The 57,671-nt window shown below is 64.4% G+C and carries 32 protein-coding genes (2 of these 32 running past the window's edge); 15 read left to right on the plus strand and 17 right to left on the minus strand.

The features are described from left to right. A protein-coding gene (locus tag QN085_RS19160) for a DUF6279 family lipoprotein (RefSeq protein WP_013973729.1) crosses the window boundary here: on the plus strand, positions 1–785 show its 3' portion. The gene continues 76 nt to the left of window position 1, outside the view; only the last 785 of its 861 coding nucleotides appear in the window; its start codon lies off the left edge, out of view; the stop codon is at positions 783–785. Between the two features lie 129 nt (positions 786–914). Here the strand turns inward: QN085_RS19160 and aceK are convergent, their stop codons facing one another. Then, the gene (aceK, locus tag QN085_RS19165; RefSeq protein ID WP_013973730.1) at positions 915–2,630 is read right to left on the minus strand and encodes a bifunctional isocitrate dehydrogenase kinase/phosphatase; all 1,716 of its coding nucleotides are present in this window, start codon (positions 2,628–2,630) and stop codon (positions 915–917) included. A gap of 248 nt (positions 2,631–2,878) precedes the next feature. On the opposite strand from aceK, the gene QN085_RS19170 reads away from it, so the two are divergent. Continuing rightward, complete coding sequence (locus tag QN085_RS19170; RefSeq protein WP_038410078.1) at positions 2,879–3,754, plus strand: DMT family transporter; 876 nt, start codon at positions 2,879–2,881, stop codon at positions 3,752–3,754. 13 nt (positions 3,755–3,767) lie between these two features. After that, complete coding sequence (locus tag QN085_RS19175) at positions 3,768–4,226, plus strand: DUF4265 domain-containing protein (protein WP_031325800.1); 459 nt, start codon at positions 3,768–3,770, stop codon at positions 4,224–4,226. 3 nt (positions 4,227–4,229) lie between these two features. Here QN085_RS19175 and QN085_RS19180 read toward each other — a convergent pair whose 3' ends face one another. Then, positions 4,230–5,111: a DMT family transporter gene (locus tag QN085_RS19180; RefSeq protein WP_041505660.1), complete on the minus strand. Its 882-nt coding sequence runs from the start codon at positions 5,109–5,111 to the stop codon at positions 4,230–4,232. A gap of 116 nt (positions 5,112–5,227) precedes the next feature. Then, positions 5,228–5,389, minus strand: a complete 162-nt coding sequence (locus QN085_RS19185; RefSeq protein WP_164842902.1) for a hypothetical protein — start codon at positions 5,387–5,389, stop codon at positions 5,228–5,230. A 309-nt stretch (positions 5,390–5,698) separates the two neighbouring features. On the opposite strand from QN085_RS19185, the gene pvdO reads away from it, so the two are divergent. Beyond that, positions 5,699–6,559: a dihydropyoverdine dehydrogenase gene (gene pvdO, locus QN085_RS19190; RefSeq protein WP_023661136.1), complete on the plus strand. Its 861-nt coding sequence runs from the start codon at positions 5,699–5,701 to the stop codon at positions 6,557–6,559. 125 nt (positions 6,560–6,684) lie between these two features. Then, the gene (locus QN085_RS19195) at positions 6,685–9,144 is read left to right on the plus strand and encodes a TonB-dependent siderophore receptor (protein WP_023661135.1); all 2,460 of its coding nucleotides are present in this window, start codon (positions 6,685–6,687) and stop codon (positions 9,142–9,144) included. A 209-nt stretch (positions 9,145–9,353) separates the two neighbouring features. Here the strand turns inward: QN085_RS19195 and QN085_RS19200 are convergent, their stop codons facing one another. The 3 genes from QN085_RS19200 to QN085_RS19210 are packed head-to-tail and all read right to left on the minus strand — an operon-like array spanning position 9,354 to position 36,724. Further along, positions 9,354–17,930 (minus strand): non-ribosomal peptide synthetase, encoded by an 8,577-nt coding sequence (locus QN085_RS19200; RefSeq protein WP_285687883.1) that lies wholly within the window; start codon positions 17,928–17,930, stop codon positions 9,354–9,356. Position 17,931: 1 nt separating this feature from the next. Beyond that, a complete protein-coding gene (locus tag QN085_RS19205) occupies positions 17,932–30,258 on the minus strand; it encodes a non-ribosomal peptide synthetase (protein ID WP_041505658.1) in 12,327 nt (4,108 codons plus the stop codon). Position 30,259: 1 nt separating this feature from the next. Next, complete coding sequence (locus tag QN085_RS19210; RefSeq protein WP_285687885.1) at positions 30,260–36,724, minus strand: non-ribosomal peptide synthetase; 6,465 nt, start codon at positions 36,722–36,724, stop codon at positions 30,260–30,262. Positions 36,725–37,399: 675 nt separating this feature from the next. On the opposite strand from QN085_RS19210, the gene QN085_RS19215 reads away from it, so the two are divergent. The 3 genes from QN085_RS19215 to QN085_RS19225 are packed head-to-tail and all read left to right on the plus strand — an operon-like array spanning position 37,400 to position 39,797. After that, a complete protein-coding gene (locus tag QN085_RS19215; protein WP_082041814.1) occupies positions 37,400–38,806 on the plus strand; it encodes a PAAR domain-containing protein in 1,407 nt (468 codons plus the stop codon). Then, positions 38,799–39,185 (plus strand): hypothetical protein, encoded by a 387-nt coding sequence (locus QN085_RS19220; protein WP_039615210.1) that lies wholly within the window; start codon positions 38,799–38,801, stop codon positions 39,183–39,185. Before QN085_RS19215 ends, QN085_RS19220 begins: the two co-directional genes overlap by 8 nt. Positions 39,186–39,197: 12 nt before the next feature. After that, positions 39,198–39,797, plus strand: a complete 600-nt coding sequence (locus QN085_RS19225) for a hypothetical protein (RefSeq protein ID WP_031324590.1) — start codon at positions 39,198–39,200, stop codon at positions 39,795–39,797. Positions 39,798–39,975: 178 nt separating this feature from the next. On the opposite strand, the gene QN085_RS19230 is transcribed toward QN085_RS19225, so the two are convergent. Together QN085_RS19230 and QN085_RS19235 are read right to left on the minus strand one after the other, a co-directional pair. Beyond that, positions 39,976–40,236 carry a DUF3077 domain-containing protein gene (locus QN085_RS19230; RefSeq protein WP_015271332.1) on the minus strand — a complete coding sequence of 87 codons (261 nt, stop codon included), beginning with the start codon at positions 40,234–40,236 and terminating at the stop codon, positions 39,976–39,978. Between the two features lie 465 nt (positions 40,237–40,701). After that, complete coding sequence (locus QN085_RS19235) at positions 40,702–41,685, minus strand: TauD/TfdA family dioxygenase (RefSeq protein ID WP_013973742.1); 984 nt, start codon at positions 41,683–41,685, stop codon at positions 40,702–40,704. Positions 41,686–41,866: 181 nt separating this feature from the next. Here QN085_RS19235 and azu point away from each other — a divergent pair, with 181 nt between their 5' ends. Then, positions 41,867–42,316, plus strand: a complete 450-nt coding sequence (gene azu / locus QN085_RS19240) for an azurin (RefSeq protein ID WP_024087574.1) — start codon at positions 41,867–41,869, stop codon at positions 42,314–42,316. 33 nt (positions 42,317–42,349) lie between these two features. Further along, positions 42,350–44,002, plus strand: a complete 1,653-nt coding sequence (locus QN085_RS19245) for a cyclic peptide export ABC transporter (protein WP_013973744.1) — start codon at positions 42,350–42,352, stop codon at positions 44,000–44,002. A gap of 245 nt (positions 44,003–44,247) precedes the next feature. On the opposite strand, the gene QN085_RS19250 is transcribed toward QN085_RS19245, so the two are convergent. Together QN085_RS19250 and cysK are read right to left on the minus strand one after the other, a co-directional pair. Then, complete coding sequence (locus QN085_RS19250; protein ID WP_013973745.1) at positions 44,248–45,183, minus strand: aspartyl/asparaginyl beta-hydroxylase domain-containing protein; 936 nt, start codon at positions 45,181–45,183, stop codon at positions 44,248–44,250. Between the two features lie 172 nt (positions 45,184–45,355). Continuing rightward, a complete protein-coding gene (cysK, locus tag QN085_RS19255) occupies positions 45,356–46,330 on the minus strand; it encodes a cysteine synthase A (RefSeq protein WP_013973746.1) in 975 nt (324 codons plus the stop codon). Between the two features lie 134 nt (positions 46,331–46,464). Here cysK and QN085_RS19260 point away from each other — a divergent pair, with 134 nt between their 5' ends. The 3 genes from QN085_RS19260 (at position 46,465) to QN085_RS19270 (ending at position 49,805) form a co-directional block, all read left to right on the plus strand. Beyond that, positions 46,465–47,538 (plus strand): DUF748 domain-containing protein, encoded by a 1,074-nt coding sequence (locus QN085_RS19260; protein WP_013973747.1) that lies wholly within the window; start codon positions 46,465–46,467, stop codon positions 47,536–47,538. Between the two features lie 229 nt (positions 47,539–47,767). Further along, positions 47,768–48,613 carry an AAA family ATPase gene (locus QN085_RS19265; RefSeq protein WP_013973748.1) on the plus strand — a complete coding sequence of 282 codons (846 nt, stop codon included), beginning with the start codon at positions 47,768–47,770 and terminating at the stop codon, positions 48,611–48,613. A gap of 13 nt (positions 48,614–48,626) precedes the next feature. Continuing rightward, the gene (locus QN085_RS19270; protein ID WP_013973749.1) at positions 48,627–49,805 is read left to right on the plus strand and encodes a vWA domain-containing protein; all 1,179 of its coding nucleotides are present in this window, start codon (positions 48,627–48,629) and stop codon (positions 49,803–49,805) included. 114 nt (positions 49,806–49,919) lie between these two features. Here the strand turns inward: QN085_RS19270 and QN085_RS19275 are convergent, their stop codons facing one another. The 4 genes from QN085_RS19275 to QN085_RS19290 are packed head-to-tail and all read right to left on the minus strand — an operon-like array spanning position 49,920 to position 53,592. After that, positions 49,920–50,837 carry a 5-oxoprolinase subunit C family protein gene (locus tag QN085_RS19275; protein ID WP_013973750.1) on the minus strand — a complete coding sequence of 306 codons (918 nt, stop codon included), beginning with the start codon at positions 50,835–50,837 and terminating at the stop codon, positions 49,920–49,922. Next, a complete protein-coding gene (gene pxpB, locus QN085_RS19280; protein WP_013973751.1) occupies positions 50,834–51,520 on the minus strand; it encodes a 5-oxoprolinase subunit PxpB in 687 nt (228 codons plus the stop codon). Before pxpB ends, QN085_RS19275 begins: the two co-directional genes overlap by 4 nt. Beyond that, positions 51,517–52,296, minus strand: coding sequence for a 5-oxoprolinase subunit PxpA (locus tag QN085_RS19285; RefSeq protein ID WP_013973752.1), 780 nt, complete (start codon positions 52,294–52,296; stop codon positions 51,517–51,519). Before QN085_RS19285 ends, pxpB begins: the two co-directional genes overlap by 4 nt. A 9-nt stretch (positions 52,297–52,305) precedes the next feature. Beyond that, positions 52,306–53,592: an MFS transporter gene (locus QN085_RS19290; RefSeq protein ID WP_013973753.1), complete on the minus strand. Its 1,287-nt coding sequence runs from the start codon at positions 53,590–53,592 to the stop codon at positions 52,306–52,308. A 128-nt stretch (positions 53,593–53,720) separates the two neighbouring features. Between QN085_RS19290 and QN085_RS19295 the strand changes: the two genes are divergently transcribed. After that, complete coding sequence (locus tag QN085_RS19295; RefSeq protein WP_023661382.1) at positions 53,721–54,632, plus strand: LysR family transcriptional regulator; 912 nt, start codon at positions 53,721–53,723, stop codon at positions 54,630–54,632. Between the two features lie 134 nt (positions 54,633–54,766). Here QN085_RS19295 and QN085_RS19300 read toward each other — a convergent pair whose 3' ends face one another. From QN085_RS19300 to QN085_RS19310, 3 genes are read right to left on the minus strand one after another with little or no spacing between them, the layout of a single operon-like run. Next, positions 54,767–55,288, minus strand: a complete 522-nt coding sequence (locus tag QN085_RS19300) for a DUF2937 family protein (protein WP_023661383.1) — start codon at positions 55,286–55,288, stop codon at positions 54,767–54,769. A 9-nt stretch (positions 55,289–55,297) separates the two neighbouring features. Further along, positions 55,298–56,071, minus strand: a complete 774-nt coding sequence (locus QN085_RS19305) for a class II glutamine amidotransferase (protein ID WP_013973756.1) — start codon at positions 56,069–56,071, stop codon at positions 55,298–55,300. 14 nt (positions 56,072–56,085) lie between these two features. Next, positions 56,086–56,592, minus strand: coding sequence for a hypothetical protein (locus QN085_RS19310; protein WP_013973757.1), 507 nt, complete (start codon positions 56,590–56,592; stop codon positions 56,086–56,088). A gap of 200 nt (positions 56,593–56,792) precedes the next feature. On the opposite strand from QN085_RS19310, the gene QN085_RS19315 reads away from it, so the two are divergent. Further along, a protein-coding gene (locus QN085_RS19315) for a S9 family peptidase (RefSeq protein WP_013973758.1) crosses the window boundary here: on the plus strand, positions 56,793–57,671 show its beginning. 1,164 nt of this gene lie beyond the right edge of the window; only the first 879 of its 2,043 coding nucleotides appear in the window; the start codon lies at positions 56,793–56,795; its stop codon lies off the right edge, out of view.

Genomic DNA, 57,671 nt, shown 5'->3' on the forward strand with positions numbered 1-57,671 from the left:
ACCTGGCCTACCGCAACCTCGACCGCCTGGTGCCGTGGTCGCTGGGCGACTACCTGGCCATGAACAGCGAGCAGAAGGCCATGCTTGACGACCGCCTGCGGGAGCACCTGGCCTGGCATTGCAAGACCCAGCTGCCTGGTTACCTCGACTGGCTGGACCGGGTACGCGGCATGGTCGCCGACGACCAGGTGACCGACCAATCCCTGCAGCAGCGTACCCGCGAAGCCCGCGAGGCGATTGGCCGGGTAGCCGAGGAAATCACCCCTTCGGCCACCGAGCTGCTGCGCGGCATGAGCGATGCCCAGGTGGCGGAGATGCGCGAGGCGTTCCGCGAAGACATCAGCGAACGGCAGAAGAAGTATGTGGATACGCCGCTGGACAAGCAGATCGCCCGCCGTACCGAACGCATGGAGAAACGCCTGACGCCGTGGTTCGGCGAGCTGACCGCGGTGCAGAAGCAGCGCGTGCAGGCCTGGTCCCAGGCGCTGGGCGACCAGAACCGCGAATGGATCGCCAACCGCGCGCACTGGCAGCAGCAATTGCTGCTGGCGATGAACCAGCGCAACGACGCCAGCTTCGAGCCGCGCCTGGCAACGCTGTTGCAGCGCAAGGAGAGTTTGTGGACGCCGGAGTACCGGGCGGCGTATCAGAATACCGAGCAGCAGGCGCGCAGCTTGCTGGTGGACCTGGTGCACCAGAGTACCCCGCAGCAGCGGCGGTACCTGCAGGAACGGTTGGGCAAGGTGCGTACCGATTTCAGTGAATTGAAGTGTTTGAAAGGGTGACGGTGAAAAGCAGGCCTGGCCTCTTCGCGGGTAAACCCGCTCCCACAGGGACCTCACTGGTTTCGAATCCTGTGCCGTACCTGTGGGAGCGGGTTTACCCGCGAAGGGGCCAGGCCTGTTAAAGCACAGTCACCGCCCCTTGCGCCGATACGGAAACACATCGATCACCTTCCCGTCACGAATCGCCGCCTGCAGCCCCTTCCAGTAATCTGCGTCGTACAACTCCCCATGCAGGCGGCTGAACAAGCGCCGCTGGCCGATATCGGCAAACAGGAACGGCGGAAACTCCTCGGGGAACACGTCATGCGGCCCGATCGAGTACCACGGCTCGCCCGACATCTCGTCCTCCGGGTAACGCGGCGGCGGGATATGGCGGAAGTTCACCTCGGTCAGGAAGCTGATCTCGTCATAGTCATAGAACACCACCCGGCCATGGCGGGTTACGCCAAAGTTCTTCAGCAGCATGTCGCCAGGGAAGATATTCGCCGCCGCCAACTGCTTGATGGCCAGGCCGTAATCCTCCAGGGCCTCCAGCACCTGGCCCTCGCTGGCGTGTTCCAGGTACAGGTTCAGCGGCGTCATGCGCCGCTCGGTCCAGCAGTGGCGGATCAGCACCGTGTCACCCTCGAGCGCCACGGTCGATGGCGCCACCTCCAGCAGTTCGGCCAGGCATTCCGGCTCGAACTTGCTGCGCGGGAATCGAAAATCGGCGAACTCCTGGGTATCGGCCATGCGCCCGACGCGGTCGACGCTTTTCACCAGCCGGTACTTGTCTATCACCGTGGCACGGTCGACCGTCTTCGACGGTGAAAAACGGTCCTTGATGATCTTGAACACGGTGTTGAAGCCCGGCAGGGTGAACACGCTCATGACCATGCCGCGCACCCCGGGCGCCATGACGAAGCGGTCGTCGCTGCTGGCCAGGTGGTTGATCAGCGCCCGGTAGAACTCCGACTTGCCATGCTTGTAGAAACCGATGGAGGTATACAGCTCGGCAATGTGCTTGCCCGGCAAGATGCGTTTGAGGAAGTTGACGAACTCCGCCGGCACCGGCACATCGACCATGAAGTACGAGCGGGTGAAGGAAAAGATGATCGACACCTCGGCCTCGTCGGTGATCAGCGCATCGGCCTCGATACCGTGCCCTTCGCGGTGCAGCAGCGGGATTACCAGCGGCCATTGCTCATCGCTGTTGAACAGACGGCCGACCAGGTAGGCACCCTTGTTGCGGTAAAGCACCGGCACAAACAGCTCCAACGCCAAGGTCGGGTCCTTGCATACCCAGTCCGGCAGGCAGTCGCGCAGTTGATCCTCCAGGCGCACCAGGTCGCCCTCCAGGTCGCCGTACGGCACATCGAACGGGTAATCGCTGAACACCGCTCGCAGCAGGCCCTTGAGCCCACCGTCAGGCCGATAGGTACGGGTTTGCGCGGCGCGCTCACGGCTGCGCATGGACGGTCGGGTGGTGTGGATGAACATGCAGCCGTCGCTGATCAGGTCGTGGCTGAACAGGCTGCAGAACAGCGAGTTGTACCAGGTCTCGGACAGCTCGTCGTCCAGCCTTGGGTCGATCAGGTGGATATAGGCGTTCTTCACCAACGGCCATTGCTCCACATCCAGCAGCACGTCCTCGGCAAAGCTCTGGCGCAGCCAGCCGTTGACCTCGGCGACCTTCTCTTCATAGAGATTGATACGGGCGGCGGCGGCACGCTGGATATCCTGCCAGCGCGCCTGCTCGAAGCGCTGGCGGGCACCGAGGGTGATGCGCTGGAAGTGGTCGCGGTAGTCGTCGAAGCCGGCAAGGATCGTCCGGGCGATTTCGACAGCGGGCCAGGGCTGGGGCATGCGAAGACCTCGGTGCAGGGGTGAGATACAGAGCTTAGTCTGCCTGTCCGGAATACGGCGCCTGTACCGGCCTCTTCGCGGGTAAACCCGCTCCCACAGGTTCTGTGCAGTGCTCGGCCCTGTGGAAATCCTGTGGGAGCGGGTTTACCCGCGAAGAGGCCGGCACAGGTTTACACCGCAAGAAAGCACAAGAATCCCCAGCCCCCCTGGCGTACACTCGCGCCCCTGCCCTGCCTCCGGAGACCGTTGTGAGCCCCATCGCCCTAGCCCGCCTGCTGACCCTTGCCGCCGTCTGGGGGGCGAGCTTCCTGTTCATGCGCATCATCGCCCCCGAACTGGGCACGGTGCCGACGGCGTTCTTCCGAGTGTCCATCGCCTGCCTGGGCCTGGTTGCACTGCTCGCTGCCGCCCGCGTGCGCTGGGACTTCCAGGGCAAGCTCGGGGCCTGCCTGGTGCTGGGCATGATCAATTCCGGTATCCCCGCCACGTTCTACTCCGTGGCCGCCCAGGTGCTGCCCGCCGGCTACTCGGCAATCTTCAACGCCACCACACCGCTGATGGGTGTGCTGGTCGGCGTGCTGTTCTTCCGCGAACCGATGACCCCGGCCAAGCTCTGCGGCATCTTCCTGGGCCTGTTCGGCGTCGTCATCCTCAGCGGTGCCGGCCCGGTGGCCCTGGACCTGGCCCTGCTGCAAGGCGCCCTCGCCTGCCTGGCGGCCACCACCTGCTACGGCTTTGCCGGCTTCCTCGCCCGCCGCTGGGTCAGCGGGCTGGACAGCCGCCTGTCGGCACTGGGCAGCATGCTCGGCGCCACCCTGATGCTGAGCCCGCTGTTCGCCTGGAGCGCGCTGAGCCAGCCACCCGCCAGCTGGGGCGGCTGGCAGGTGTGGCTGTCGCTGCTGGGCCTGGGCCTGTTGTGCACAGCGTTCGCCTACATCCTGTACTTCCGCCTGCTGGAGGAGATCGGCCCGGTCAAGGCCAGTACCGTGACCTTCCTGATCCCGGTATTCGGCGTATTGTGGGGGGCATGGCTGCTGGACGAGCCGCTGTCGATGGCGCACCTGTACGGCGGTCTGCTGATTGGCGTGGCATTGTGGCTGGTGCTGCGTCCGGCCCGCAGCTGAAGCGGGGTACACGATGAACGACGCGTACAAGAAGGTCCTGTTCCGCCTGGAGCAGGACGAAAACGGCTACCCGCCCGCCTCGGTCGAGGGCCTGTGGGCCAAGGCCGTGGAAGGCGGCCATGCCGTCGACAACATTCCCTTCCATGTCTACGGCATCGCCCCGGGCGACGTGATCGGCACCCGTGAGGAAGCCGGCGAAACCTGGTTCGCCGAACTACGCCGCAGCAGCGGCAGCTCGGTGTTCCGGGTGATCGTCAAGCCCCCGGAAACCCTGGACCAGGTACGCGCGGCCTTGCACGACTTCGGCTGCAACTGCGAAACCGAGCAGGCGGTGAAGATGCTGGCGGTCGAGGTCCCGCCGCAGCGCTCGCTCGACACCTTGCTCTACTACCTGCTGACCCAGCGCGAAGCTGGCCTGCTGGACTTCGAGGAAGGCGTATTGCACCACGCCATCCCCGAAGAATTCCGCTAGGGCCTACGCCTCGGCCAGGCGCGCGGCGGGCTTGCGGAACACGAACAGCAAGCCCACCACGATCAGCCCCATGCCCAGCAGGCTGAGCGGCGCCAGGCGGTTGCCGAAGATCAGCAGGTCCATCACCGCGGTCACTGCCGGCACCAGGTAGAACAGGCTGGTGACATTGACCAGGTTACCCTTGGCGATCAGCCGGTACAGCAGCAGGGTCGCCAGTAGCGAGACCACCAGCCCCATCCACAGCAGCGCGCCGACGAAACCGCCAGTCCACTCCACATGCAGCGGCTGCAGCGGCGCGAACAATGCGCACATGGCAAAGCCGGCCAGGTACTGCAGCGGCAGCGTACCCATGGGGTTGTCGGTGATGCGCTTCTGCAGGATCGAGCCGAAGGTCATGCTGGCCAGCGCCAGCAAGGCGAACAGCATCCCCGCCAGCGACACCCCGCCCAGGTTGATGCCCTGGTAGACCACCATGATCAACCCGCCAAGCCCCAACCCCAGGCCGAACAAGCGGCTCCAGGAGCGCTGGCGCTCCATCAGCACCACGGTCAGGATCGGTTGTACCCCCATCACCGTGGCCATGATGCCGGGGGTGACATGGGTATCGAGCGCCAGCAGGTAAAAGATCTGGTAGGCGCCGAGCAGCACACAGCCGGTGCCCAGGGCCCGCAGGATGGCCCCGCGACTGCGCGGCCAGCGCAGCCCCAGCAACGGGCCGATCAGCAGCAGGCCGGCCAGGGCCAGCGCCGAGCGCAACAGCAGGAAGGCGAACGGGCTGGCGTGCGCCAGGCCGAGTTTGGAGACGATCGCCCCGCTGCTCCACAGCAGGACGAACAGGCTGGTAGTGGCCGCCGAGGCCACGGATGCTTTGCTAAAGACAGACATGTATTGCCACCTGATTCAAGGCGAATAAGCCAGACGGACGGCGTGCGCTTCAGCGTGGAAAGTCGCCGACCGTGTTCAGTAGGTTGCGTGTGCGAAGGGATGCGGCCAGAAGCCGATCAGCCCAGCACGACCACGCAAGGAGGCGGAGCTACGCCGCCTACGACGCCACTGACAGGTGGTGGATAGTGACTGATCATCGCCGGCTGCTGGCAGCCACGCACGACCATGCCCACGACTGGCGCGATGGCAAAGCTTGTGGTGGATGGGCTGGCTGGCATGAACAGGTCTTCGGGAAGAATGCAGTGGGCTGGACTATAGCCCGGTGCCCCATGCCTTGCAACCAGTGCCTACGGTACTCGCGGGAACAGCTTTTGTGGGAGCGGCCTTGTGTCGCGAAAGGGCCGCAGAGCGGCCCCAGCAATATCTGCGGCGAAGCTGAGTGTGTGGGGCCGCTGCGCGCCCCTTTCGCGACACAAGGCCGCTCCCACAAGAAGACCGCGCTACCTTGGATGTTGGTTAATTTCTCACCACCCCGATTCGTCTGAATGCGAAACGCAGCCCGCATTCACCCGTTTCGAGGACCACCGATGAACGTATCCGCCTGGCTCTACCGGCCAGCCCAGATCACCTGCCTGCTGCTGGTCAGCGCCTACGCCCATGCCGCCAAGCCCGGCGACGTGTTCAAGGATTGCAAGAACTGCCCCGAAATGGTCGTGCTGCCCGCCGGCAGCTACGTGATGGGGGCCCCTGACGACGAAGTCGGCCGCCAGCCCGACGAGGGCCCGCTGCACACCGTGACCTTCGCCAAGCCCTTCGCGATGAGCCGCTATCAGGTCACCGCCGACGAACTGGACGCCTATATCAAGGCCACCGGCACCGTCATCAAGAGCGGCGACGACCGCCCCGGCCGCTGGTGCGAAGCCAGCAAGCCCAGCTACAAGCAAGGTCCCCGCCAGCCGGCGGTATGCATCGACTACGACGAAGTACAGGCCTACACCCGATGGCTGGCTGAAACCACCGGCAAGCCATACCGCATGGTCAGCGAAGCCGAACGCGAATATGCCGCCCGTGGCGGTTCCAGCGGCCCGTTCCCCTTCCCCTTCGACGAACCTGGCAAGTACGAGATCAGCAAGCACGCCAACACCTATGGCCCCAAGGACGGGCATACCTTCACCGCCCCGGTGGGCAGCTACCCGCCCAATGCCTTCGGCATGTACGACATGCACGGCAACGTCTACGAATGGGTCGCCGACTGCTACCACGACAGCTACGAAGGCGCCCCTACCGACGGCAGTGCCTGGATCCAGGACCCCAAGTGCATCCGCGCGCACATGCGCGGCAACGACTGGGGCGAGCCGCCGATCTTCTCCCGCTCGGCCAACCGCAACGACCGCCTCAAGACCACCCGCGGTGACTTCCTCGGCTTTCGCGTAGCACGCGAACTGTGAAGTTGTGACGCGGTTAACGCAGCATCGGCCAAAAAAATCGCCAATAAGAATCGTTCCGGTTTTTCGCAGGTGCTGCGTCCTATAGCTGACAAAGAAAAATCCCTCTGCCAACGAGACCGCAATAGATGTCCAAGTCCCTCCCCGGCTCGCTCAACCCGCTTGCCAAAGCACTACTGATCCGTCATTCCCTTCGTCCCCAGCGCGCGTTCACACGCATCGGCCTGGGCCTGGCGATATCCGCTGCGATGGTTGCCCAGGTGCAGGCGCAGGAGTGGACACTGGATATTCCCGCGCAGTCGATGAACTCGGCGTTGCAGGCACTGGCCAGGCAGACCGATACCCAGTTGCTGTACAGCCCGGAAGATATCGGTGGCCTGCGCTCCTCCGCACTCAAAGGGCGCCACGACCTCGCTTCGTCCCTGCGCATCCTGCTGGGCGGCAGCGGGCTGCGTTATCAAATCGACGGCAACACCGTGACGGTAACAGCGGGTTCAGTCGCAAAGGACGGCCAGGTCGAGCTTTCGGCGACCAACGTCAATAGCGTGGGCCTGGGGGCCACTACCGAAGGCACGGGTTCCTACACCACCGGCGTGACCAGCACGGCCACCCGCATGAACCTGTCGATACGCGAAACACCGCAAAGCATCAGCGTCATCACCCGCCAGCAAATGGACGACCAGCACCTGGCGACCATTACTGACGTACTGAAGCAGAACCCGGGCATCACCATGTCCCAGGACGGTGGCGAGCGCTTTCACATCTATTCGCGCGGCTCGGAAATCAGCACCTACCAGCTCGATGGCGTGAACACCACGCAAGACTACCTGACGCGCAACATGCCCAACACCCTGATGGACATGGCCATGTTCGACCGCATCGAGATCGTCCGCGGCGCCACTGGCCTGATGACCGGTGCGGGCGAGCCCAACGGTGTGGTCAACATGGTACGCAAGCGCCCCACGCGTGAATTCCAGTCGTATGTGCAGGCCGGTGTGGGCTCGTGGGACTACTATCGCACCGAGGCCGACGTGTCCGGCCCACTGATCGAAAGCGGCAAGCTGCGCGGCCGCCTGGTGGCCGCCAAGCAGAGCAACCAGAGCTACATGGACTGGTACAGCCAGGACCGTGACCTGGTCTACGGCGTGCTCGAAGCAGACCTGACCGATACCACCACCGTGCGCTTCGGCATGGACTACCAGACCTACGACGCCAATGGCGCGCCAGGTGTGCCGCTGTTCTTCAGCAATGGCCAGCCCACCAACTTCTCCCGCTCGACCAGTTCCGGGCCGCGCTGGATGTATGAAGACTACACCACCAAGAACTACTCCTTCGGCCTGGACCAGGAGCTTGGCAATGGTTGGCAGTTGAAGATGGCCGGCAACTACATGGATGTCGATCGCGACTCGCTGTCGGCGTTCTACCGCACCGGTGCGGGCGTATCTACCCTCGATCAAGCCACCGGCAACGCCAAGTCCGACCTGCTGCAAGTCGATGCCCACCAGGTTCAGCGGGGCATGAACATCACGCTGCAGGGGCCTTTCGAGCTGTTTGGCCAGACCCACGAACTGGTTACCGGCTTCGACTACATGGATTACGAGAACAACCACTTCACCGGGAAAGCTGGGGAAGCCACATTCAACTTCTACACCTGGGGCAACCGCATACCGCAACCTGGCAACTATTCGCCACTGCTGGACTACGACCTGACCATCCGCCAGACCGGTTACTTCATTGCCACCCGGCTCAACTTCACCGACGACCTGCACATGATTCTCGGTGCCCGTACAACCAACTACCGTTCGGACTCGAACCAGGTGGTATTGACCACTGGCACTGGCAACCCCACGCAACTTAAGGAGCACGGAGAGGTAACACCGTACGCCGGCCTGATCTATGACCTGACCGATGAGCAATCGGTGTACGCCAGCTACACCGATATCTTCAAGCCCCAGACCAGCCGCGACCGTACCGGCAAGGTGCTGGACCCTGTGATCGGGCAGAACTATGAAATGGGCTGGAAAGGTGAGTTCTACGATGGTCGCCTGAACGCCAACGCGGCGATCTACCTCATCAAGCGCGACAACCTTGCAGAGGAAGACACCGGTTTCAGCGTACCGGGCGTGCCTAACTCCACCGCTTACCGCGCGGTCAGCGGCGCCGAAACCAAGGGCATTGATCTTGAACTGTCCGGCGAAGTGGCTCGCGGGCTTGAGGTTCATACCGGTTACAGCCACTCCCGCACGGAAGATGCCAATGGCGCTCGGCTGACGTCTCAACTGCCGCTGGATACATTCCGCCTGTGGACTACCTACCACCTGCCCGGCGAATGGGAGCACCTGACTGTTGGTGGTGGGGTCAACTGGAACTCCCAGCAATCCCTGGCCACCCGCTACAACACGCGCATCACCCAGGAAGACTACGCCGTGGCCAGCCTGATGGCCCGCTACAAGATCAGCGAGCACCTGGCCGCCACGCTGAACGTGGACAACCTGTTCGACAAGAAGTACTACGCAGGCCTGGCCGGCAACTATGGCCACTATGGCGCGCCGAGGAACGCGACGCTGAACCTGCGCTACGATTTCTGAGCAGCAGAACGAAAAAAGGCGACCCTGGAGGTCGCCTTTTTCATGCCTGCATGGTGTTCGCTTCGGTAGGCGGTCCGTTGTAGGAGCTGCCTTGTGTCGCGAAAGGGCTGCAAGGCAGCCCCGGCAATTCCTGCATCACTGCTGAGCCCCTGGGGCCGCGTTGCGGCCCTTTCGCGACACAAGGCCGCTCCTGCAAAGAGTGAGCAGGTTTACTGGCTGATCGTATCTGCCAGCAACAGCCTGGCAATCACCCCCTCAAGGACATCCACCTGCTCAAGGATGTCATAGTGCCCGGCGTCAACAGCAATGTCCTGGCAGCTACCCGAGATGCCACCCACGTGCGCGCCCTCCCCCGCCCACCAGCAACTTGCCGCTGCCTCGGTAGACGGTAGCTGGCGCAATTGACGCGAAAGCGCCTTGAGTTTCATGGCCACGACAAAGGTCTGCGCCAGATCAGCGTTGCCGATTTCGGCATAGGCCGACTGTGCAACCTGTGCGGCCCGTGCCGTTTCGATCACGCGCTCCAGGGCATCCTGAGTACTGCCGACCGGCACGACCGGCAGCACCAGTGCATCGGCCGAAACCCCGAGAATCACCGCCAGGAAGCCACGCAGGTCGGCGCTCCAGTCACTTTCCTGCACGGCTTGCCTGGCCGAGGGCACGAAGCTGTCCACCAAGGCCAGCACCGCAACCCGCTGCCCCTGGCTTTCCAACTCCTTGGCCACCAACACCGCCAGGGTGCCGCCCAGCGACCAACCTGCCAGCTGATAAGGGCCTTCGGGTCGCTTCTGGCGAATGTACTGTGCGTAATCGATAGCCATCGTTTCCAGCGAATCATCCACCCAGGCGTGATCCAGCAGCATCCGGCATTGCAGGCCATAAACCGTGCAACGGCCTTCCAGCCGGCGCGCCAATGGCTCGTAATCGAACACCGTGCCAAACCCGGCATGCAGGCAGAACAGCGGTGTACTCGCGCTCACTCGGCTGTTCAGCAACAACAGCGGGTCCAGGCTGGCATCGTCGGAGGCATAACCCGACAACTCGGCGATGGTCGGCCGGGCAATCACATCACGCAGTTTCAGTTCGATCGGCAAATCCTCACGGGCACGGACCTTGGACAGCATCTTCAGCACGCGCAGCGAGTCACCACCCAGTTCGAAGAAGTTGTCATCAACACCGACCTGCTCGACTTGCAGCACTTCCTGCCAGATCGCTGCCAGCGCCTGCTCGATTGCATTACGCGGGGCAACCCATGCCCGGCCTGCAAACTCGGGTGCCGGCAGGCCATTGCGGTCGATCTTGCCATTGGGTGTGAGCGGCAGCGCCGGCATCAGTACAAGCTGTGCCGGCACCATGTGATCCGGCAGGTCGGCGCGCAGGGCATCACGTAATTGCTCGGCGCGGGTATCGGCATTGTCCGTTACCACGTAGCCGATCAGTTGCTTGCCCGTGCTGATGTCACGCGCCACCACCACGGCATCGCGCACGCCAGCCAGGTTGCGCAGGCGTGCCTCGATTTCTCCCGGCTCGATGCGGAACCCTCGAATCTTCAGCTGGTTGTCCAGGCGCCCGAGGAAGTCGATGACGCCATCGGCGCGGCGACGCACCCGGTCACCGGTGCGGTACAGGCGGCCACCCGGGGCTAACGGGTCGGCCACGAAGCGCTCGGCCGTGAGTGCGGCCCGCTGGTGATAGCCACGCGCCACGCCCTCTCCGCCGATGTAAAGCTCACCGGCCACACCATCGGGCAGCGGGTTGAGGTGCGGGTCCAGTACGTGCAGCGTGCGCTCGCCCACGCGGTCGCCAATCGGCGCGTACACAGCCTCACAGGTTCGTTGCACCGGCACTTTCCACAGCAAAGGCGTAACCACGGTTTCCGTCGGCCCATAGCCGTTGGTCAACCAGCGCGGACGCAGCGTGCGCTTGACGTGCTCGAACAGGGCGTCCGGTACCGCATCGCCGCCAAAGCAGTACACCCGCACTGCTGGCGCGGGCTGCTGCTGGCTATCGGCGAATTCGGCCAACTGTTGCAGGTAGGCCGGCGGGAAGCAGGCGATGTCGATACGCTGGGCATGCAAGGTCTGCCAGGTTTCTTCTGCCGTCCATAGCCGGTTGTCACGCACCACCAGGCAACCACCCGAGGACAACGTCGACAGCCAGCGCTCCTGGGCCCCGTCGAAGGCGAACGACATGAACAGCAGCTCGCGGGTCTGCAGGTCCATCTCGTACAGCCCGGCGATGGCCTGGCAGTGCATGCGAATCTGGCCGTGGCTCACCGCCACACCTTTGGGCTTGCCGGTAGAACCAGACGTGTAGATCAGATAAGCCAGGTTATCCGCGCACGCGCGCTGTTCAGGTGCAGTAGCAGGCAGATGGTCCAGCGCTTGCTGGTCGAGCTCGATGCACCGCGCTACCTGGGTAAAGCGCTGGCGCAAGCCACTGCTGGTGACCAGCAGGTGCATTGCCGAGTCCTCGACGATCCACTGCAGGCGCTCTTGTGGGTAATCGATATCCAGTGGCACATAAGCTGCGCCGGTCTTCATCACCGCCAGGAAGGCCACGATCACCTCCACCGACCGCTCCAGGGCAATACCCACGCAGCTTTCCGGGCGCACGCCCTGCGCGATCAGGTGGTGGGCAAGGCGGTTGGCGCGCGCATCCAGCTGGGCATAGGTCAACTGTTGGCCGCCGCAGACTACCGCCATGGCCTCGCCACGCTCACGGGCATGCCCGGCGATAAGCTCGGCGAGCAGCGGCTGCTCGCGCCCAGGTGCCGCAAGCTGGTTGCGCAGGTCGGCGTGCCTTGCCTGCGCCGGCGTCAGCATGCCCAGGCTGCCCAGCGTGGCCTGGGGATTGTCCAGCATGGCGCTCAGCAGGCTTTCGAAACTGCCGCGCAGGCACTCGACAGCGGCTTCGGTAAAGCGGTTGCGCAGGTACAGGAACTCTACCGAAAAGGTTTCGCCCAATTGCACGGCCAGGTCCATGGCATAGTTGGTGACGTCGCGGTTACGTACTTCGCCAAAGCGCAACGTTCCGCCGCCGCCCTCGCGCAGGCGGTCGTCAACCGGGTAGTTCTCGAACACCACAATGCTGTCGAACAGCGCCTGCCCTGGCCGCCCGGCCCAGCGTTGCACATCGGCCAGCGCTGCATGCTCGTGGTCGCGCAGTTCCAGGTTGTAGTGCTGCAGCTGGTGCAGCCAGTCGCTGACAATGTGCTGGGGTTGCGGCGCCTGCACCACCGGTAGCGTGTTGATGAACAGCCCCAGCATCTCGCCTGCACCGGCCAGGCTGCTGGGGCGCCCGGCCACTGTGGCGCCGAAGCACACGCTGGCCTGGCCGGTGTAGCGTTGCAGCAGCAACAGCCAGGTGGCCTGGACCAGGGTATTGGCCGTAACCCTCAGGCGCCGGGCCTGGTCACGCAGGTGTTGCGTGCGCTGCGCATCCCAATGCAGGTACAGCGCATGGTGCCCGACAAGCTTGCCGTCCGCCTGCGGTGCAACACTGTCGGCCAACAGCGTCGGCCCCTCCAGGGCACGCAGCTTCTCGCTCCAGAACTGCTCCAGCTTGCCCATCGGCTGCTCGGCGAGCCAACGGATGTAGTCACCGAAGCGCCCCCCCGCATGGCTGGCGGGCCGGCCGTGATAAACCTGCAACACCTCGCCCAGCAACCGTGAATTGCTCCAGCCATCCATGAGGATGTGGTGGCGCGACCAGATCAGGTGCAGGCGTTGCTCATCCACTCGAACCAGTGTCAGGCGCATCAGGGGGGCACACGCCAGGTCGAAGCCTTCGGCGGCCTCTTCGGCGGCCAGCGCCTGCAAGGCGTCGCTGGTCACCTCACGCCCACGCCAGTCGAGCACGCGCAGCGGCAGGCTGGCCTGACGCTGAACCACCTGCAAGGGCTCCGCCCACCGGGCCGATGACAGGAAGACCGTGCGCAGGATGTCGTGGCTGGCGATCACCTGGTTCCAGGCCGCGACGAAGCGGTCTATGTCCAGGCCGTGCACATCGACCGCAGTCTGGTTGATGTACAGCGCGGCGTCGCTCTCCTGCAGGGTATGGAACAGCATGCCCTGTTGCATCGGCGACAGCGGGTAGATATCGGCAATCTGAGCAGCAGGTACCGGCAGGTCGTCCAGTTGCGCCTGGTTCAGACGGGCCAAGGGGAAGTCCGATGGCGTGAGGCCTTGGGTGTCATCCTGGCAGCAATGGTTGATCAAGGCCTTGAGTTCTTCTGCATAGGCATCGGCCAGTTGCTGGATGGTCGAGGTATCGAAGACTTCACGGCTGAACGTCCAGCCCAGTGTCAGCTCGCCGCCGTACACCTGGCCATTGAGCGCCAGCAGGCTGCTCAATGGCGCATCCTCATCCTGATTCAGCCCGGCATTCTCGCTGGCCGGTCTGAACAGACTCGCCTGCTGGTCGAAGCTGCCATCGAACTGCCCCAGGTAGTTGAAGATGATCGCCCCCTGGGCCAGCGCCGCCAACGTCTGCCGAGCTTCACCAGCCCCCAGGTAACGCAGCACACCATAGCCAAGACCCTTGTGGGGCACCGCGCGCAGTTGCTCCTTGATGGTCTTGATCGAACTGGCCAGCTCGGGCTGAGGGCTGAGGTTGACCGGGTACATGCTGGTGAACCAACCCACCGTGCGGCTCAGGTCGATACCGTCGAACAGTTCCTCGCGGCCATGGCCTTCCAGGCGCACCAGTACCTGCGGCTGCGCGGTCCAACGGCTGACCACACGGGCCAATGCCGTCAGCAACAGGTCGTTGATCTGCGTGCGATAGGCTGCCGGTGCCTGCTGCAACAGCTTGCGGGTCCAGAGCGGGTCCAGGCGAGTGCTGACCGACGTTGCATGCTTCTGCAGGTTTTCACCCTGGGGATGATCGCAAGGCAAAGCATCGCTGGCGCCTTGCAGTTGATCACGCCAGTAGTGCAGTTCATGTTGCAGTGCCTGGCTGCTGGCATAGGCCTGCAGCTGTTCGGCCCAGACCTTGAACCCGCTGGTCTTGGCCGGCAACTTCAACGGCTGGCCGAGGGCAAGCGCCTGGTAGGCCTGTTGCAGGTCTTCCAGCAGGATCCGCCATGACACGCCATCGACCACCAGATGATGAATGACCAGCAGCAGCCGCTGGCTGCCGTCTGCCAGCGTTGCCAGCACGGCGCGCAACAATGGCCCCTGAGCCAGGTTCAGGCTGCGCTGGGCCTGATCGGCCAAGCGTTCCAGCGCCTCGGCATCAACGCATTCGCGTACCCACAGCAGCTCGGTCGATACCGGCGCGCCGATCGTGGCCTGCCAGCGCCCGGCACTCTGCCAGGCATTGAGCCGCAGCAGGTCGTGATGGGCATGCAGGTTGCCCAGCGCCATGCTCAACAGCTGCGCATCCAGTGCCTTACCGGGCTCGAGCAACACCGACTGGTTCCAGTGGTCACGTGCTACAAGCGCTTGCTCGAAGAACCAGTGCTGCACCGGACCAAGTGGCAGAGGCCCGGTGACCACGCCCTGCTCCAGCGCTTGTGCTTCGCTGCGCCGGGCAACCGAGGCCAGCCCCTGCACGGTCTGATGCTGCAGCAACTCCTTGGGCGTGAACTGGATATCCACCTGGCGCGCACGGCTGACCACCTGCAACGAGATGATCGAATCGCCGCCCAGTTCGAAGAAGTTATCAGTCAGGCCGACCTTCTCCAGCTTCAGCACATCCGCCCAGATCGCCGCGATCTGCTGCTCCAGATCACTCTGCGGCGCAACGTACTCGCCCTGCGACTGGCTGACATCCGGCTGCGGCAGGGCCTTGCGGTCCAGCTTGCCGTTCGGCGTCACCGGCAGCTTGCCGAGCAGCAGCAGGTGCGCGGGCACCATGTAGTCCGGCAAACCGGCCTTGAGCGCCTCGCGCAGGCTGTCGCGCAATGCGCCTTCGTCTTGCGTGCTGTCGGCAGGCACCACATAGCCCACCAGCTGCTTGCCGCTTGGCCCGTCCAGGGCCAGCACCACGGCTTCCTGCACACTCGGCAGCTCCAATAGACGCGCCTCGATCTCGCCCAGCTCGATGCGCAGGCCGCGGATCTTCACCTGATGGTCGATGCGCCCGGCGTAGTCGATCACCCCATCGGCGCGGTAGCGCGCCAGGTCGCCGGTGCGGTACAGGCGCCCGCCGTTGTCGCTGAACGGGTCCGGCACGAAGCGTTCGGCGGTCAGCGCCGGGCGTTGGTGGTAACCACGGGCCAGGCCTACCCCACCGAGGTACAGCTCGCCGGCACTGCCGCGCACCGCCGGTTGCAGGCTGCCTTCGAGGATATGGGTCTTGAGGTTGTCGATCGGCTGGCCGATCGGCACGCTGATGCTTTCGTCCGGCTGGCAGGTCCAGTGGGTCACGTCGATCGCCGCTTCGGTCGGGCCGTACAGGTTGTACAGGCCTGCCGCCGGCAGGCGTTGCAGGGTTTGGCGGGCCAGTTCGGCCGGCAACGCTTCACCGCTGCACACCACGCGCTTGAGGCTGACGCAGCTTTCGACCGCTTCGTGGGTCATGAACGCCTGCAGCATCGACGGCACGAAGTGCAGCGTACTGATGCCGTAATGGTTGATGGTTTCGACCAGCAGCTGCGGGTCGCGGTGCGCGCCGGGCTGGGCCATGACCAGGCGTGCCCCGGTCATCAGCGGCCAGAAGAATTCCCACACCGACACGTCGAAGCTGAACGGGGTTTTCTGCAGCACGCTGTCGCTGGCGTCCAGCCCGTAGGCCTTCTGCATCCAGCACAGGCGGTTGACCAGCGCCTGATGGCTGTTGCCAGCACCTTTCGGGCGACCGGTGGAGCCGGAGGTGTAGATCACGTAGGCGAGGTTCAGCGGGGCCACGTCGACATTCGGGTTGGCATCGCTGTAGCCGTCGAAGTTCTCGGTGTCCAGGTCCAGGCTGCGCAGGCCGGCCGGGATCGGCAGGGCTTCATGCAGGTGCGACTGGGTCAGCAGCAAGGCGATGCCGCTGTCCTCGAACATGTAGCTCAGGCGATCCTGGGGGTAATCCGGGTCCAGCGGCACATAAGCGCCGCCGGCCTTCACGATGCCGAGCAAACCGATGACCATCTCCAGGCTGCGCTCCATGGCGATGCCCACCAGCACATCCGGCCCCACGCCCAGCTCGCGCAGCTTGTGCGCCAGCTGGTTGCTACGGCGGTTGAGCTCGGCATAGCTCAGAGTCTGCTCGCCAAAGGCCAGCGCCGGTGCGTCCGGGGTGGCGAAGACCTGGGCTTCGACCAGCTGGTGGATGCTGGCTTCGCCTGGGTAATCGGTTTGCGTGGCATTCCAGCCATGCACGATCTGCTGCCGCTCCCCGTCATCCAGCAATGGCAGCTCAGCCACTCGCTGGCCTGGGTTGCCGACGATGCCCTGTAGCAGGTTCAGCCAGTGCCGCGCCATCTGCTGTATGGTCGAGGCATCGAACAGGTCGGTTGCAAAGGTCAGCGTGGCGCTGATGCCCAGCTCATGTTCGAAGCTGTCCAGCGTGAGGTCGAACTGCGCCGCGTGCACGTTCCATTGCAGGCTCTCCACCTCCAGGCCGGGCAAGCTGCGGCGCTCGCCCTTGCCCCGGGTCTGGTGGTTGTACATCACCTGGAACAACGGGCTGTGGCTCAGGCTGCGTTCAGGCTGCAAGGCATCGACCAGCTGTTCGAATGGCAGGTCCTGATGCACCTGCGCGCCCAAGGCTCGTTGCCGCACTTGCGCCAACAGCTCGGTGAAGGTCAGCTGCGTATCGAACTCGGCACGCATCACCTGGGTATTGACGAAAAAGCCGATCAGCCGCTCGGTCTCTACGCGGTTACGGTTGGCGATGGGCACGCCCACGCGCACATCGGCCTGCCCGGAGTAGCGGTGCAACAATACCTGGAAACTCGCCAGCAGCAGCATGAAGGGTGTCGCCCCCTGGTGCTGCGCCAGCTGTTTGAGTGACTGGCTCAACGCTTCGCCCAGGTCAACGTCGATCCGCTCACCGCGGTAGCTTTGCAGCGCCGGGCGTGGCCTGTCGGTGGTCAGTTCCAGCACCGGGTGGTCGTCGCCCAGCTGCGCCATCCAGTACGCCAGCTGACGCTCACGCTCGCCGGCGTCCATCCAGGCACGCTGCCAGATCGCATAATCGGCGTACTGGATCGGCAGTTCGCCCAGCGCCACCTCCCGACCTTGGCTATAGCCCTCATAAAGCTGCACCAACTCATCGATGAGCAAGGGCATCGACCAGCCATCGGCGACGATATGGTGCAAGGTGAGCACCAGCACGTGCTCGTCCTGCGTCAGTTCCAGCAGTTTTACCCGCAGCAGCGGCCCATGGACCAGATCGAACGGCTGCTGGACCTCAAGCGCGACCTGCGCCTGCAAAACCTGCTCCTCCACGGCCCCCAAGGCCTGGCGGGCCAGCTGGAAAGGCTGGTTCGGGTGGATGACCTGCATCAGCTGGCCATCTTCCTCGGCAATGGTCGTGCGCAGGGCTTCATGACGCTGGATCAGCGTCGCGAAGCTGCGCTGCAGGGCTGCCAGGTCGAGCTGCCCCCTGAACCTGAGCGCGGTCGGAATGTTGTAGGCCGAGCCGGTGGGCTCCAGCTGCCAGAGAAACCACTGGCGTTGCTGGGCATAGGACAGCACAGGGCGTTCGACATCGTGCCTGGCCACCGGGATGGGCAGTTGCGCGAGCGTGACGCCCTTGGACGCCAGTTTTTCGAGAAACAGCTTCTGCTGCGCCAGGGGCAGACGGATAAAGCGATAAACCAGGTCTGCGTTTCTGTTGTCCGTGTGCATCTCAAACCGCCTCGAGCTCTGCCATGAAGTCCTGGAGCTCATCCAGGTCTCCGTCGTTTCGGGTACCGAGACTGCCGACCTCTTGTGCAAAGGCCTGCAGGTTCTCTGTCTGGAACAACAACGCGAGTGGCAGGTTCGTACCCAGTTCGATCTGCAGTCGTGCTACCGCCTGGGTTGCCAGCAAGGAGTGGCCCCCCAGCTCGAAGAAGTTGTCGGTAAGAGATACGTTTTCCAGGCCAAGAACTTCAGCCCATACCGCTGCGATCCGCCGCTCCAGCTCCGTTTCCGGCGCCACATGGGCCGCCCGGCGCGGGTTGCCGTCAGGCTGTGGCAAGGCCTTGCGGTCCAGCTTGCCGTTCGGTGTCAGTGGCAGGCGTTCCAACAGCAACAGGTGCGCGGGCACCATGTAGTCCGGCAGGCTGGCCTTCAGTCTGGCGCGCAGGGTGTCAAGCAACGCCGCCCGGGCTTCCTCGCTGGCAACCGACGCTGCATCGGCTGGCACCACGTAGCCCAGCAGTTGCTTGCCGCCCGGCGCATCCAGTGCCAGTACCACGGCTTCGCGGACTGCGTCCTGTTGTTGCAGGCGCGCCTCGATCTCACCGAGTTCGATACGGAAGCCGCGAATCTTCACCTGATGGTCGATACGCCCGGCATATTCGATGACCCCGTCGGCGTCATAGCGCGCCAGGTCGCCGGTGCGATACAGCCGGCCACCCTGCCCACCGAACGGGTCGGGGATGAAGCGTTCGGCGGTAAGCCCAGGGCGCGCCAGGTAACCACGCGCCAGGCCCGCACCCGCCATGTACAGCTCCCCCACCACCCCTACCGGCAGCGGCGTTCCGGCCTCGCTCAACAGGTACACGGCACTGTTGGAAAGCGGCCGGCCGATATTGGCCTGGCCACCTTGGGTGCGCAGGGTGAAGGTCGAGTAGGTGGTGTCCTCCGAAGGCCCGTACAGGTCGTACACCTTGAGCACATGGCCAGTGCCGTACAGCGCGTCGACCAGCCCCTGCTTGAGGGCCTCCCCCGCCAGGTTGATGATGCGCACACCGGACGGCAGCTGGCCGGTTTCATGCAGCACCTTGATGGCCGATGGCACCGTGTTGACCAGGCGTACCTGGTCTTTGGCCGGCAGGTGCGGCAGCTCCAGGGCATTGGCCGCCAGTACCGCATAGCCACCCGAGCCCAGGGTCACGAACAGCTCCCAGACCGACAGGTCGAAACAGATCGATGTGGACGCCAACACGCCGCACAGGTCCTGCTGGCTGTACACCGACTGCGCCCAGCCGATCATTGCCACGGCATTGCGATGCTCGATCTGGACGCCCTTGGGTTTGCCAGTGGAGCCTGAGGTGTAGATGCAGTACGCCAGGTTGTCCGGCGTGCTCACGCACACCGGGTCGGCCGCTTCGTAGCCGTCGAGCAGCAATTGGTCCACCAGCAGCGTGCGCGCCTGGAAGCTGGTCGGCACACGCTCCAGCAGGTGCGACTGCGACAGCAGCAGGATCGACTGGCTGTCTTCGAGCATGTACACCAGGCGGTCCTGCGGGTAGCCAGGGTCGAGCGGCACGTAGGCGCCGCCCGCCTTGAGAATGGCCATCAGCGCGACCACCATGTCCAGGCCACGCTCCATGGCGACACCTACCAGCACCTCCGGGCCCACGCCAGCCTCGCGCAGTTTGTGGGCCAGCTGGTTGGCCCGTACATTGAGCGCGGCATACGTGAGCGTCTGCTCGCCGTGGATAAGTGCCACTGCACCTGGCGCAGCAACCACCTGCGCCTCGAACAGCTGATGGATACAGCGGTCGGCCGGGTAACTGGTCGCCGTGCGGTTCCAGTCCTGCACGATACGCTGATGCTGCGCGGTATCGAGCAGCGGCAGGTCGCCGAGTGCAGCACACGGGTCACTCACTAGGGCGTCAAGCAGCGTACCGAAGTGATGGGCCAACTGCTCGATCGCCTCGCTGCTCCAGTGCGCACGGTCATGCCGGTACTGGATAGCCAGGCTGTCGCCAAGGCTCACCAGCACGGTCAGCGGATAGTTGGTCTGCTCGCGCACCTGCACTGGGCCAAACTGCAAGCCACTCGGTGCACCCTGCCGAAGGGCCTCGGACACCGGGTAACTTTCGAACACCACCAGGCTGTCGAACAGGGCTTCACCACCAAGCCCGGCCCAGCGCTGCACATCGTACAGCGGCGTATGTTCGTATTCACGCATGGCCAGGTTGCTGGCCTGCACCTGTCCGATCCATTGCGCGACGCTCTGTTCGCCTTGCGGTGTACCAACCACCGGCAGGGTGTTGATGAACAAGCCAATCTGCGCCTCCACGCCCGCCAGCTCCGCTGGCCGGCCGGCGACCGTGGCCCCGAAGCAGACCGACGACTGCCCGGTATAGCGCTGCAACAGCAACAGCCAGGTAGCCTGTACCAAGGTGTTGACGGTGACACGCTGGGCACGGGCAAAGGCTTCAACCCGCTCGGTACGCCCTGCATCGAATGCCTGGTGATGAACGTGATGGCCATGACCATCAGGCTCACCATTGCGCACGGCCTGGGCCAGGCGCGTCGGCTCGTTGAAGCTGGCCATCTGGCCCTGCCAGAACCGCTCTGCCGCCGCCCCATCCTGGCGCTGCAACCAGGCGATGTAGTCACGGTAGCTGCCCGCCGCTGCCACCACAGGTTTACCGGCATTACGCTGCAACACCTCACCCAGCAACTGCGAGGTGCTCCAGCCATCCATCAGGATGTGATGGCAGGTGAAGATCAGGTGGTGACGTGCCTGCGCCGTACGCACCAGCACCAGGCGCAACAAGGGTGCCTCGACCAGGTCGAAGCCACGCTGCCGGTCGGCATCCGCCAGGCTGTCCAGCGCCCGCGCCAGCTCATCCTCGGTACGCCAGTCATATTCGCTGAACGGCAGTGTCACCTGCTTGCGCACGACCTGCACCGCCTGGCCCAGGTCCCCCTGCCAGATGAAGCTGCTGCGCAGGATGTCGTGGGCCTGCAAGGCAGCATCCCAGGCCTGCCGGAAGGCTTGTACATCCAGGCCATCCACATCCACGCGCATCTGGTTGATGTAGTTGCCGCTGCCTTGCTCGTAGATGCTGTGGAACAGCATGCCCTGCTGCATCGGCGACAGCGGGTAGACGTCGGCGATCTGCGCCACGGCAACCGGCAGCTGGTCGAGCTGCGCCTGGGTCAGGTCGGCCAACGGGAAGTCGGACGGGGTCAGGCCGCGATGTCCACCCTCACAGCAATGCTCGATTAATTCAGCCAAGGCCTGCTGGTAAGCCTGCGCCAGCAGCTCGATGGTTTCGCGGCGATGAATGTCCTGGCTGAAGGTCCACTCCAGGCGTAGCTCGCCGCCATATACCTGACCGTTGACGGTCAACAGGCTGGCCAACGGTGCTTCGGCATCCTGCCTGGCGCCATCGTTCTCCTTGGCGGGGGTGAACAGGCCTGCTTCGCCATCGAAGCTGCCGTCGAACTGCCCGAGGTAGTTGAAGACGATCTGGCCTTCAGGCAATGCTGCAAGGGCCTCGCGGCTCGCGGCATCACCGAGGTAGCGCAGCACGCCATAGCCCAGGCCTTTGTCAGGCACGGCGCGCAGCTGTTCCTTGATGGTCTTGATCGAACTTGCCAGGTCTGCCTGCGGGCTCAGCTTTACCGGGTACAGGCTGGTGAACCAGCCCACCGTACGCGTCAGGTCGATACCCGCGAACAGGTCTTCACGGCCATGCCCTTCCAGGCGCACCAGCACTTCGGGCTGGCCGCTCCAGCGGCCAACTGCTTGCGCCAGGGCCGTCAGCAGCAGGTCCATGATCTGCGTGCGATAAGCCACCGAGCAATCCTGCAACAGCCGTCGGGTGCTTGCCACGTCGAGGCGCGTGCTGACCGAAGCCGCATGCTTCAGTTGCCGGCTGCCTTGCGGGTTGTCGCAGGGCAGCATTTCGCTGGCCCCTTGCAACTGCGCCTGCCAGTAGCCCAGTTGCTGTTGCAATGCGGGCGCGGCGGCATAGGTTTGCAAACGCTCGGCCCAGGCTTTGTACGAAGTGGTCTTGGCCGGAAGCTGCAGTGGCTGCCCGGCAGCCAGGGTCTGGTAGGCCTGTTGCAGGTCTTCCAGCAGCACACGCCACGACACACCGTCTACCGCCAGGTGATGGATGACCAAAAGCAGTCGCTGGCTACCGTCAGGCAGCGCAGCGAGCATGGCACGCATCAACGGCCCGTGCTCGAGGTCAAGGCTGCGCTGGGCTTCAGTGGCGGCTTGCTGCAACTGCTCGACGCTGGCGAAATCGCGATGCCACAGCAACTGGGAGTAGCCCGCATCGGCAAATTCAGCCTGCCAGCCCACCCCATGGCCGAACACGCGCAAACGCAGGGCGTCGTGATGTTCGAGCAATGCCTGCAATGCCGCATCGAGCGTCGCCGGGGCCAGTGTTTCACCGGGCGTGAGCAGCACCGACTGGTTCCAGTGATGGCGCACGACAACGGGCTGCTCGAAGAACCAGTGCTGGATCGGCGTGAGCGGCGTCACGCCCGTTACCGCACCCTGATCGATCGATACACTGCCGCCGCGGTTGGCGAGCCGGGCCAGTGCCTGCACCGTCTGGGCCTCGAACAGGTCCTTGGGCGTGAACTGGATATCCACCTGGCGCGCACGGCTGACCACCTGCAACGAGATGATCGAATCGCCGCCCAGTTCGAAGAAGTTATCGGTCAGGCCGACCTTCTCCAGCTTCAGCACATCCGCCCAGATCGCCGCGATCCGCTGTTCCAGATCGCTCCGCGGCGCAACGTACTCGCCCTGCAACTGGCTGGCATCCGCCAGCGGCAGGGCCTTGCGGTCCAGCTTGCCGTTCGGCGTCACCGGCAGCTTGCCGAGCAGCAGCAGGTGCGCCGGCACCATGTAGTCCGGCAGGCCGGCCTTCAGCGCCTTGCGCAGGTTGTCGCGCAACGCGCCTTCGTCCTGCGTGCTGTCGGCAGGCACCACATAGCCCACCAGCTGCTTGCCGCTTGGCCCGTCCTGGGCCAGCACCACGGCTTCCTGCACACTCGGCAGCTCCAATAGTCGCGCCTCGATCTCGCCCAGTTCGATGCGCAGGCCGCGGATCTTCACCTGGTGGTCGATGCGCCCGGCGTAGTCGATCACGCCATCGGCGCGGTAGCGCGCCAGGTCGCCGGTGCGGTACAGGCGCCCGCCGTTGTCGCTGAACGGGTCCGGCACGAAGCGTTCGGCGGTCAGCGCCGGGCGTTGGTGATAACCACGGGCCAGGCCTACCCCGCCGAGGTACAGCTCGCCGGCACTGTCGCGCACCGCCGGTTGCAGGCTGCCTTCGAGGATATGGGTCTTGAGGTTGTCGATCGGCTGGCCGATCGGCACGCTGATGCTTTCGTCCGGCTGGCAGGTCCAGTGGGTCACGTCGATCGCCGCTTCGGTCGGGCCGTACAGGTTGTACAGGCCCGCCGCCGGCAGGCGTTGCAGGGTCTGGCGGGCCAACTCGGCCGGCAACGCTTCACCGCTGCACACCACGCGCTTGAGGCTGACGCAGCTTTCGACCGCTTCGTGGGTCATGAACGCCTGCAGCATCGACGGCACGAAGTGCAGCGTGCTGATGCCGTGGTGGTTGATGGTTTCGACCAGCAGCTGCGGGTCGCGGTGCGCGCCGGGCTGGGCCATGACCAGGCGCGCGCCGGTCATCAGCGGCCAGAAGAATTCCCACACCGACACGTCGAAGCTGAACGGGGTTTTCTGCAGCACGCTGTCGCTGGCGTCCAGGCCGTAGGCCTTCTGCATCCACCACAGGCGGTTGACCAGCGCCTGATGGCTGTTGCCAGCACCTTTCGGGCGGCCGGTGGAGCCGGAGGTGTAGATCACGTAGGCGAGGTTCAGCGGGGCCACGTCGACATTCGGGTTGGCATCGCTGTAGCCGTCGAAGTTCTCGGTGTCCAGGTCCAGGCTGCGCAGGCCGGCCGGGATCGGCAGGGCTTCGTGCAGGTGCGACTGGGTCAGCAGCAAGGCGATGCCGCTGTCCTCGAACATGTAGCTCAGGCGGTCCTGGGGGTATTCCGGGTCCAGCGGCACATAAGCGCCACCGGCCTTCACGATGCCCAGCAGGCCGACGACCATCTCCAGGCTGCGCTCCATGGCGATGCCCACCAGCACATCCGGGCCCACGCCCTGCTCGCGCAGCTTGTGCGCCAGCTGGTTGCTACGGCGGTTGAGCTCGGCATAGCTGAGGGTCTGCTCGCCAAAGACCAGCGCCGGGGCATCCGGGGTGGCGAACACCTGGGCTTCGATCAGCTGGTGAATGCTGCGCTCGTCCGGGTATGTCGCCTGGGTTTCGTTCCAGCCTTCGACCATCTGTCGCTGTTCTGGCAGGCCCAGCATTGGCAACTCGCCAACCACCGCGTCAGCATTCTCCGTCAGCGCCTGCAGCAGGTTGGCAAAGTAACCAGCCAGGCGGCCAATGCTCTCGTCGCTCCACAGCGCACGGTCGTGGCTGTACTGCATCGACAGCGTGGTGCCCAGTTCCACCACCAGGGTCAGCGGGTAGTTGGTCTGCTCGTGCACGGCCACGTCGCCGAAGCGCAGGCCACCGGGCGCGCCCTGTTGCAGCGCCTCGGCCACCGGGTAGTTCTCGAACACCAGGATGCTGTCGAACAAGGCGTCACCGCCCTGCCCCGCCCAGCGCTGCACGTCGTACAGCGGGGTGTGCTCGAACTCGCGCACGGCCAGGTTGCCGGCCTGCACCTGGCCGATCCACTCGGCCACGGTCTGCTCGGCACGCGGGGCACCGATCACCGGCAAGGTGTTGATGAACAGGCCGATCTGTTCTTCCACCCCCGGCAGGTCTGCCGGGCGGCCGGCGACCGTGGCGCCGAAGCACACGCTGGCCTGGCCGGTGCAGCGCTGCAACAGCAGCAGCCAGGCCGATTGCACCAGGGTGTTGACCGTGACCCGGTTGGCCCGGGCGAAGGCTTCGATGCGCGCGGTGTGCTCTGGGTCGAAGGCCAGGCGGTGGTCGCCATGGCCGCTACCGCTTGCGCCAGCACTGCCGGCGATAGCCTGGGCCAGGCGGGTTGGCTCGTCCAGGGCGGCAAGCTGGGCTTTCCAGAAGGCTTCGGCAACGGCCGCGTCCTGGCCCTGCAGCCAGGCGATGTAGTCGCGGTAGTGCGTGGCCTGGGCCTGCGGAGCCAGGCCGGCATAGCGCTGGAGCACTTCGCCCAACAGGCGCGAGGTGCTCCAGCCGTCCATCAGGATGTGGTGGTTGGTGTAGATCAGGTGGTGGCGGGTATCGCCCGTGCGTACCAGTACCAGGCGCAGCAGCGGCGCGGCAGCAAGGTCGAAACCGCGCTGGCGTTCACCCTCGGCCACGGCCTGCAATGCCTGCTCCAACGCCGGCTGGCCACGCCAGTCATGCTCGCTGCACGGCAGTTCGACGGCCTTGCGTACCACCTGTACGGCCTGCTCCAGTTCGCCTTGCAAGACGAAACCGCTGCGCAGGATGTCGTGGGCATCGAGCGTGGCCTGCCACGCCTGGCGGAACCGCTGCACATCCAGCCCCTCCACATCCACGCGCAGCTGGTTGATGTAGTTGCCGGCCTGCTGGTCGTAAAGGGTGTGGAACAACATGCCCTGCTGCATGGGTGACAGCGGGTACACATCGGCGATCTGCCCGGCCTCCAGGGGCAGACTGTCCAGTTGCGCCTGGGTCAGCGCGGCCAGCGGGAAGTCCGACGGCGTCACGCCCTGGTGCCGCGCATCGCAGCAGTGCTCGACCAGCTCTGCCAAGGCCTGCCCGTAGGCCTGGGCCAGCTTCTCGATGGTGGCCGGGTGATGAACGTCGGCGCTGTAGGTCCACTCCAGGAACAGCTCGCCGCCGTACACCTGGCCGGTGATGCTCAGCCAGTTGCCCAGTTGAGCACCGGCACATTGGGTACGGCCTGTGCTTTCCCCGCTCGGGGTGAACAGGGCGCCGGCCTCGGCATCGAAGCTGGCATCGAACTGGCCCAGGTAGTTGAAGGTGACACGGGCCTGGGCGGCACGCTCGAGCTGGTCACGCACTTCAGCATCGCCGAAGTAACGCAGCAGGCCGTAGCCGAGGCCTTTGTCCGGCACGCCGCGCAGTTGTTCCTTGATCGCCTTGATCGACTGGCCAAGCTCCTGGCCGGGTGTGAGGCGCACCGGGAACAGGCTGGTGAACCAGCCCACGGTGCGGCTGAGGTCGAGGTCGTCGAACAGGTCTTCGCGGCCATGGCCCTCCAGCAGTACCTGCACGTTGTCCTGTGAGCTCCACTGGCACAGGGTGCGCGCCAGCGCGGTCAGCAGCAGGTCGTTGATCTGCGTGCGGTAGGCCGCCGGGGCCTGTTTCAGCAGCTTGGCGGTGCGCTCGGCATCCAGCCGTGTGGCGGCGCTACGGGCATGGGTGTTGGCCAGGCTGCCCAGCGGGTTGTCACGCGGCAGTTCGGCGTGGTCGCCGGCTAGCGCCTGCAGCCAGTAGTCGCGCTGTGCTTGCAATGCGGGGCTGCCGGCATGGCTGGCCAGGCGCTCGGCCCAGGTTTTCACCGAGGTGGTCTTGGCGGGCAGGCTCACGGCCTGGCCGTTCAGCAATTGCCGGTAGGCCGCTTGCAGGTCTTCCAGCAACACCCGCCACGACACACCGTCGACCACCAGGTGATGGACCACCAGCAGCAGGCGCTGCTGCCCATCGGCGAAGTCGAACAGTTCGGCACGCAGCAGTGGCCCGTGCTGCAGGTTCAGGCTGGCCTGCACCTGGTTGCCGGCGGCGTCCAGTTCACTCAGTACTGCCAGGTTGCGCTGGCGCAGCAGTGGTGCATTGTCCAGCGGCTGGAAGCGCGCCTGCCACTGGCTTTCGCCACGGCTGAAGCGCAGGCGCAGGGCATCGTGCTGCTCGACCACGGCGCGCAGGGCTGCCTCCAGGTGTTGCACCTGCACCGGGCCGGCCGGCTTGAGCAGCACCGACTGGTTCCAATGCGCCGGCTGCGCGACCTCCATCTCGAAGAAACGCGCCTGGGCCGGCAGCAATGCCACCTCGCCGCTGGTGGCAGTGTCCACGGCTGCGGCCGCAACCGCTTGCTTGGCCTCGATGCGCTTGGCTACCTGGGCCAGCTGGGCGATGGTTTGTTGTTCGAACAGCTGCTTGGGGGTGATCCTGATGCCCTGGCGTTTGGCCCGGGCGATGATCTGCAGGCTGAGGATCGAGTCGCCGCCCAGTTCGAAGAAGTTGTCGGTGCTGCCGACCTGCTCCAGCTTGAGCACATCGGCCCACACTGCGGCCAGTTTCTCCTCGATATCGCCTTGTGGCGCCACATAGCCACGGCTGACCGCGCCCGGTGCCGGCAAGGCGCGCTTGTCGAGCTTGCCATTGGCGGTCAGTGGTAGGCGCTCCAGCAGCAGTATCTGCGCCGGCACCATGTAGTCCGGCAGACGTGCCTGCAATTGCGCCTGCAGTTGCTGCACGGTCACGCCTGCGTCGGCCACCCCGTAGGCCACCAGCTGCAAGCGCTCGGCATCGCCCTCCAATGGCAAGGCCAGTACCACGGCCTCGTTGACACCAGGCAGGCCGGCCAGCACCCGGCCGACTTCACCTGGCTCCACGCGATAGCCGCGGATCTTCACCTGGTCGTCGGCACGGCCGATGAACTCGACCAGGCCATCGGCAGTCAGCCGCGCGCGGTCGCCGGTGCGGTACACGCGGGCACCACCCTCGGTCGGCACGAAGCGTTCGGCGGTCAATGCGGGCTGGCCCAGGTAGCCCTGGGCGACGCCTTGCCCGCCCAGGTAAAGCTCACCGGGCACCTGCGCCGCCAACGGGTTGAGGTAGCCATCCAGCACCTGGGCGCAGGCGTTGCCCAGCGGGCGCCCGACCGGCACCGTGCGGCAACCTGGCAGCGGCTGCCCCGGCTCGAAGGTGAGCACGCCGACAGTGGTTTCGGTCGGGCCGTAGTGGTTGATGACCCGGCAGGCCGGGCGCAGTTCGCGGATTTTTTCCAACAGGCCCCAGCTGCATGCCTCACCACCCAGGATCAACGCCTCGGTGGGCAGCACATCGGCGGCGCGGGCCGCTTGCAGCAAACCTTGCAGGTGGCTCGGCACCAGCTTGAGTACGCCGACCTGGTGCTGCGCCATGTAGCTGGCGAAGCCATCCGGGTCGAACGCCAGTTCCTGTGGCAACAAGTGCAGCAGGCGGCCCGAGGCCAAGGCACCGAACAGCACGGTGTGGCCCAGGTCGGCCGCGGTGGTGGACACCATCGCCATGCTCGCCGCGGCCGGCAGTTGCAGGCGCTCCAGCACCGCCTGGGTGTAGCTGGCCAGCGCCCCGTGGCTGACCACCACGCCTTTCGGCTGTCCGGTCGAGCCCGAGGTGTAGATCAGATAGGCCGGTTGTTCGGCGGCGATGGCCACCTCGACCGGGCTGTCGCTGCAGGTTGCCCAGGCGGTGTGATCGCAGGCAATCAGCTGCACGCCGTCCAGGCCAGCGAAGCGCTGGTCGCCCGGCTCATGCAGCAGTACGGCGGCGCCACTGTCGGCAATCAGTTGTTGCAGGCGCTCCTGCGGTTGCTGGGTGTCCAGCGGCAGGTAGGCGGCGCCGGTCTTGAGCACCGCGAGCAAGGCGCCGACCCACTCGATGGAGCGCGGCAGGCACAGGGCAACGATGCTGCCAGCACCGACGCCGTGCTGGCGCAGGTAGTCGGCCAGGCGGTTGGACGCCGCCTCCAGCCCGGCCTGGGTCATGAACCGGTCACCGGCACGCACACCGCCGTGGGCCTGGCCTTGCGCCATTGCCTGGCGCCACAAGGCGAGGAAGTCGCCGTGCGGGTAGGCCTGCGTGGCCGCCGGCAGCAGCGTCGCCAATTGCGGGCTGTCGACGATCGCCTGCTGCGGGTCACGGATCAGCGCATCCAGCACCTGGCGCAGCGAAGCGGCCATGCGTTCGATGGTGGCCTGCTCGAACAGGTCGGTGGCGTAGGTGAAATAGCCTTCGATGCCGTCGGCCTTGTCGGAGAAGTCGAACGCCAGGTCGAAGCGGGCATCGCCGCCGTCACGGGCAAAGCCTTCCACCTCCAGCGTGCCCAGGCGCTTGCGCCCTGCATCGCTGGCGGCCACGTGCTGGTTGATCTTGAACTGGAACAGCGGGTTGTGGGCCAGGTTGCGCTCGGGCAGCAAGGCATCGACCAGGTGCTCGAACGGCAGCTCCTGGTGCGACTGGGCGCCGCCGATCACGTCTTTTACCTGCTCCAGCAGCGCGGCGAAGGTGGCGCGCTCGTCCACCTGCACGCGCAGCACCTGGGTGTTGATAAAGAAGCCGATCAGGCCTTCCAGCTCCTTGCGGTTGCGCCCGGCGTTCGGGGCACCGATGCGGATGTCGGCCTGGCCGCTGTAGCGCGACAGCACCACCGCCATGGCTGCCAGTACCAGCACGAACAACGTGTGGCCACCCTTGCGCGCCTGGCTACGCAGGGCCTCGGCCTGTTCGGCGCCGATATCCACACGCACCACCGCGCCACGCTGGCTGGGAATTGCCGGGCGCTCGAAGTCCAGCGGCAGGCTCAGCACCGGCTGCTCGCTGCCCAACTGGGCCTGCCAGTAGGCCAGTTGGCGCTGCGCTTCACCGGCCTCGAGCCAGGCGCGCTGCCAGATGGCGTAGTCGGCGTACTGGATCGGCAAAACCGGCAACTCGGCCTGCCGGCCTTCGGCCAGGGCGCTGTACAGCTGGATGAATTCCTGCACCAGCACATCGCTGGACCAGCCGTCCGAGATGATGTGGTGCATGCTCACTGCCAGCACGTGGTGATCGGCGGCCACGCGCAGCAGGGTCACCCTCAGCAGCGGGCCGCTCAGCAGGTCGAAGGGCTGCTTGAGGGCGGCGTCCACGGCCACGCTCAGCGCTGTCTCATCGGCGGCACCGTCGAGCATCAGCAATTCCAGCGCCAGCGGGCTGTGCTCGAGGATTTCCTGGTAGAACTCGCCCTCCTCCGAGGCAAAGCGCGTGCGCAGCGATTCGTGGCGTTGCACCAGCGCATCCAGCGCCTGCTGCAGCACTGCCTGGTCCAGCGCGCCCTTCAGGCGTACTGCCATCGGCACGTTGTAGGCTGGGCTGTCGGGCTCCAGCTGCCAGAGAAACAGCAGGCGCTGCTGGGCGTACGACAGCGGAATACGCGCCAGGCCCTGGCGCGCGGGCACGATGGGCAGCAGGCGGAAGCTCTGGCCGGTAGCCTGCATCTTTTCCAGGATCTGCTGGCGTTGCTCCACAGGGAGGCCAACGAAACGTTGGGCGATACGTTGTGCGGCAGTGAGTTCCATGTCAGGCCTCTGTGAATGCATTCATCATGTGTTCGATATCGCTCAGGCCATCGTCGGAGAGCGACAGGCCCTGCTCGTCCAGTGCCTGGGCGAACGCGCGTAGTTCGGGGTGGCTGAAGATCAGCCGCAGGGGTATGTCCAGCCCCAGCTCGACGTTGATCCGCGACACTGCCTGGGCCGCCAGCAAGGAGTGGCCGCCCAGCTCGAAGAAGTTGTCGCTCAGGCCGACCCGGGCAACGTTCAGCAACTGCGCCCAGATGTTCGCGAGCTGCTGCTGCCGCTCGGTCTGCGGCGCCTGGTAGTCATGCTGTGGCTGGTTCGGGTCGGGCAGCGGCAGCGCCTTGCGGTCGAGTTTGCCGCTGGGGGTCAGCGGCATGCTCGGCAGGGTCACCAGGTAGGCCGGGATCATGTAGTCCGGCAGGCTGGCCTTGAGGTACTGCTTCAGTGCCTGGCGCAGATCGCCGCGGTAGCCTTCGGCCGGCACCGCATAGGCGCACAGCTGCTTGCCACCGGGCAGGTCGATGGCCAGCACGGTGGCTTCGCGAACGTCCGGGTGCGCCCGCAGGTACTGCTCGATCTCGCCCAGCTCGATACGGAAGCCGCGCACCTTCACCTGGTGGTCGACCCGGCCGCGATAGGCCAACTGGCCGTTTTCGTCGTAGCAGCCGAGGTCGCCGGTGCGATACAGGCGGCCACCGCCAACCGGGTCGAACGGGTCGGGGATGAAACGCTCGGCGGTGAGTGACGGCCGCTGGTGATAACCGCGCGCCAGGCACCCTGCCCCGCCGATGAACAGCTCGCCGGGCACGCCCACCGGTGTCGGCGCCAGTCCATCGTCCAGAGCATGCAGGGTACGCCCCGGCAAGGCACGGCCGATCGGTACGCCGCCCAGGCTGATCTGCTCCACGGTCATCTGCGAACAATCGTAGGTGGTGGCGACCACGGTGGCTTCGGTCGGGCCGTAGGTGTTCAGCAGGCGCACTGCTGGCGGGCCATCGGCCAGCCAGGCACGCAGGGCATCTTCCGGCACCGCTTCTCCCCCCACGTGAATCTGCTTCAGCCGGCCATAGGCCTCGGGGGCGCGGCGCTCCAGCGCCAGCAGGCGCCAGTAGGCCGCTGGCAGGTCGGCCACGGTCACGCCGTGGCGGTTGATCTCGTCCAGCAGGGTGGCGGTGTCCCACAGCCGCAAGTCGCGCAGCACCACACAGGCGCCCTGGGCCAGCGGCGGGAAGAACTGCTCGATGAAGCCATCGAAGCTGATGGTGGCGAACTGCAGCACGCGATCGTCCGGGGTAAGCCGCGAATAGTCGCCGGCCACCAGGCAGAACTGCGACAGGGCATGGTGGTCGATGGCCACGCCCTTGGGCATGCCGGTGGAGCCGGAGGTGTAGATGACGTAGGCGAGGTTGTGCGGTGCCGCCAGGTTGGCCAGCGGTTCGGCGGGCCAGGCTTGCAACCACTCGGTGCCCGGCTCCAGTACCACGCAGGGCAGTTGCTTGCCCAATTGCAGGCGCTCACGCGAGGGCGCATCGGCCAGCAGCAGGCCGATATTGCTGTCCTCGACCATGTAGGCCAGGCGTTCTTGCGGGTAGTCCGGGTCCAGCGGCACATAGGCGCCACCCGCCTTGTGAATGGCGATCAGCGCCAGGGCCATGCCCAGGCCGCGCTCGACAGCCACGCCAACCAGGCAGTCCGGCCCCACGCCCAGCGCCCGAAGGCGGTGAGCCAGCTGGTTGCTGCTGCGGTCCAGTTCGGCGTAGGTCATCTGCTGGTCGTCGAAGATCAGCGCCAGCGCATCCGGCCGCTCGTGGGCCTGTCGCGCCAGCAGCTGGTGCGCACACAAGCCGCTGCCAGCCTGGGGCGCCGGGTTCCAGCCGTGGGTCAGCTGCTGGCGTTCGCTACTGCTAAGGAAGTCCAGCTCGGCAATGCAGCATTGTGGTTCGGCGCAGATGGCTTCCAGCAGTGCTTGCCAATGCCCGGCCATGCGCTCGATACGTGCGGCATCGAACAGGTCGGTGCAATAGTTGAACGAGGCCGTCACGCCATCGGAGCGCTCCAGGGTGTTGAGCGATATGTCGTACTGCGCGCCCGGCTCCAGCAGGTCCACTTCCTTGACCTGCAGGCCGTGCACGGCATCGCTGGACACCTGCTCGCCGAGGTCGCGCAGGTGGTTGAACAGCACCTGGAAGAACGGGTTCACACCCTGGTCACGCTCCGGATACAGCGCCTCGGCTACTTCGAGGAACGGCACATCCTTGTTGGCCTGGGCCTGCAGGGTGGTCTCCTTGATCGCCGCCAGCAGGTGCGAGAACGGCTGGCTGCCATCGACACGGATACGAGCCACGACCACGTTGATGAAGAAGCCGATCAGCCCTTCAAGCTCCAGGCGGTTGCGGTTGGTGACCGGCACACCGATGTTGAGCGTGCCCTTGCGGCTGTAGCGCGACAGCACGATGGCATAGGCCGCCAGGAACACATGGAACAATGTGGCGTTGGATGCCACCGCCAGTGCCCGCAGGCGCTCGGTGAGGGCCTGTGGCAGGCGCACGTCGAAGCGGCTGCCCTGGTAGCTTTTTACCTGCGGGCGAATGCGGTCGGCAGGCATTTCCAGCACTTCGAAGTCGTCTTCCAGGCGGGCCTTCCAGTAGTCGATCTGCGCCTGCATCTGCCCCTCGGCCAGCCACTTGCGCTGCCAGGCGGCGAAGTCGGCGTACTGCACCGGCAGCGGCTCGACGGCTTGCGCCTGGCCCGTGGCGGCGGCGTTGTAGGCGGCGGCGAACTCGCGCACCAGCAGGCTCATCGACCAGCCATCGGAGACGATATGGTGCAAGGTCAATGACAGCAGGTGCTCCTGCGCATGCACCTTGAACAGCCGTGCGCGCAGCAGCGGGCCGTGCTCCAGGTCGAACGGGACGAAGGCTTCGGCTTCCAGCTTGCGCATCTGCGCGGCGTGGTCCTGGCCGCTGAGGTCTTCGAAACCGATCGATACCGTGGCAGCCGGCAGGATGCGCTGCCAAGGCAGGCCGTCGGCCTCGACGAAAACAGTGCGCAACGATTCGTGGCGGGTTACCAAGGCATCCAGCGCAGCCTGCACGGCGCAGTGGTCGAGGTGACCCTGCATGCGCACGGCCATCGGCGTGTTGTAGGCCAGGCTTTCGGGGTTGAGCTTCCAGAACAGCCACTGGCGGTTCTGCGAGGGGGACACTGGCAGCGGTTGCTGGCGATCGAGGATTTCGATGTCCAGGCCTGCGCCCTGCTCGCCTTCGGCCACGGCCTGGGCGAAGGCCTGCAGGTCGACGGTGTCGAACAGGCTGCGCAGCGGAATATCCACGCCCAATTGCTTGCGTATCCGCGATACCGCCTGGGTGGCCAGCAGTGAATGGCCGCCAAGGGCAAAGAAGTTGTCGCCCAGGCCTACCTGCGGTACTTGCAGGACTTGCGCCCAGATCTGTGCCAATTGCGTTTGCAGCGGGGTCTGCGGCGCCTGATAGGCCACCTGGGTGGCGGCAGGTTCCGGCAGCGCCTTGACGTCGACCTTGCCGTTGACCGTGACCGGCAGGTGCTCCAGCACCATCAGGTGTGTCGGCACCATGTGTTCGGGCAGCAGGCGCTTGAGGCTGGCGCGGATCGATTCCTGCCAGGCCAGGCTATCGGCCGGCATCTGGCTGGGCACCAGCCAGGCAGCCAGTTGCAGTTGCGGCCCCTGGCCATGCACGCGCACCAGGGCATTGGCGACACCGCCCAGGGCACGCAGCTGGTTTTCGATTTCGGCCAGTTCCACGCGATAGCCACGGACCTTCACCTGGCCATCCATGCGCCCGGCGAACTGCAGGTCGCTGCCTTGGCGAACCCAGTCACCGCTGCGGTACAGGCGCTGGCCGTGGCCGCTCGGGTCGGGAACGAAGCGCTCGGCGGTGAGTGCCGGGCGGTTCAGGTAGCCACGGGCCAGGCCGGCGCCACCGATGTACAGCTCGCCCTTGGCTTTGGCCGGCAGGGGTTGCAGGCAGCGGTCGAGCACCGCGACGCGGGTGTTGGCCAGTGGCTGGCCGAGGCTGGCCTGCCCGTTCAGTTCGGCGACCAGCACACCGACGGTGGTCTCGGTCGGGCCGTAGTGGTTGAACACCTTGAGCGCCGGGGCCAGGTTGCGGACCTTGCCCAGCAGGCTCGGGCTGATGGCCTCGCCGCCGAGCACCAGGCACTGTGCCGGCAGCGCCGAGCGGCCAGCCACCAACATGGCTTCCAGGTGCGACGGTACGATCTTCAGCGCGTCTACCTGGTGTTCGGTCAGGTAGGCGGCGAAGCCTTCGGCATCCAGCACCTGCTCGCGTAGCAGCAAATGCAGGGTGTGGCCGCCGCACAAGGCGCCGAACAGCATGGTGTGGCCAAGGTCGGCAGCCGGGGTCGAGACCTGGGCCATGCTGCGGATACGCTCGACCGGCAAACGTGCGGCGATGCCTTTGACGTAGTTGGCCAGGGCGCCATGGCTGATCGCCACGCCCTTGGGCTGGCCGGTGGTGCCGGAGGTGTAGATCACGTAGGCCAGGTTGGCCGGCGCCGGGGCGATACGGGCGGCGCTGCCGTTGCCGGTTTGCGCCCAGTCCAGGCGCTGCACGCCCTCGGGTAGTTCGGCCTGCCAGGTACCGGGCGCCAGTACCAGGCGCGTACCGCTGTCGGCAAGCATGTAGGCCAAGCGTTCGGCCGGCTGCTCGGGCTCCAGTGGCAGGTAGGCGCCACCGGCCTTGAACACGCCGAGGATACCGGCGAGCATGCCGACACTGCGGTCGGCCAGCACGCCGACCAGTGTGTCCGGCCCTGCTCCGGCTTCCACCAGCCGGCCTGCAATGGCTTCGGCGCGGGCATCGAGTTCGGCGAAGCTGGCCTGCTCGCCCGCAGCCATCACCGCCGTGCGTTCGGGGTGGCGGCTGACGGCGGCGGCAAAGCGCTGGTGGACCAGCAGCGTTGCGTCAGCCTGCGCAGGCGCGCCGATGGCAGGGGCCAGGCCTGGCAATGGCAGCTCGCCGACTGCGCCACCCGCTTCGTCGGCCAATGCCTGCACCAGGGCCAGCCACTGCTCGCCGAGGGCTTCGACGGTGGCCGTATCGAACACGTCGGTCGCATAGGTGAACGCTGCGTGCAGTTGCCCCGCTCGCTCATGGGTGTCCAGCGCCAGGTCGAAGCGGGCGCTGTGCTTTGCCAGGTTGACCGGCGCCAGGTGCAAACCGGAGCGGGTCTCGATGGCCTGCACATCCGCCACCTGCGCCTGGTGGTTGAACAGCACACGGAACAGCGGGCTCTCGCTGCTGCGCGGCAGGTCCAGGGCTTCTACCAGTTGCTCGAACGGCAGGTCCTGGTGGCTTTGCGCGCCTAGGGCGGTTTCGCGCACGCGCTGGAGCAGGCCGGTGATGTCCAGCAGTGGGTCGATTTCGGTGTGCAATACCTGGGTATTGATGAAGCAGCCGATCAGCCCTTGGCTTTCGGCGCGGTTGCGGTTGGCGATGGGCACGCCGACACGGATCGCCGACTGGCCGCTGTAGCGCTGCAGCAGCAGCTTGAAGGCGGCCAGCAGGACCATGAACAGGGTGACGTTATGCTTGCGTGCCAGGCCGCGCAGCCGTTCGGCGACATCTGCTGCGATGGGGAACTCGTGACGCGCGCCGCGATAGCTGGGGCGGCCCTGGCGGCTTCGGTCCAGTGGCAATTCCAGCGGCGAATGGTCGTCGCCCAGGCGGGCCTGCCAGTAGGCCAGCTGGCGCTCCTGCTCACCGGCCTGGAGCCAACTTCGCTGCCACAGGGCGTAGTCGCGGTACTGGATCGGCAGCGGTTCCAGGCGGGCTTCGCTGCCGGCCACGGCGGCGTCGTACAGGTGCAGGAATTCGTCGATCAGCACGTTCATCGACCAGCCGTCGGCGACGATGTGGTGCACGGTGAGCAGCAGGATGTGCTCCTGTGCCGCCAGTTGCAGCAGGCGCACCCGCAGCAGCGGGCCGCTGGCCAGGTCGAAGGGGGCCAGGGCTTCGGCTTCGGCGATGGTTTCGATGGCGGCCTGACGGGCGCCCTCGTCCAGGCCGGCCAAGGCATCCTGGTGCAGCTGCAACGGGGCGGCGCTGGCCTCGACCTGCTGGCGCACGTCATCGCCGTCGGCGACGAAGCGGGTGCGCAGGGTTTCGTGGCGGGCCACAAGGGCATCGAAGGCGTGCTGCAGGGCGGCCAGGTCCAGCGGGCCAGTCAAGCGCACGGCCATGGGCAGGTTGTATGCCGCACCTTGCGGGTCGAGCTGCCAGAGGAACCACATGCGCCGCTGGGCGTACGACAGCTGGTCACGCTCGGCCACCTCCACCCCGGGCGCAATCGGCAGCACGGAAAAATCCATGCCCTCGCCCTGCAGCGCCTTGAGGAACAGGCGGCGCTTGTCGGGGCTGAGTTCGATGAAGCGGCGGGCGAGCTTGAGCGTTTGGTCGGCATTCATGTCGAGCGGTGTCCTGGCAGTCGAGCGGTAACTGTCAGACGAAGGTGTGGGGGGGTGATTTAGTGGCGCCAACCTTAGGCCCAGCACCATCCCTGTGGGAGCGGGCGTGCCCGCGAATCAGGCGACGCGGTGGCTGGCACCGGCTGCGCCGGTGTTCGCGGGTAAACCCGCTCCCACACCGACCGCGCAGGTTTCAAGGTCTCTGAGCAAGGCCATAACCGCTACAGGAATGGCGCCAGCCAGGACCGGACGCTACCCCCGTGGGAGATTGCCCAGCCCTTTTGGGCTGCGCTGTCGCGCAGAGAACAAATATCGCTCGCCTGACGCGTCCGTTGTAGGAGCAGCCTTGTGCTGCGAAGAGGCCGGTACAAGCAACAGACTGGCTTTGTCAGTACCGCGAAGCTGCCAACGCGGTGTATAGCACCGGCTCCACCGGTGTTCGCGGCGGTTCGACGCCTCGACACGCCCGCTCCCACAGAGCCCTGCTAAATCAATGATTTATGTGTTGTTCTATGAGAGCGGGCATGCCCGCGAAGAGGCCAGCATTGCCATCAATAAAATGACGTAGTCCAAATCTCTATTCCTTGTAGGACCCTTCCTAAACCCCCACCACCCCGAAAATACCCGCCAACCGCCTGCTAGGTTCCTGGCTTCCACCTGAAAAAGAGGCGAGCCATGAGCATGCGCATGAACATCTTCGGCCGATACCAAGGCCTGGACGGCGACGAAACCACCACAGGCGCCATCTGCATTGCCAGCCAAGCCAGGGGCCGTGTGCATGGCCGCGACTGGCTACTTCAAGGCGACCCGACCACACCCTGCCCGCTATGTGGACAAGCGGGCACCATCGTCGAGGGCGAAGTCCGCTGGCGACAGGATGGTATTCCCACGGCTCTGGACGGAGCACTGGTGCAATGTGGGTGCCCACAGGGCAGCAATCGCCTGGTTGCAAGTGGGTACGCACCTCCGGCTTCGCGCGGGGCACCCGCATCTGAGCCTGTTCGTGAGGCACCAGCACAGGCCCAGACGGGTAACCCGATAAGAAGTACCTATCAGCCTGAGGTGGTTCAGCCCTCGCCCACTCCTCAAGGCATGGAGCCCGGCTTCTACATCGTTCCGCGCTGCATGTCATACCAGGAAGTCCTGGCAGAGCTGGGCGCGCCGCAGGCCAACCTGCCTCGGTCAATTCTGGAGCGGCTGAACCCGACCTATCAGCAGGGGTTCAAGGCGGGCGAGATCTTTGTCATTGGCGATGGTTTGAGGCGCCCGGTGTGCACTCGGGAAGAACTGTCTGCGATGAGTGCAGCAAAACAAGCTCGTGAAGCACTGGCGGAACTGACGCCCGAAGAGGCGGAATTCATGATGCGCCATCAAGCCGAGATTGCTGCGTTGCTCAGCGATGTGAGCCTGGCGATGGGGGTGAGCGAGGCGATGGTTGCCAAGTCGCTGGATGAACTCAGCACCATTTTGAAAAAAATCGAAGAGCTCCATAAAGTCCAATTCGTCAAGCACGGACATCTTCGGCACCCTGAGTTCTTTGCAGAACGTCAAAAGCTGTTCACGCAATTGAGTGCAAACTTGAATGCGACCCTTCTAAAAAAACACCTCAATCTCGGAAACTATGAAAGTCTGCGCCGGGACTTGGGAATCTCTTCGAGAAGCTTGGTGCACCACTGGAGCAAAGCGGGAGGACCGACACATATCCCTGGCTACTCGACACACTTAGACAAGCTGGCCAAGCTGGCTAAATACTTAAAAGCCGGAGGGCGTATTGGCATTGCTATTGGCGGTGGCGGATCTGCCCTGAAAATTTCAGAGGTGTGCAAAGAGGGCAACACAAATGCCTGTAAAAAAGTCAGCGTTTCTGAGGCAGGTAATTTCTCCGGTGGTTTAGCTGGTGGCTGGTTGGCAGGAAAAATTGCGAGCAGAATCTCTGCGAAGGTTTGCTGGAGAGTCGGACCCTACGCCGTAGCATGCGGAATAGTGATCACTGGTGGAGGCGCCTTGGCCGGCAGCATCGGTGGTATGGAAGCGGGTGAGGAGTTCGGAGAACTAGTCTTCGAGGTCTTTGGAGATGATTGATTACCTTGACGTAAAACTAAGACTATTTCTGTTAGGCACTCCTATCTGCCTCGCCTTAATCGGGCTTGTATCTGACCTTCACATTGCGTGCTCTCGCCAATATAAAGAAATGACCTCAGCACTCCAACGGAGCGCGTGCCTTCCATTTGCGACCGGCATGTGGGGAGAGAAAAAAATAGGTTCCAGAGTTCTAGTTATTTCTGTAATCGCTGGCGCCATTGGGTCCCCCGCCTCAAGCATTCGCAGCGGGCTATTGGATGAGCAAGACCATTTACAATTCCCTGAAAAGTTAAGAAGAAAAATTCTTATTGCATCATCACTAAACACCATTGGCATCGCTTGGATAGCCATCTATTACCTGATGAAACTGCTAGACTGAGAGACCAAACAGATGAACTCAAATCTTTCATATAATACCAAACCTCAAGCAAACCAGCGCATTCAAAAACACCGACTTCACGTAGTCTCTACATCGAAGCTGATCACCATGACCTGCTTAACCTGGGGCCTTTATATACCCTATTGGAGCTATTGCCACTGGAGACTTATCCGCGGACAAAGCGGGCTTACTCTAATCCCGTTGCTCTGCGGCGTGTTTGGCTCTTTCTTGATTTACCCCCTAATGAAAAGAGCAATCACCTATAGCAAAGAATTGGATCTGACCGTCGAAGGTACAGCGCTTGGAGTGACATTGAGATATTGGGTACCTTACCTGCTCTTCGTCAGCTGGCAATTCTGGGCACCCGACCAGCCGGAGGAAAGCCAATCGCTCTATAACATGTTCATGCTGCCGCTCGCGCTTCTGGTCACGTCTGTGACTTTAACCTTGGTAGCGCTGGTGCAAATTCAGCAAGCAGCCAACGCTTATGAAGGTGACCCAACAGGTCTGCGGAACGCTCAAATTACTTGGGCAAACGGGCTATGGATAATTATCAGCTGGTCGCCCTCCGCCGCTCTACTTGCACTAATTTCTCATTATGCCAACCACTAAATGACGTAAAGATCGGTTTGCCACTGATTGTATGGTACCGCCTGCGCCGGTGTTCGCGGGCACGCCCGCTCCCACAGGAGTTGTGCACAGCCTGAGGCATTCTGCATAACCTGAGGCATACACAATCCCTGTAGGAGCGGCTTTAGCCGCGAAAGGGCCAGCCCAGCCAATACAAGGATCAGCGCAGCAAACCCAACTCGGCATCATCCAGCAGCGCCTTGGCCATGGCTGCGAAGTAATGCGATGCCCAGAGCATCTGCTGATCGCCATCCATCAAACCGGTCAGTGACAAGTCGCGTGCATAGCCCATCAGTTCCGAGGCTTGCTCCCGGGCGCTGCGGCAGGGGATGCCCTCAGCGATACGGAACAGCGGATGGGTTTGGCCTTCGCCTTGGTAGAAGTAGGTAACGCCGGGGGTGGTTTTGGTTTCGTCTGTCATGGGTTTTCCTGAATGCTCGTTGACCGCCTCTTCCGTTTCCACACGAAGGGTGGCGGCTGTACACGGGGTGGAAACCCGAGTGCATTCAGAGAAACTCGGTAGGCACGAGGCCTCCCGGGTACAGCCGCCATGAACGACATAACCTGAAATGCTTGCTGCAGGTTTCCACACCCGATCGCTGAACCGTCAGCGACGGGCAAAGCCTAGAGTGGGAGATTTGCAGGAACAATCAGACGCGTGTCGACAGAGGTTGTAGGGTATTTCGCAGGAGGTGGAGTTGCCAGTCCCGAGGCGTAGGAAGAGTCTGGAATTCTTGTAGGTTGCAGGGGCATGGGTTGGGAAGGCATCTGGGCTGACAGGTGTTCGCCATGACAGCTTCAGCGCCTGTGAGATCGAGCGCCGCCCGCACGGCGCATCGCGACGCAAGGCCGCTCCCACAGGGGCCTTGCAGCACCTTGAGAACTGTCAGCGCAACAACTCGGAATGCCCCTGCGCCATCGCCACCACCACCTTGCGCTTGCCGGTAAACGGCGACCGCGCATGCGCCGCGAGCATGTTATCCAGCATCAGCACATCATTCTCCAGCCAAGGAAAGCTGATGGTGCATTCATCCAGCACCCCGCGCACTTCATCGAGCAGCGAATCCTCGATGGTCGTACCGTCGCCGTAGTACACGTTACGCGGCAGGTCCTCTTCCTCGACGATGTCCATCAACGACTCGCGCACTTCTGGCTGCAGGTTCGACACATGGAACAGGTGCGCCTGGTTGAACCACACGTCCTCCCCGGTCACCGGGTGGCGCGCCACCACCTGGCAGCGCTGGCGGGTGCGCAATTCGCCGTCATCCTTCCAGATGCACTCGATGGCATGCGCCCGGCAATAGGCCTCGACCTGGCGCGGGTCCTCAGTGTTGAACACCTGCGACCATTCCACATCAAGGCCGTTGCCGTAGTTGCGCACGTACATCAGCCCCTTCTCCACCAGCCGCTCACGAATGCGCGCCGGCATGCGCCGGTACACCTCGCGGCTGTCGGCAATCGGCGTCTCGCCACCGGTCTCGGCGGGGATCACGCTGTAGAACCAGATCTTCATCGGCCATTCCAGGGTGTAGGCCTGCTCGTTGTGCAGGGGGATGCTCTGGTGCGCCGGGTACTCGGTGGAGGTGTACACGCCCTTGGTCACGTTGCTGCGCGGGGTGGAGCCAAACTCGTAGTTGAGCAGCGGGTGACCGAAAGAAGCGGCGAACTGGCGGAAAGCTTCGGCACCACCCACCTCGAAGCCGCGAAACAGGATGCCGCCAGCCTGCAGCAGGTGCCGGTCCACCAGCGGCTGCAACTCGGCAAAGGCTTCCAGCAGGTCGATGCCCGGCTCCGGCGCGCGCACCAGCAGTGGCAGGTTGCCGCGTGCAGCGTCCAGGGGTTCGATCGCAAAGCTCAGCAGTTCACTCATGTCCGGTCACCTCAGGCCAGGGCCGCATAGGCGGCGAAATCGGGATGTGCGCCATGTCGGCGCCTGACTTAATGAACGAGCGGGCGCCAGGGAAATTCACCTGGGCCGCACGCACAGGTAAAGCCGGCGCGCGCCGGTTCGTCTGAACGATGTGCACCCTTCTATCGCCCAGGAACCGTACATGACTCGCCAGCTTCTGCTCCTCGCCCTGCTCGCCGTGGCCCCTGCCGCCTGGTCGGCGCAGCAATGCGCCGTGGAAATCCATGGCACCGACCAGATGACCTTCGACAAGGCCGCCATCATCGTGCCCAAGGCCTGCGCCGTGTTCACCGTCACGCTCACCCACCCTGGCGACATGCCGAAGAACGTGATGGGCCACAACTGGGTGCTGAGTACCCAGGCCGACATGCAAGGCGTGCTCGACGACGGCCAGAAAGCCGGCGAGGCCCTGGACTACCTGAAGCCCGGCGACACCCGGGTGCTCGCCCACACCCGCCTGATCGGCGGCGGTGAAACAGACAGCGTCAGCCTCGACACCCGATCGCTGAAGGCAGGTACCGCGTACAGCTTCTACTGCTCGTTCCCGTTCCACAGCACCTTGATGAAAGGCTCCCTGACCCTCGGCAGCTGACCCGCCCCCACCTCACCAGCGAGATCATGCTTCATGAAAACCTCCTCCCCCGGGGCCATCCGCGAATTGCTGGGCCTACTGAAACCCTACCGCCCGGCGGTAATCGTCTCGGTGCTGCTGGGCATGCTCGGCGGCCTGGCCGTGACCGCCCTGCTGGCCACCGTCAACCAGGGCCTGCATGCCGCTGGCGGCATGAGCCAGGGCGTGATCCTGGCCTTCGCCGGCCTGTGCGTGCTGGCCCTGGTCAGCAGCGTGGCGGCCGACAGCGGCACCAACTACGTTGGGCAGAAAGTCATCGCCAGGCTGCGCAAGGACCTCGGCGCCAAGGTGCTGTCGGCGCCGATCGAGCAGATCGAGCGCTACCGCACCCATCGCCTGATCCCGGTGCTGACCCGGGACGTCGACACCATCAGCGACTTTGCCTTCGCCTTCGCCCCGCTGGCCATCTCGCTCACCACCGTGACTGGCTGCATGGCCTACCTGGCCTGGCTGTCGTGGCCGATATTCCTCATCACCCTGGCAGCCATCGGCATCGGCAGTGGCATTCAGTACGTGGCCAGGCAAAAAGGGGTGGCCGGCTTCAACGCCGCCCGCGATGCCGAAGACAACCTGCAGAAGCACTACTCGGCCATCGCCGAGGGCGCCAAGGAGCTGCGCATCGACCGCCGCCGCCGCCATGCCATGCTGACCCGCAACATCCAGGGCACCGCCGACTTCATCGCCAACACCCATATCCGCGCCATCAACATCTTCGTCGCGGCCAAGAGCCTGGGGTCGATGCTGTTCTTCGTGGTCATCGGCCTGACCCTGGCCCTGCAATCGCTATGGCCGAGCAACGACCCGGCGGTGATGAGCGGCTTCGTGCTGGTGCTGCTGTACATGAAAGGCCCGCTGGAAACCTTGATCGGCAACCTGCCTATCCTCGGCCGCGCCCAGGTGGCGTTCCGGCGCATTGCCGACCTGTCCGAGCGCTTCTCCTCGCCCGAGCCGCACCTGCTGCTGGAGCCGCCGGTCAAGCGCGCCGCCCCGGCCAGCGCGCATCTGGAACTGCACAACGTCGAGTACGCCTACCCGCCGGTGGACGGCAACGAGCCGTTCCGCGTCGGGCCGGTGAACCTGAGCATCGAACCGGGCGAGATCCTGTTCATCGTCGGTGAGAACGGCTGCGGCAAGACTTCGCTGATCAAGCTGCTGCTGGGCCTGTACACCCCGCAACGCGGCGAAGTGCGCCTGAACGGCAAGGCCGTCGGCCCGGAGGGGCTGGATGACTATCGCCAGCTGTTCACCACGGTGTTCGCCGACTACTACCTGTTCGACGACCTGCCCGAGCATGAACACAGCCTGCCCAGCGATGCCACGCGCTACCTGGAGCGGCTGGAGATCGCCCACAAGGTGAGCGTGCGCGATGGTGCCTTTACCACCACCGACCTGTCGACCGGCCAGCGCAAGCGCCTGGCACTGGTCAATGCCTGGCTGGACGGGCGGCCGGTGCTGGTGTTCGACGAATGGGCGGCGGACCAGGACCCGACCTTCCGCCGGGTGTTCTACACCGAGCTGCTGCCGGACCTGAAGCGTTTGGGCAAGACCATCATCGTGATTTCGCATGATGACCGGTATTTCGATACGGCGGACAAGGTGGTGCACCTTAGCCGGGGGAAAGTGGTGGAGGCGTTGGAGCCGGCTTGAGGCAGCAAAGAGGGCTGCGCGCCCCTCATCAACCACAATCTATAATCGCTCTATAGTCTGTCTATAATTCCCTATAAACACCGAACCAGAGTGGTTTCCTGAGAGGACGCCGGGGGGCGCTTTGCGCCCCTATCGCGACACAAGGCCGCTCCCACAGGTTCTGCGCAATTCCAGGGAGTGGCGCGGTAGCTGTAGGAGCGGCCTTGTGTCGCGATGGGCTGCAAGGCAGCCCCAACAGGCAGAAATCAGAACAGCCAGTGATACAACAGGTACACCACCACCGCCGCCAGCACCGGCCGCAGCACGCGGTAGGCCTTGGGGTTGGCGCGCTTGAACTGCTTGACCTGGCTACTGATCCGGTTGCTGAAGCGCTTGCTCCAGGCGTAGGCCTGGTTGATCCCGCCAACGCGCTCGTCATCAGTGTTCTGCGGCGCGGTGGCACGGCCGAGGAAGGCGCTGACCTTGCGGTTGATGCGAGTCATCAGCGGGCTGCTCAGCGGGCGTTCGATGTCGCAGAACAGGATAACCCGGGTAACGTCGGTCTCGTTCTTTACCCAGTGCACGTAGGTTTCATCGAACATCACGTCCTCGCCGTCACGCCAGGCATATTCCTCGCCATCGACGTAGATGCGGCAAGCATCGGAGTTGGGGGTGGACAGGCCCAGGTGGTAGCGCAGGGAGCCGGCGAACGGGTCGCGGTGCGGGTTCAGGTGGCTGCCGCCGGGCAGCAGGGCGAACATCGCACCCTTGACGTTTGGGATGCTGCTGACCAGCTCGACGGTGCGCGGGCACAGGGTTTCGGCAGAAGGCAACGGTTTGTCGTACCACTTCAGGTAAAAGCGCTTCCAGCCTTTCTTGAAGAACGAACCGAAGCCGGCGTCGTTATCCTTCTCGGCGGCGCGGATGTAACCCTCGTCGAACAGGCGCATGGCCTCTTCGCGGATTTCCTGCCAGTTGTCCTTCAGCACGTCCAGCTCGGGGAAGCGCTGACGGTCCAGGTAGGGTTTGGACGGTACGCCGGAAAACAGGTACATCAGGCTGTTATAAGGGGCGAACAGCGCCGAATGGTTGACGAACTGGCGCAACACCGGCAAGCGAGCCTTGCCGCGCAGGTGCACGAACAGCACGCTGCCAAAAAACACCAGCAAGACACCCGCCTTGGCTGCAAAGGAAAAGGTCATGCTTTCACTCCTTGAGGAAGAAACAGGGCCATTCGCCCTGCTCTCCGATAAATCATCCTGCCATCATAAACTGATGCCGCCGGGGTAAAAACAGCCTGGGCGGCAACTCAATCATGAAGATTTTGCAATAAACCAAGCCGCCAAACGTTGCGCCGGATCAGCGGCAAGGCCATTACTGCTGGTTTTCCTGCTCGCTGAACATGTCGCTGAACAGCATGCTCGACAGGTAGCGCTCGCCGGAGTCCGGCAGAATCACGACGATGGTCTTACCCTGCATTTCCGGCTTTTCGGCCAGGCGCACGGCCGCTGCCATCGCCGCACCACAGGAAATGCCACAGAGGATGCCCTCTTCCTGCATCAGGCGGATGGCCATGGCCTTGGACTCTTCGTCGGTCACCGTTTCCACCTGGTCGACGATCGACAGGTCGAGGTTCTTCGGCACGAAGCCGGCGCCGATGCCCTGGATCTTGTGCGGGCTGGGCTTGAGCTCTTCGCCGGCCAGGGTCTGGCTGATAAGCGGCGAGGCCACTGGCTCCACTGCCACCGACAGGATCGCCTTGCCCTGCGTATGCTTGATGTAGCGCGAAACACCGGTGATGGTGCCGCCGGTGCCGACCCCTGCCACCAGCACGTCGACCGCGCCGTCGGTGTCGTTCCAGATTTCCGGGCCGGTGGTTTTTTCGTGGATCGCCGGGTTGGCCGGGTTTTCGAACTGGCCCGGCAGGAAGTACTGGGCCGGGTCGGAGGCGACGATTTCGTTGGCCTTCTCGATGGCGCCCTTCATGCCCTTGGCCGGGTCGGTCAGCACCAGCTCGGCGCCCAGAGCCTTCAGCACCTTGCGGCGCTCCAGGCTCATGGACGCGGGCATGGTCAGCATCAGTTTGTAGCCACGGGCTGCGGCGACGAAGGCCAGGCCGATGCCGGTGTTGCCCGAGGTCGGTTCGACGATGGTCATGCCCGGCTTGAGCTTGCCGCTGCTTTCGGCGTCCCAGACCATGTTCGCGCCGATGCGGCATTTGACCGAATAGCCCGGGTTACGCCCTTCGATCTTGGCCAGGATGGTCACGCCGCGCGGGGCAATGCGGTTGATCTGCACCAGCGGCGTGTTACCGATGGAATGGGCGTTGTCTGCAAAGATACGGCTCATGGCAGGGGTCCTTGGCATGAAAAAAAGCAGGGAAAGACCTCAAGGGTAAGCCCGCACCGGTGGCCCGTAAAGCCTGTTCGAACTCACGCGGACTCGTTGCGGTCAACCGCATATCCTGCGTTGGAGACACTTCGATGAGAGCCCGTTATCGCTGGCCGTTGATCGGCCTGGCCAGCCTGATCGTGCTGTTGCTGGCGCTGCACCTGGCCCTGCCCTATCTGGTGCGCGACTACCTCAATGACAAACTGGCCGACATGGGCGACTACCGTGGCCAGGTGGCCGATGTGGACCTGGCCTGGTGGCGCGGTGCATACCAGATCAACGGGCTGAAAATCGTCAAGACCACCGGCAAGGTGCCGGTACCGTTTCTCGATGCACCGCTGATCGACCTGTCGGTGAGCTGGCACGCCCTTTGGTACGACCGCGCAGTGGTTGCCGAAGTAATATTCGACCGGCCGGAACTCAACTTCGTCGATGGCGGCAACAAACAGAACTCGCAGACCGGTCAGGGCACCGACTGGCGCCAGCAACTGGAAAAACTGCTGCCGATCACCCTGAACGAGGTTCGCATCGACAACGGCGTGCTGACTTTCCGCAACTTCAACTCCAAACCACCAGTCAACCTCAAGGCCACTCAGCTCGATGCCAGTATTCGCAACCTCACCAACATTCGTGACGAAAAGGGCCGACGTGATGCCAGCTTCGATGGCACGGCGCTGATCGTAGGCGATGCCAAGGTGGAAAGTCGCGCCACCTTCGACCCGTTCAGCGATTTCGACGACTTCGAGTTCCGCCTGCGCGCCACGGGTATCGAGCTGCGCAAGCTCAATGACTTCGCCAGCGCCTACGGCAAGTTCGATTTCAATGCCGGGCACGGCGATGTGGTGATAGAGGCCGAGGCGACCAACGGGCGATTGAACGGGTACATCAAGCCACTATTGCGGGATGTGGATGTGTTCGACTGGCAGCAGGATGTGCAGGAGAAGGACAAAGGCTTCTTCCGCTCGGTCTGGGAAGCGCTGGTAGGTGCAACCGAGACGGTATTGAAGAACCAGCCGAAGAACCAGTTCGCGACCCGGGTAGAGCTCAGCGGCAGCGTGCACAAACAGGATATCAGCGCCTTCGAGGCGTTTCTGCAGATACTGCGCAACGGGTTCATCGAGGCGTTCAATGCGCGGTATGAGCGTGATGCGCCGGATTCCGACTAGGATCGAGTGACGGGGCATTCAGGGACTGAATACCTGGTCTGCGTTTCCAGTCGGCGAACCCCGCGTTATAGTCGGTGACAAATCGAAAATATGTGCTGCCTGTGCTGGCCTCTTCGCGGGTAAACCCGCTCCCACAGGTATTCCACAAACCTCAGAAAAGGTGGGGTAACTGTGGGAGCGGGTTTACCCGCGAAAGGGCCGGTGCAGGCTTCCAGCAGAGGACAGACCCATGAAGTTCGAAGGCACCCGCGACTACGTCGCCACAGACGACCTGAAACTGGCGGTAAACGCGGCCATCACCCTCGAACGCCCCTTGCTGGTCAAGGGCGAACCCGGCACCGGCAAGACCATGCTTGCCGAGCAGTTGGCGGCCTCGTTCGGTGCGCGCCTGATCACCTGGCACATCAAGTCCACCACCAAGGCCCACCAGGGCCTCTACGAGTACGACGCGGTCAGCCGCCTGCGGGACTCACAGTTGGGCGTGGACAAGGTCCACGATGTGCGCAATTACCTGAAAAAGGGCAAGTTGTGGGAGGCCTTCGAGGCCGAGGAACGGGTCATCCTGCTGATCGACGAAATCGACAAGGCTGACATCGAGTTCCCCAACGACCTGCTGCAAGAGCTCGACAAGATGGAGTTCTACGTCTACGAAATCGACGAGACCATCAAGGCCAGGCAGCGCCCGATCATCATCATCACCTCCAACAACGAAAAGGAGCTGCCGGACGCCTTCCTGCGCCGCTGCTTCTTCCACTACATCGCTTTCCCCGACCGCACCACCCTGCAGCAGATTGTCGACGTGCACTACCCGAACATCAGCCAGTCGCTGGTCAGCGAGGCGCTTGACGTGTTCTTCGACGTGCGCAAGGTACCAGGCCTGAAGAAAAAGCCGTCCACCTCCGAACTGGTCGATTGGCTCAAGCTGCTGATGGCCGACAACATCGGTGAAGCGGTGCTGCGCGAACGCGACCCGACCAAGGCCATTCCACCGCTGGCCGGCGCGCTGGTGAAGAACGAGCAGGACGTACAACTGCTCGAGCGCCTGGCCTTCATGAGCCGGCGCGGCAACCGCTGACAGGAGCCGGGCCATGCTGCTCAACCTGTTCAATGAAATGCGCGCGGCCAAGGTGCCGGTGTCGGTACGCGAACTGCTCGACCTGCACCAGGCCCTGCAAAAGCGCGTGGTGTTCGCCGACATGGACGAGTTCTACTACCTCGCCCGCGCCATCCTGGTGAAGGATGAGCGCCACTTCGACAAGTTCGACCGTGCCTTCGCCGCCTACTTCAAAGGCCTGGAGAACCTGGACCGGCACATCGAGGCGTTGATCCCCGAAGACTGGCTGCGCAAGGAATTCGAGCGTTCGCTGACCGACGAGGAACGCGCGCAGATCCAGTCGCTGGGTGGCCTGGACAAGCTGATCGAGGAGTTCAAGAAGCGCCTCGAAGAGCAGAAGGAGCGTCACGCTGGCGGCAACAAGTGGATCGGCACCGGCGGCACCAGCCCGTTCGGCTCGGGCGGCTTCAATCCCGAGGGCATCCGCGTGGGCGAGGCCGGCAAGCGCCAGGGCAAGGCGGTGAAGGTGTGGGACCAGCGCGAATACAAGAACCTGGACGACCAGGTGGAGCTGGGCACGCGCAACATCAAGCTGGCCTTGCGCCGTCTGCGCAAGTTCGCCCGTGAAGGCGCCGCCGAAGAGCTGGACATCGACGGCACCATCGACCACACCGCGCGGGATGCCGGGCTGCTGAACATCCAGATGCGCCCCGAGCGGCGCAACACGGTGAAGCTGCTGTTGCTGTTCGACATCGGTGGTTCGATGGACGCCCACGTCAAGGTCTGCGAAGAACTGTTCTCGGCGTGCAAGACCGAGTTCAAACACCTGGAGTACTACTACTTCCACAACTTCGTGTACGAGTCGGTGTGGAAAAACAACCTGCGCCGCACCTCGGAGCGCTATTCCACCTTCGACCTGCTGCACAAGTACGGCGATGACTACAAGGTTGTGTTCGTTGGCGATGCGGCCATGGCGCCCTACGAAATTACCCAGCCGGGCGGCAGCGTGGAGCACTGGAACGAAGAAGCCGGTTATGTGTGGATGCAGCGTTTCATGGAGAAATTCAGGAAGATCATCTGGATCAACCCGTACCCGAAGCAGGCCTGGGACTACACCGCATCGACCCACCTGGTGCGGGACTTGATCGAAGACAAGATGTACCCGCTGACCTTGCAGGGGTTGGAGGAAGGGATGCGTTACTTGTCCAAGTGATGTTGCCGGTACCGGCCTCTTCGCGGGTAAACCCGCTCCCACAGGTATTGCGCAAGCCTTGAGGCCTGTGGGGTACCTGTGGGAGCGGGTTTACCCGCGAAGAGGCCGGCTGCCTTATCGCCAACGGTCCAGGTAAGCCTGCTGCTCCCGCCACGCCTCATCCTGCACCACCGCCCTGAACCGCACCACCGCCCCCGGCATGCACTGCGCCAGTTGCGCCAGCGCCAGCGGCGTCAATGCCCCCAGCCGCGGATAACCGCCAATGGTCTGCCGGTCATTGAGCAACACGATCGGTTGCCCATCCGGCGGCACCTGCACCGCCCCCAGCGGAATCCCCTCGGAAATCATCGGCGCGCCCTGGTAGACCAGCTGCGGCCCCAGCAGGCGGATGCCCATGCGGTCGGCACGGCTGTCCAACGTCCACTCGCGGTTGAACGCCTCGAACAGGCTGGTACCGCTGAAGTCACCGATCTGTGCGCCGATCACCAGGTCAAGCACTGGCTTTTGTGGGTACTCTGGCCGCAGCGCTTCGGGTACCTCACGCAGGGTCGGCGAAGTGCCTGAGAATGCCAGAACGTGGCCTTTGCCAAGCGCAGAACCCTGACCATCGATACCGCCAAGTTCTTCCCGCACAACGGTGGCACAACTGCCCAGCACATCCTCGCCGAGGAACCCGCCAGGCGCCGCCAGATACGCTCGTACGCCCTGCTTCGGCTGCTTCAGGGTCAACCGCTGGCCCTTGACCAACGCAAAGCTGCGCCAGGGCGCCAGCGGCTGATCATCGACACGGGCATCCAGGTCGGCACCGGCCAGGGCCAGCACACAATCCTGCTCGGCGACTAAACAGAAACCACCTAGCGCCACCTCGACCACCGGCGCCGCCAACGGGTTGCCCAGCAGCCAGTTGGCCCAGTGCATCGCCACCCAGTCCAGCGCCCCGCCCTGGGTCACGCCCAAATGGCGTACGCCAAAGCGCCCGGCATCCTGCAATTGGCACAGCGGAGTACTGGCCTCGATCTTCAACTGCTTCATGCTTGTGCCTCCACATCACCGCCCAACGCCACGAACTCGTTGCGCGAAACCGGCACGAAGCGCACCCGGTCACCGGGTTGCAACAGGCTGTAGCCCTCGCGTTCACGGTCGAACAGGCGCACCGGGGTACGCCCGATCAGGTTCCAGCCACCCGGCGATACCGCTGGATAGGCCGCCGTCTGGCGCTCGGCAATGCCGACGCTGCCGGCCGCCACGCGCTTGCGCGGGGTGCTAAGGCGCGGGCTGGCCAGGCGTTCGTCCACCAGACCCATGAAACCGAAACCGGGGGCGAAACCCAGGGCGAACACGGGGTACTCGCGCTCGCTGTGCAAGCGGACCACCTCTGCTTCACTCAAGCCACTGCGGGCCGCCAACACCGGCAGCTCCGGGCCGACGCTGGCGTCGTACCACACCGGGATCTCATGGCGGCGGCCACCGCTGCCCGTGTCTGGCTGCAAGCCTTCCAGCGCTCGGATGATCAGCGCCCTCGCCTCCCCCGGCGGCAGGTCGAACTGCACCATCAGCGTGGTGTAGGACGGCACCAGGTCCAGCAAGTGCTTGCCGAACGTCGCGTGCAAGCGCTGGCTGGCGGCAAGCATCCACGGCATGTTGCCCTCATTGATGGAGTCGAACAGGCGCACCATCAGGCTGTCGATGGCCACGACTTCAATACGGTGTTTCATCGCGACTCCAGGGCATCGAGAGCCTGGCGAATCTGCCGCACAGCCGCCACCGAACTGTCGTTGTCACCGTGTACGCACAGGGTACTGGCCGCAAGCCTCAGTGCACTGCCATCGTCCGCGACGAGCGTATCGCCGCGGGCCAGGCGCACGGCCTGCTCCACCACCAGTGCCGGGTCGTGGTGCACCGCGCCGGGCAGGCGACGCGACACCAGATGGCCGCTGGCGGTGTAGGCGCGATCGGCGAATGCTTCGAACCACAGCGGCACGCCAATCTCATCACCCAGGGCCTGGGCGGCGCGGTTGTCGGCGGTGGCCATCAGCATCAGCGGCAGTTCTGCGCCATAGGCCGCCACAGCCTCCAGTACGGTGCGCAGCTTGAGCGGGTCGGCCATCATGTCGTTGTACAGCGCACCATGGGGTTTCACGTAGGCCACGTGGCCGCCCAACACTTTGCAGATACCGTCCAGCGCACCGATCTGGTAATGCAGCAGGTCGCGGATTTCCTCCGGGCTGCAGGCCATGGAGCGGCGGCCGAAGCCGACCAGGTCCGGGTAGGCCGGGTGCGCGCCGATGGTCACCCCGTGCTCCAGCGCCAGGGCCACGGTCCGGCGCATGATGCCGGGGTCACCGGCGTGGTAACCGCAGGCGATGTTGGCGCAATCGATGTAGGGCATGACCTCGGCATCCAGGCCCATGCGCCAGCTGCCAAAGCTCTCGCCCATGTCGCAATTGAGTAGCAGGCGTTCCACTGCACGGCCTCCGTTGTCGTTGTTCATATGCCTACCTTAACGCGCCTGCAGCTGTTTGCCGCGGGTTTCCGGCAGGCTCAACGCCGCCACGATCACCACCCCGTAGGACACGGCGGAGAACACGCCGATACCCAGACCCAGCGGTACCTTCTGGCCGAGCACGCCGATCAGCAGCGGGAACAGTGCTGCGATGACCTTGCCGATGTTGTAGCAGAAGCCCTGCCCCGAACCACGGATACGCGTGGGGAACAGTTCGGTGAGGAACGCGCCCATGCCGCTGAAGATACCCGAGGCGAAGAAGCCCAGCGGGAAGCCCAGCCACAGCATCACGCCGTCGCTGACCTGCATTTGCGTGTACAGCAGCACGATGACGAACGAGCCCACGGCGAACAGGATGAAGTTCTTCTTGCGCCCCAGCAGGTCGGACAGGTACGCACTGACCACGTAGCCGACGTAGGAGCCGACGATCACCATGGCCAGATAGCCACCGGTACCCAGCACGCTCAGGCCGCGCTCGTTCTTGAGGAAGGTCGGCAGCCACGAGGTAATGGCGTAGTAGCCGCCCAGTGCGCCGGTGGTCAGCAGGGAAGCCCGCACGGTGGTCCAGAGCATCCCCGGGGCAAAGATTTCGTAGAACTGCGCAGGTGCCTCGGCGTTTTCCACCGCCTTGGCCTCGCGATATACCTCGGGGTCCTTGACCAGGCGGCGGACAAAGATCACGAAGATCGCCGGTACCAGGCCCAGCAGGAACAGCGCGCGCCAGGCCTGCTCTGCCGGCAGCCAGGAGAACAGCAGCGCGTAGAGGATGGCGGTGAGGCCCCAGCCAAGGGCCCAGCCGGACTGCACCATGCCCACTGCCTTGCCACGGTCCTGGGCGCGGATCACCTCGCCGATCAGCACCGCGCCGGCGGTCCACTCACCGCCAAAGCCGAAGCCCATCAGGGTACGGGCGATCAGCAGTTGTTCGTAGTTCTGGGCGAAGCCGCAGAGGAAGGTGAAGAAGGCAAACCACAGCACCGTCAGTTGCAGGGTGCGCACGCGGCCAATGCGGTCGGAGAGAATGCCGGCCACCCAGCCACCCACGGCCGAGGCGATCAAGGTGCTGGTGTGGATCAACCCGGCTTCGGTGGTGGTGATGCCCCACAGCATGATCAGCGTGGGAATGACGAAGCTGAGCATCTGTGTGTCCATGCCGTCCAGGCCGTAGCCGATCTTGCAGCTCCAGAAGGTGCGGCGCTGCTGTGAGTCGATGTCGCGATACCAGGCGAAGGGCCCGGACGAAGATGGGGAGCTGACCTGCTGCTGCACGCCGGTGGGGTTCATGCTTGCCTCGGCTTGTTGGTATTGTTTTATGGGCGACAATGAGTCGCGGCCTGGCTGCCATTGTTCAGACGCCGCGCCATTTGCGTCCAACGAGAAAAACCGCCGGTCTGGAACAAGAAAAACTGATCATGAACCTTCGCTTCCTCGAAACCTTCGTCTGGGTCGCCCGGCTCAAGAGCTTCCGCCTGACCGCGGAAAAGCTGTTCACTACCCAGGCCTCGGTTTCCAGCCGCATCGCCGCGTTGGAGGCCGACCTGGGCGTGAAGCTGCTGCTGCGCGACTCACGTGGCGTCAGCCTGACCCCGGAAGGCGGCAAGGTGCTGGAATATGCCGAGCGCATGCTGGAAACCGCCAAGGCCATGAAGCAGTCGCTGGACAGCGACCGGGCCAAGGTCGGGCGCATCCGTATCGGGGTGATGGACACGGTGATCCACACCTGGATGAGCGCACTGGTGGCGGAGCTGACCGAGCGTTACCCGCAGGTGGAGATCGAACTGGTGGCCGACACTGCGCTGAACCTTCGCGAGCAATTGCAGAAGGGCTTTCTCGACGTGATCCTGCAGACCGACCTGCTGCGCGAGCAATCGATCCGCAGCCTGGACCTGGCGCGCTACCCCATGGGTTGGGTGGTGGCCTCCGGCTCGCACCAGCACCGCGACTATGCCTCGCTGGCCGAGCTTGGGCGGGAACGCATCATCACCTTCTCGAAGAACTCGCGGCCGCACCAGGAAGTGCTGAGCCTGCTGCAGGGCGCGGGGGCCGAAACGCCGCGGCTGAACTGCGTGAACTCGGTGGCGGCGATTACCCGGCTGTTGCGTGACGGTTTTGGCATTGGTGCGTTGCCGCCGGCGCTGGTGGATGCCGAGTTGAGCCGGGGTGAGCTGGTATTGCTGCAGGGGCTGCAACCGCCGCCGAGCCTGGAGCTGGTGGTGGCCTGGCAGACCGGGGTGGCGTTGGTGGATGAAGTGGTCGGGGTTTGCCGGCAGGTGCTGGAGCGGTATGCGCGGGATGTGGGTGGGCAGCGGATTGTGTTGGTCTGACAGATTTGCAGTGCTTGTGCTGGCCTCTTCGCGGGTAAACCCGCTCCCACAGAGTCACCACAGGTCTTGAGGGCTGCGCAGTACCTGTGGGAGCGGGTTCACCCGCGAAAGGGCCGGCACAGGCGCAGCAAAAATCAGCGCCAGCTCTCTTTCACCGCCCCACGCCGCCCGCCCAGGATCACCCAGCCAATTGCCAGCAACAGGCTCTCGATCACGAATGCCAGCACAAACCCTGCACCAAGCCCCCAGCCAACCGCCTCGGGCACCAGCAGGATCTGGTAGCTGTAGCCATTGAGGGTTTCTTCGCGCAACTGCGGGTCGGCCTGTACCAGTACGTGCCAGGTACGCTGCGCCCATGGCGCTTGCAGCGCCTGCCATTCGTTTTCCAGCAGTTCGTTGCGGATCATCAGGCTTTCAATGCTGTTGGCATCACTGTTGAACACTGGGTCGTCGCTGCTGCGGTAATGCCGCAGCAGCGCCTGCAGGTCGCCATTGAAGAAACGTTCGGCGGTCTGCCGGAAGCCGTCGAGCGCCTCGCGGGATTCGAACAGGTGCGCCTCGACCCGCTGGCTGTAGTCCTTCACCAGCCCCGGGACCTGGATACCGGCCAGCAGGCCGAAGGTGAACAACAGCAACCGCAGGTAACTTCTGAACATGCCGCGTCCTTAGCTCTGGCCGTGCGCCACGCACTCGCCGTGCCGCCACAGGGCCCACTGACCCGGCTCGTAACGCTGCCAGGTCTCGTTCTCGGTCAGGGCCTCGGTGGCGATCACCGTGACCACGTCGTTAGGGGTGGTTTCGGTGTGAAAATCGACGATCAGGTCGACGTCCTTCAACCGCGCCGCACCAAAAGGTGCCCGGCGGGTAATGTGCACCAGCTTGGTCGAACAGAAACAGAACAGCCAGTCGCCGTCGCTGAGCATGCAGTTGAACACGCCCTGGCCGCGGTAGCCGGCACAGGCTTCGACCAGCACCGGCAGCAGCTGTTCCACCGGCACGGGCTCGGGGAAGGCGCTGCGGATGCGGTTGAGCAGGTCGCAGAAGGCCGCCTCGCTGTCGGTATCGCCCACCGGCCGGTAGAAACTGGCCTGGCCCTTGAAGTCGCCCAGCTGGCCATTGTGCGCGAAGCACCAGTTGCGGCCCCACATCTCTCGCACGAACGGGTGGGTGTTGGACAGGCATACCTTGCCGACGTTGGCCTGGCGGATATGGCCAATGACCACTTCGCTCTTGATCGGGTAACGCTGCACCAGGTTGGCCACTTCCGACTCGCTGCTGGCAGCCGGGTCCTGGAAAAGGCGCAGGCCACGGCCTTCGTAGAAGCCGATGCCCCAGCCGTCACGGTGCGGGCCGGTACGACCGCCGCGCTGCATCAGGCCGGTGAAGCTGAAGACGATATCGGTTGGGACGTTGGCACTCATGCCCAGCAGTTCGCACATAGGCGTGTCTCCGCTTACAGACGGGGCTCGACCCGGCCGCTGCCGCGGGAGACGGCTGGGGCGACAGGGGGTGGCGCATCACGGTAACGGTCGCGGCGCTCTGCGGCCAGCGGGGCCTGGGCGCCAAGCTGGTCATCTTCGGCAGCCTGGCGCTGGGCAGCGGCCTCGACCTGCGCGCGGCGCTCGCGGGCGCGTTTCTCCAGCGGAAAGCGCAGCAGCACGAAGAGGAAATACAGGGAAAACGCGCCCATGCCGTACATGGCGAAGTCGGAAACCGCGCGCCAGGCGTTGTTGCCGACCTTGAAGGCGACATCCAGGGCGGTGATGGCAATCGCCGGGGCGAAGCTGTCCTTGACCGGGTCGACGATGGTCGGGGTCAGCAGCAGCACCGCCAGCACCACCCGCAGCGGTTCGCGCAGCCAGCGCCACATCCAGCCGGTGAGCTTGAAGCCCACCATCAGGCAGCCCAGGGCGGCAACGGCGTAAAGGCCCCAGGCGAGGGTGTAGTCGTTCTCGGTCATGGTGTTCGTGCAAGCCAGGCAAAGAGATGCCTATGATAAACACTTTTCCGGGCGCAGACAGTGTTTGCCTGTACCGGCCTCTTCGCGGGCTTGCCCGCTCCCACAGGGACCGCACAGCTTTCAACAACTGTGGTGAACCTGTGGGAGCGGGCAAGCCCGCGAAGAGGCCGGCACAGGCAACCCCAATCAAGAGATCCTCAATGCCAACCAAGCCCCAACCCCCGATTGCCCACCAGGCCCAGGCCACCGACCCGTACGCCTGGCTGCAACAGCGTGACACCCCTGAGGTGCTTGCCTACCTGCAGGCCGAAAACGCCTACCAGGAAGCCTGCCTGGCCGACCAGGCGCCGCTGCGCGAACAACTGTTCGAAGAGATCAAGGGCCGCATCCTGGAAACCGACCTGTCGCTGCCGGCGCCCTGGGGCCCCTACCTGTACTACACCCGTACCACCGCAGGCGACGAGTACCCGCGTCACTACCGCTGCCCGCGCCCGGCCGACGACTCCAACACGGTAGATGAAAGCCAGGAGCAACTGCTGCTCGACCCCAACGCCCTGGCCAATGGCGGTTTCCTGTCCCTCGGCGCGTTCAACGTCAGCCCTGACCACCGCCTGCTGGCCTACAGCCTGGACACCAGTGGCGACGAAATCTTCACCCTGTACGTGAAGGACCTGGCCAGTGGCAGCGTCACCTCCCTGCCCTTCGACGACTGCGACGGCAGCCTGACCTGGGCCAACGACAGCCAGACGCTGTTCTTCGCCGAACTGGACGAGACCCACCGCCCGTGGCGCCTGCGTCGCCACACCCTGGGCAACGACGGCGCGCAGACCGTGTTCGAGGAGCCCGATGGGCGCTTCTTCCTGCACTGCTACCGCACCAGCTCCGAACGCCAGCTGGTGCTGCTGCTCAACAGCAAGACCACCAGCGAAGCCTGGGTACTGGACGCGGAAACTCCGCAGGCACCGTTCACCTGCCTGGCGCCACGGGTCGAAGGCCATGAGTACTTCCCCGACCACGGCCAGCTCGACGGCCAGTGGCGCTGGTTCATCCGCACCAACCAGGACGGCATCAACTTCGCC

Source organism: Pseudomonas sp. M2(2023), from assembly GCF_030263955.1.
GTDB lineage: Bacteria > Pseudomonadota > Gammaproteobacteria > Pseudomonadales > Pseudomonadaceae > Aquipseudomonas > Aquipseudomonas asiatica.

Bases quoted from the DNA above. Each gene is read 5' to 3' on its own strand.
- QN085_RS19200 (WP_285687883.1), bottom strand. From the start codon at position 17,930: ATGCACACGGACAACAGAAACGCAGACCTGGTTTATCGCTTTATCCGT.
- pvdO (WP_023661136.1), top strand. From the start codon at position 5,699: ATGAACGTATCCGCCTGGCTCTACCGGCCAGCCCAGATCACCTGCCTG.
- QN085_RS19205 (WP_041505658.1), bottom strand. From the start codon at position 30,258: ATGGAACTCACTGCCGCACAACGTATCGCCCAACGTTTCGTTGGCCTC.
- QN085_RS19245 (WP_013973744.1), top strand. From the start codon at position 42,350: ATGAAAACCTCCTCCCCCGGGGCCATCCGCGAATTGCTGGGCCTACTG.
- pxpB (WP_013973751.1), bottom strand. From the start codon at position 51,520: ATGAAACACCGTATTGAAGTCGTGGCCATCGACAGCCTGATGGTGCGC.
- QN085_RS19260 (WP_013973747.1), top strand. From the start codon at position 46,465: ATGAGAGCCCGTTATCGCTGGCCGTTGATCGGCCTGGCCAGCCTGATC.
- QN085_RS19185 (WP_164842902.1), bottom strand. From the start codon at position 5,389: ATGCCAGCCAGCCCATCCACCACAAGCTTTGCCATCGCGCCAGTCGTG.
- QN085_RS19175 (WP_031325800.1), top strand. From the start codon at position 3,768: ATGAACGACGCGTACAAGAAGGTCCTGTTCCGCCTGGAGCAGGACGAA.
- QN085_RS19275 (WP_013973750.1), bottom strand. From the start codon at position 50,837: ATGAAGCAGTTGAAGATCGAGGCCAGTACTCCGCTGTGCCAATTGCAG.
- QN085_RS19295 (WP_023661382.1), top strand. From the start codon at position 53,721: ATGAACCTTCGCTTCCTCGAAACCTTCGTCTGGGTCGCCCGGCTCAAG.
- QN085_RS19250 (WP_013973745.1), bottom strand. From the start codon at position 45,183: ATGACCTTTTCCTTTGCAGCCAAGGCGGGTGTCTTGCTGGTGTTTTTT.
- QN085_RS19230 (WP_015271332.1), bottom strand. From the start codon at position 40,236: ATGACAGACGAAACCAAAACCACCCCCGGCGTTACCTACTTCTACCAA.
- QN085_RS19195 (WP_023661135.1), top strand. From the start codon at position 6,685: ATGTCCAAGTCCCTCCCCGGCTCGCTCAACCCGCTTGCCAAAGCACTA.
- aceK (WP_013973730.1), bottom strand. From the start codon at position 2,630: ATGCCCCAGCCCTGGCCCGCTGTCGAAATCGCCCGGACGATCCTTGCC.
- QN085_RS19300 (WP_023661383.1), bottom strand. From the start codon at position 55,288: ATGTTCAGAAGTTACCTGCGGTTGCTGTTGTTCACCTTCGGCCTGCTG.
- QN085_RS19290 (WP_013973753.1), bottom strand. From the start codon at position 53,592: ATGAACCCCACCGGCGTGCAGCAGCAGGTCAGCTCCCCATCTTCGTCC.
- QN085_RS19305 (WP_013973756.1), bottom strand. From the start codon at position 56,071: ATGTGCGAACTGCTGGGCATGAGTGCCAACGTCCCAACCGATATCGTC.
- QN085_RS19220 (WP_039615210.1), top strand. From the start codon at position 38,799: ATGATTGATTACCTTGACGTAAAACTAAGACTATTTCTGTTAGGCACT.
- QN085_RS19310 (WP_013973757.1), bottom strand. From the start codon at position 56,592: ATGACCGAGAACGACTACACCCTCGCCTGGGGCCTTTACGCCGTTGCC.
- QN085_RS19210 (WP_285687885.1), bottom strand. From the start codon at position 36,724: ATGAATGCCGACCAAACGCTCAAGCTCGCCCGCCGCTTCATCGAACTC.
- QN085_RS19285 (WP_013973752.1), bottom strand. From the start codon at position 52,296: ATGAACAACGACAACGGAGGCCGTGCAGTGGAACGCCTGCTACTCAAT.
- cysK (WP_013973746.1), bottom strand. From the start codon at position 46,330: ATGAGCCGTATCTTTGCAGACAACGCCCATTCCATCGGTAACACGCCG.
- QN085_RS19180 (WP_041505660.1), bottom strand. From the start codon at position 5,111: ATGTCTGTCTTTAGCAAAGCATCCGTGGCCTCGGCGGCCACTACCAGC.
- QN085_RS19225 (WP_031324590.1), top strand. From the start codon at position 39,198: ATGAACTCAAATCTTTCATATAATACCAAACCTCAAGCAAACCAGCGC.
- QN085_RS19270 (WP_013973749.1), top strand. From the start codon at position 48,627: ATGCTGCTCAACCTGTTCAATGAAATGCGCGCGGCCAAGGTGCCGGTG.
- QN085_RS19235 (WP_013973742.1), bottom strand. From the start codon at position 41,685: ATGAGTGAACTGCTGAGCTTTGCGATCGAACCCCTGGACGCTGCACGC.
- QN085_RS19215 (WP_082041814.1), top strand. From the start codon at position 37,400: ATGAGCATGCGCATGAACATCTTCGGCCGATACCAAGGCCTGGACGGC.
- QN085_RS19265 (WP_013973748.1), top strand. From the start codon at position 47,768: ATGAAGTTCGAAGGCACCCGCGACTACGTCGCCACAGACGACCTGAAA.
- azu (WP_024087574.1), top strand. From the start codon at position 41,867: ATGACTCGCCAGCTTCTGCTCCTCGCCCTGCTCGCCGTGGCCCCTGCC.